The 57,671-nt window shown below is 74.0% G+C and carries 46 protein-coding genes and 2 pseudogenes (2 of these 48 only partly in view); 29 read left to right on the top strand and 19 right to left on the bottom strand.

Going from position 1 to position 57,671, the window contains the following annotated elements; all coding sequences use genetic code 11:
- Together AC067J_RS15840 and manA are read left to right on the top strand one after the other, a co-directional pair.
- Nucleotides 1–554 carry the 3' portion of an ROK family protein gene (locus AC067J_RS15840; RefSeq protein WP_478299474.1) on the top strand. It extends 511 nt beyond the left edge of the window, so the window shows 554 of its 1,065 coding nt (coding positions 512–1,065); its start codon lies off the left edge, out of view; it ends in the stop codon at nucleotides 552–554.
- 22 nt (nucleotides 555–576) lie between these two features.
- The gene (manA, locus tag AC067J_RS15835) at nucleotides 577–1,929 is read left to right on the top strand and encodes a mannose-6-phosphate isomerase, class I (RefSeq protein WP_478299472.1); all 1,353 of its coding nucleotides are present in this window, start codon (nucleotides 577–579) and stop codon (nucleotides 1,927–1,929) included.
- Nucleotides 1,930–2,241: 312 nt separating this feature from the next.
- Here the strand turns inward: manA and AC067J_RS15830 are convergent, their stop codons facing one another.
- From AC067J_RS15830 to AC067J_RS15820, 3 genes are all read right to left on the bottom strand, one after another.
- The gene (locus tag AC067J_RS15830) at nucleotides 2,242–2,877 is read right to left on the bottom strand and encodes an acyl-CoA thioesterase (protein WP_478299470.1); all 636 of its coding nucleotides are present in this window, start codon (nucleotides 2,875–2,877) and stop codon (nucleotides 2,242–2,244) included.
- Entirely contained in the window at nucleotides 2,874–3,203 is a 330-nt protein-coding gene (locus tag AC067J_RS15825; protein ID WP_327674711.1) for a hypothetical protein, read from the bottom strand. Before AC067J_RS15825 ends, AC067J_RS15830 begins: the two co-directional genes overlap by 4 nt.
- Before the next feature lie 233 nt (nucleotides 3,204–3,436).
- Nucleotides 3,437–4,417, bottom strand: coding sequence for a DUF6528 family protein (locus AC067J_RS15820; RefSeq protein ID WP_478299468.1), 981 nt, complete (start codon nucleotides 4,415–4,417; stop codon nucleotides 3,437–3,439).
- A gap of 182 nt (nucleotides 4,418–4,599) precedes the next feature.
- Here AC067J_RS15820 and AC067J_RS15815 point away from each other — a divergent pair, with 182 nt between their 5' ends.
- Complete coding sequence (locus tag AC067J_RS15815) at nucleotides 4,600–5,061, top strand: hypothetical protein (protein WP_478299466.1); 462 nt, start codon at nucleotides 4,600–4,602, stop codon at nucleotides 5,059–5,061.
- 83 nt (nucleotides 5,062–5,144) lie between these two features.
- Here AC067J_RS15815 and AC067J_RS15810 read toward each other — a convergent pair whose 3' ends face one another.
- Together AC067J_RS15810 and AC067J_RS15805 are read right to left on the bottom strand one after the other, a co-directional pair.
- On the bottom strand, nucleotides 5,145–6,548 hold the full coding sequence (locus tag AC067J_RS15810; protein ID WP_478299464.1) for an NAD(P)/FAD-dependent oxidoreductase: 1,404 nt from the start codon (nucleotides 6,546–6,548) through the stop codon (nucleotides 5,145–5,147).
- Between the two features lie 177 nt (nucleotides 6,549–6,725).
- Nucleotides 6,726–7,208 (bottom strand): cysteine/serine endopeptidase inhibitor, encoded by a 483-nt coding sequence (locus tag AC067J_RS15805; protein WP_478299462.1) that lies wholly within the window; start codon nucleotides 7,206–7,208, stop codon nucleotides 6,726–6,728.
- Between the two features lie 198 nt (nucleotides 7,209–7,406).
- On the opposite strand from AC067J_RS15805, the gene AC067J_RS15800 reads away from it, so the two are divergent.
- The 10 genes from AC067J_RS15800 to AC067J_RS15755 all read left to right on the top strand — a co-directional run bounded on the left by AC067J_RS15800 (nucleotide 7,407) and on the right by AC067J_RS15755 (nucleotide 19,976).
- Complete coding sequence (locus tag AC067J_RS15800; protein WP_478299461.1) at nucleotides 7,407–7,640, top strand: hypothetical protein; 234 nt, start codon at nucleotides 7,407–7,409, stop codon at nucleotides 7,638–7,640.
- Nucleotides 7,641–7,702: 62 nt separating this feature from the next.
- Nucleotides 7,703–8,554 (top strand): alpha/beta fold hydrolase, encoded by an 852-nt coding sequence (locus AC067J_RS15795; protein ID WP_478299459.1) that lies wholly within the window; start codon nucleotides 7,703–7,705, stop codon nucleotides 8,552–8,554.
- A gap of 616 nt (nucleotides 8,555–9,170) precedes the next feature.
- Nucleotides 9,171–10,136, top strand: a complete 966-nt coding sequence (locus tag AC067J_RS15790; RefSeq protein WP_478299457.1) for a TauD/TfdA dioxygenase family protein — start codon at nucleotides 9,171–9,173, stop codon at nucleotides 10,134–10,136.
- 140 nt (nucleotides 10,137–10,276) lie between these two features.
- Nucleotides 10,277–11,521, top strand: coding sequence for an ROK family protein (locus tag AC067J_RS15785; RefSeq protein WP_478299456.1), 1,245 nt, complete (start codon nucleotides 10,277–10,279; stop codon nucleotides 11,519–11,521).
- A 132-nt stretch (nucleotides 11,522–11,653) separates the two neighbouring features.
- Nucleotides 11,654–13,240: an ABC transporter substrate-binding protein gene (locus AC067J_RS15780; RefSeq protein ID WP_478299454.1), complete on the top strand. Its 1,587-nt coding sequence runs from the start codon at nucleotides 11,654–11,656 to the stop codon at nucleotides 13,238–13,240.
- A 16-nt stretch (nucleotides 13,241–13,256) separates the two neighbouring features.
- Nucleotides 13,257–14,201 carry an ABC transporter permease gene (locus AC067J_RS15775; RefSeq protein ID WP_478299452.1) on the top strand — a complete coding sequence of 315 codons (945 nt, stop codon included), beginning with the start codon at nucleotides 13,257–13,259 and terminating at the stop codon, nucleotides 14,199–14,201.
- Nucleotides 14,202–14,204: 3 nt separating this feature from the next.
- Nucleotides 14,205–15,086 carry an ABC transporter permease gene (locus AC067J_RS15770; protein ID WP_478299450.1) on the top strand — a complete coding sequence of 294 codons (882 nt, stop codon included), beginning with the start codon at nucleotides 14,205–14,207 and terminating at the stop codon, nucleotides 15,084–15,086.
- Nucleotides 15,083–16,867 (top strand): dipeptide ABC transporter ATP-binding protein, encoded by a 1,785-nt coding sequence (locus AC067J_RS15765; protein ID WP_478299448.1) that lies wholly within the window; start codon nucleotides 15,083–15,085, stop codon nucleotides 16,865–16,867. Before AC067J_RS15770 ends, AC067J_RS15765 begins: the two co-directional genes overlap by 4 nt.
- Nucleotides 16,864–19,296 (top strand): arylsulfatase, encoded by a 2,433-nt coding sequence (locus AC067J_RS15760; protein WP_478299446.1) that lies wholly within the window; start codon nucleotides 16,864–16,866, stop codon nucleotides 19,294–19,296. The genes AC067J_RS15765 and AC067J_RS15760 overlap by 4 nt, the downstream gene beginning before the upstream one ends.
- A gap of 44 nt (nucleotides 19,297–19,340) precedes the next feature.
- Nucleotides 19,341–19,976 carry a 4'-phosphopantetheinyl transferase family protein gene (locus AC067J_RS15755; RefSeq protein ID WP_478299444.1) on the top strand — a complete coding sequence of 212 codons (636 nt, stop codon included), beginning with the start codon at nucleotides 19,341–19,343 and terminating at the stop codon, nucleotides 19,974–19,976.
- A 160-nt stretch (nucleotides 19,977–20,136) separates the two neighbouring features.
- On the opposite strand, the gene AC067J_RS15750 is transcribed toward AC067J_RS15755, so the two are convergent.
- Complete coding sequence (locus tag AC067J_RS15750; protein ID WP_478299442.1) at nucleotides 20,137–20,946, bottom strand: class I SAM-dependent methyltransferase; 810 nt, start codon at nucleotides 20,944–20,946, stop codon at nucleotides 20,137–20,139.
- Between the two features lie 497 nt (nucleotides 20,947–21,443).
- Here AC067J_RS15750 and AC067J_RS15745 point away from each other — a divergent pair, with 497 nt between their 5' ends.
- Both AC067J_RS15745 and AC067J_RS15740 read left to right on the top strand, forming a co-directional pair.
- Nucleotides 21,444–22,031 (top strand): hypothetical protein, encoded by a 588-nt coding sequence (locus AC067J_RS15745; protein ID WP_478299440.1) that lies wholly within the window; start codon nucleotides 21,444–21,446, stop codon nucleotides 22,029–22,031.
- Between the two features lie 19 nt (nucleotides 22,032–22,050).
- Complete coding sequence (locus AC067J_RS15740; RefSeq protein WP_478299438.1) at nucleotides 22,051–23,304, top strand: sensor histidine kinase; 1,254 nt, start codon at nucleotides 22,051–22,053, stop codon at nucleotides 23,302–23,304.
- A gap of 197 nt (nucleotides 23,305–23,501) precedes the next feature.
- Here the strand turns inward: AC067J_RS15740 and AC067J_RS15735 are convergent, their stop codons facing one another.
- Nucleotides 23,502–24,869, bottom strand: coding sequence for a GTP pyrophosphokinase (locus AC067J_RS15735; protein WP_478299436.1), 1,368 nt, complete (start codon nucleotides 24,867–24,869; stop codon nucleotides 23,502–23,504).
- Between the two features lie 115 nt (nucleotides 24,870–24,984).
- On the opposite strand from AC067J_RS15735, the gene AC067J_RS15730 reads away from it, so the two are divergent.
- The 3 genes and pseudogenes from AC067J_RS15730 to AC067J_RS15720 form a co-directional block, all read left to right on the top strand.
- Nucleotides 24,985–26,142, top strand: a complete 1,158-nt coding sequence (locus AC067J_RS15730; protein WP_478299434.1) for an IS701 family transposase — start codon at nucleotides 24,985–24,987, stop codon at nucleotides 26,140–26,142.
- A gap of 182 nt (nucleotides 26,143–26,324) precedes the next feature.
- Nucleotides 26,325–26,573: pseudogene (locus tag AC067J_RS15725) on the top strand (tyrosine-type recombinase/integrase); the annotation flags it as partial.
- A 93-nt stretch (nucleotides 26,574–26,666) separates the two neighbouring features.
- Nucleotides 26,667–26,837: pseudogene (locus AC067J_RS15720) on the top strand (transposase); the annotation flags it as partial.
- A gap of 174 nt (nucleotides 26,838–27,011) precedes the next feature.
- Here AC067J_RS15720 and AC067J_RS15715 read toward each other — a convergent pair.
- Nucleotides 27,012–28,217 carry a cytochrome P450 gene (locus AC067J_RS15715; protein WP_478299432.1) on the bottom strand — a complete coding sequence of 402 codons (1,206 nt, stop codon included), beginning with the start codon at nucleotides 28,215–28,217 and terminating at the stop codon, nucleotides 27,012–27,014.
- A gap of 91 nt (nucleotides 28,218–28,308) precedes the next feature.
- The gene (locus tag AC067J_RS15710) at nucleotides 28,309–28,527 is read right to left on the bottom strand and encodes a ferredoxin (RefSeq protein WP_478299430.1); all 219 of its coding nucleotides are present in this window, start codon (nucleotides 28,525–28,527) and stop codon (nucleotides 28,309–28,311) included.
- A gap of 725 nt (nucleotides 28,528–29,252) precedes the next feature.
- Here AC067J_RS15710 and AC067J_RS15705 point away from each other — a divergent pair.
- Nucleotides 29,253–29,516 carry a hypothetical protein gene (locus tag AC067J_RS15705; RefSeq protein WP_478299552.1) on the top strand — a complete coding sequence of 88 codons (264 nt, stop codon included), beginning with the start codon at nucleotides 29,253–29,255 and terminating at the stop codon, nucleotides 29,514–29,516.
- On the top strand, nucleotides 29,485–29,613 hold the full coding sequence (locus tag AC067J_RS15700) for a hypothetical protein (RefSeq protein WP_478299428.1): 129 nt from the start codon (nucleotides 29,485–29,487) through the stop codon (nucleotides 29,611–29,613). Before AC067J_RS15705 ends, AC067J_RS15700 begins: the two co-directional genes overlap by 32 nt.
- A gap of 15 nt (nucleotides 29,614–29,628) precedes the next feature.
- Here AC067J_RS15700 and AC067J_RS15695 read toward each other — a convergent pair whose 3' ends face one another.
- Nucleotides 29,629–30,567 carry a polysaccharide deacetylase family protein gene (locus AC067J_RS15695; protein WP_478299426.1) on the bottom strand — a complete coding sequence of 313 codons (939 nt, stop codon included), beginning with the start codon at nucleotides 30,565–30,567 and terminating at the stop codon, nucleotides 29,629–29,631.
- Between the two features lie 194 nt (nucleotides 30,568–30,761).
- Here AC067J_RS15695 and AC067J_RS15690 point away from each other — a divergent pair, with 194 nt between their 5' ends.
- Together AC067J_RS15690 and AC067J_RS15685 are read left to right on the top strand one after the other, a co-directional pair.
- On the top strand, nucleotides 30,762–32,366 hold the full coding sequence (locus AC067J_RS15690; protein WP_478299425.1) for a CehA/McbA family metallohydrolase: 1,605 nt from the start codon (nucleotides 30,762–30,764) through the stop codon (nucleotides 32,364–32,366).
- A gap of 527 nt (nucleotides 32,367–32,893) precedes the next feature.
- The gene (locus AC067J_RS15685) at nucleotides 32,894–33,463 is read left to right on the top strand and encodes an ATP-binding protein (RefSeq protein ID WP_478299423.1); all 570 of its coding nucleotides are present in this window, start codon (nucleotides 32,894–32,896) and stop codon (nucleotides 33,461–33,463) included.
- Between the two features lie 236 nt (nucleotides 33,464–33,699).
- On the opposite strand, the gene AC067J_RS15680 is transcribed toward AC067J_RS15685, so the two are convergent.
- A complete protein-coding gene (locus AC067J_RS15680; protein ID WP_478299421.1) occupies nucleotides 33,700–34,773 on the bottom strand; it encodes an alpha/beta hydrolase family protein in 1,074 nt (357 codons plus the stop codon).
- 85 nt (nucleotides 34,774–34,858) lie between these two features.
- Here AC067J_RS15680 and AC067J_RS15675 point away from each other — a divergent pair, with 85 nt between their 5' ends.
- A complete protein-coding gene (locus AC067J_RS15675; RefSeq protein WP_478299419.1) occupies nucleotides 34,859–35,815 on the top strand; it encodes an ArsR/SmtB family transcription factor in 957 nt (318 codons plus the stop codon).
- A 322-nt stretch (nucleotides 35,816–36,137) separates the two neighbouring features.
- Here AC067J_RS15675 and AC067J_RS15670 read toward each other — a convergent pair whose 3' ends face one another.
- The gene (locus AC067J_RS15670; protein ID WP_478299418.1) at nucleotides 36,138–39,395 is read right to left on the bottom strand and encodes an AfsR/SARP family transcriptional regulator; all 3,258 of its coding nucleotides are present in this window, start codon (nucleotides 39,393–39,395) and stop codon (nucleotides 36,138–36,140) included.
- An 830-nt stretch (nucleotides 39,396–40,225) separates the two neighbouring features.
- Nucleotides 40,226–41,776, bottom strand: coding sequence for a hypothetical protein (locus AC067J_RS15665; protein ID WP_478299416.1), 1,551 nt, complete (start codon nucleotides 41,774–41,776; stop codon nucleotides 40,226–40,228).
- A 771-nt stretch (nucleotides 41,777–42,547) separates the two neighbouring features.
- On the opposite strand from AC067J_RS15665, the gene AC067J_RS15660 reads away from it, so the two are divergent.
- The 4 genes from AC067J_RS15660 to AC067J_RS15645 all read left to right on the top strand — a co-directional run bounded on the left by AC067J_RS15660 (nucleotide 42,548) and on the right by AC067J_RS15645 (nucleotide 48,784).
- Complete coding sequence (locus AC067J_RS15660) at nucleotides 42,548–44,302, top strand: sensor histidine kinase (protein WP_478299414.1); 1,755 nt, start codon at nucleotides 42,548–42,550, stop codon at nucleotides 44,300–44,302.
- Between the two features lie 68 nt (nucleotides 44,303–44,370).
- Nucleotides 44,371–45,075 carry a response regulator gene (locus AC067J_RS15655; protein WP_478299550.1) on the top strand — a complete coding sequence of 235 codons (705 nt, stop codon included), beginning with the start codon at nucleotides 44,371–44,373 and terminating at the stop codon, nucleotides 45,073–45,075.
- Nucleotides 45,076–45,292: 217 nt separating this feature from the next.
- The gene (locus AC067J_RS15650) at nucleotides 45,293–46,078 is read left to right on the top strand and encodes an ABC transporter ATP-binding protein (RefSeq protein WP_478299412.1); all 786 of its coding nucleotides are present in this window, start codon (nucleotides 45,293–45,295) and stop codon (nucleotides 46,076–46,078) included.
- 132 nt (nucleotides 46,079–46,210) lie between these two features.
- On the top strand, nucleotides 46,211–48,784 hold the full coding sequence (locus tag AC067J_RS15645; protein ID WP_478299410.1) for an ABC transporter permease: 2,574 nt from the start codon (nucleotides 46,211–46,213) through the stop codon (nucleotides 48,782–48,784).
- Nucleotides 48,785–48,883: 99 nt separating this feature from the next.
- Here AC067J_RS15645 and AC067J_RS15640 read toward each other — a convergent pair whose 3' ends face one another.
- On the bottom strand, nucleotides 48,884–49,396 hold the full coding sequence (locus AC067J_RS15640) for a DinB family protein (RefSeq protein WP_478299408.1): 513 nt from the start codon (nucleotides 49,394–49,396) through the stop codon (nucleotides 48,884–48,886).
- A gap of 554 nt (nucleotides 49,397–49,950) precedes the next feature.
- Between AC067J_RS15640 and AC067J_RS15635 the strand changes: the two genes are divergently transcribed.
- A complete protein-coding gene (locus AC067J_RS15635) occupies nucleotides 49,951–50,763 on the top strand; it encodes a class I SAM-dependent methyltransferase (RefSeq protein WP_478299406.1) in 813 nt (270 codons plus the stop codon).
- 155 nt (nucleotides 50,764–50,918) lie between these two features.
- Here AC067J_RS15635 and AC067J_RS15630 read toward each other — a convergent pair whose 3' ends face one another.
- On the bottom strand, nucleotides 50,919–51,377 hold the full coding sequence (locus AC067J_RS15630) for a hypothetical protein (RefSeq protein ID WP_478299404.1): 459 nt from the start codon (nucleotides 51,375–51,377) through the stop codon (nucleotides 50,919–50,921).
- A gap of 348 nt (nucleotides 51,378–51,725) precedes the next feature.
- Between AC067J_RS15630 and AC067J_RS15625 the strand changes: the two genes are divergently transcribed.
- The gene (locus tag AC067J_RS15625) at nucleotides 51,726–53,105 is read left to right on the top strand and encodes a condensation domain-containing protein (RefSeq protein ID WP_478299402.1); all 1,380 of its coding nucleotides are present in this window, start codon (nucleotides 51,726–51,728) and stop codon (nucleotides 53,103–53,105) included.
- 136 nt (nucleotides 53,106–53,241) lie between these two features.
- Here AC067J_RS15625 and AC067J_RS15620 read toward each other — a convergent pair whose 3' ends face one another.
- The 4 genes from AC067J_RS15620 to AC067J_RS15605 all read right to left on the bottom strand — a co-directional run.
- Entirely contained in the window at nucleotides 53,242–54,828 is a 1,587-nt protein-coding gene (locus AC067J_RS15620; protein WP_478299400.1) for a M1 family metallopeptidase, read from the bottom strand.
- A 156-nt stretch (nucleotides 54,829–54,984) separates the two neighbouring features.
- Complete coding sequence (locus tag AC067J_RS15615; RefSeq protein WP_478299398.1) at nucleotides 54,985–55,857, bottom strand: sulfurtransferase; 873 nt, start codon at nucleotides 55,855–55,857, stop codon at nucleotides 54,985–54,987.
- A gap of 122 nt (nucleotides 55,858–55,979) precedes the next feature.
- Nucleotides 55,980–57,062, bottom strand: a complete 1,083-nt coding sequence (locus AC067J_RS15610; protein ID WP_478299396.1) for a class I SAM-dependent methyltransferase — start codon at nucleotides 57,060–57,062, stop codon at nucleotides 55,980–55,982.
- 129 nt (nucleotides 57,063–57,191) lie between these two features.
- Nucleotides 57,192–57,671, bottom strand: the end of a protein-coding gene (locus AC067J_RS15605; RefSeq protein WP_478299394.1) for a family 20 glycosylhydrolase. The gene runs 1,218 nt beyond the window's last position; 480 of the gene's 1,698 nt are visible here — the last part of the coding sequence; its start codon lies beyond the right edge, outside the window; it ends in the stop codon at nucleotides 57,192–57,194.

Here is a 57,671-nt window from a genome sequence, read left to right as displayed (position 1 = left end):
ACTGGCGCGGCGCGGCACGCGGCGCCGGCAACGCGCTCTGCCTGGTCGTCTCCACCGGCGTCGGCGCCGGGCTGGTGCTGGACGGCGCCGTCCGCCCCGGCCCCAGCGGCAACGCCGGCCACCTCGGCCACATCACCGTCGACCTCGACGGCGAGCCCTGCCCGTGCGGCTCGCGCGGCTGCCTGGAGGGCATCGCCAGCGGTACCGCGATCGCCCGCCACGCCCTCGCCCGGGGCTGGCGGCCCGCCGGGGAGGACCGCTCCGCCCGCGCCGTGGCCGCCGACGCGCTGGCCGGCCACCCGGTCGCGGCGGCCGCCTACGACCGGGCCGCCCAGGCGCTGGCCGCCGGGATCGCCGCCACCGCCACGCTGGTCGACCTGCACCGGGTGGTGATCGGCGGCGGGGTCGCCGCCGCCGGCCCCGCGCTGTTCGATCCGCTCGCCCGCCACCTGGACCGGTACGCCGTGCTGCCGTACGTCCGCGGTCTCGACGTCCGCCGCGCCGAACTCGGTACCGACGCGGGCCTGATCGGCGCCGCCGCGCTCTGCCGCTGACCCGCCCCCTGGGAGCACCCGCATGCCCACCCCTCCGCCGCCCGGCCGCCCCTCGGCCACACCTCCCGCGCCCGCCCCGTCCGCGCCCGACCACCGTCCGAGCGAGCTTCCCCCGTTCGCCCTGCTCGCCAACCCCGTGCGCGAGTACGCCTGGGGCTCCACCACCGCCATCCCCGCCCTCACCGGCACCCCGCCGACCGGCGCGCCGCAGGCGGAGCTCTGGATGGGCGCCCACCCCTCCGCGCCGTCCCTGCTCGACGGCGGCAGCGGCCCGCGCCCCCTGGACCGCCTGATCGCCGACGCCCCCGCCGAGTTGCTCGGGCCGGACACCGTCCGGCGGTTCGGCCCCCGGCTCCCCTTCCTGTTCAAGGTGCTGGCCGCCGACCGGGCGCTCTCGCTCCAGGTCCACCCCACCCGTGCCCAGGCCGAGGCCGGCTGGGCCGCCGAGGAGGCCCGCGGGGTGCCGCTCGACGCCCCGGAGCGGGTCTTCAGGGACCGCAACCACAAGCCCGAACTGATCTGCGCGCTGGGCGACTTCGAGGCGCTCTGCGGGTTCCGGCCGGCCCGCGCCACGGCCGCGCTGTTCGACCGGCTGGCCGTGCCGCTGCTCGCCCCGTGGGCCGCCGCACTGCGGGACCGGCCCGCCGCGGAGGTGCTGCCCGCACTGCTGCGGCACGTCCTGACGGACGCCCGCCCCGGCCCGGCCGACCTCGCCGCCGTCACCGCCGCACTGCACCGGACCGCCGCGGACGGCGGCCCGTTCGCCGAGGCCTGCGCCGGGTACGCGCGGGCCGCCGGCGACTACCCCGGGGACCCGGGGCTGGTCGCCGCGCTGCTGCTCAACCACGTCCGGCTCCGGGCCGGCCAGGCGCTCTCCCTGGAGGCCGGAGTGCCGCACGCCTACCTGCGCGGCGTGGGCGTGGAGCTGATGGCCGACTCGGACAACGTGCTGCGCTGCGGACTCACCGCCAAGCACGTCGACGTGGACGGCCTGCTCGCGGTGACCGACTTCCGCACGGGCGAGCCGCCCGTGCTGACCGCACGCACCCCGGCGGGCACGCGCACCCCGGACAGCGCAGCCGACCCGCACGGCACGGCCGACCCGCACGGCGCCGGGATCGAGGAGCAATTCCCCTCCCCGGCCGCGGAGTTCCGCCTGTCGAGGCTGCGGCCCACGGCCGCGCCCGTCCGGGTCGACCTGGCGGACGCCCCGCAGATCCTCCTCTGCACCGCCGGCCGTGCCCGTCTCCGCACCCCCGACGGCGCCGCCCTCGACCTCCCCCCGGGCCGCTCCGCCTACCTCCGCCCCGGCAGCGGCCCCGTCCACCTGACGGGCCCGGGCGCGGAACTCTTCCGCGCCACCGTCGGCGACTGAAGGGCCCGACGCGCCGCACCCGCCGTCCGGTCCCCGCCGCTCCGGGCCCCAGGCCCCGGACCGTCCGGCCGCGACGGCGGCGTGTGCGTCCGCCTCTGCGGCCGCCACGGCGACCGCGGTGCCACCCCTTGCACAGGAAGAAGCCCCAGTCGACTTCCTGTGCCCGGCGTCGGCACGCACGGTGGCTGGACGCGCGCGGTGGCCCAGTACGCGCAGTTGCCCACCATGCGCAGTTGCCTGCCGCGTGCAGTACCCGGCGCGCGGTGGCTCAGCGCGTACGGCGGCTCGCCCCGCGGCTCGACGTGCGGCGGCTCAGCGCCCGCGGTGCCGGGTCGACCCCACCGGGTCGCTCCGGGTCAGCGCGCCGAGGCCCGGCAGGCGCCGGCGGGGGCGGTGATGGGTGGGCGCGGGCGCGGCCACCGGACCGCGCGGCGACTTCACCGCGACTCTGGACGGCGGCGTCGGGCCCTCGCCCGTCGTTCCGTCGGCGACCGGCCCCTCGGCCGTCGGCTCCCCCGGCTGGAACGCCGCGAGGAAGCGCCGCTCGGACGGGCTGAGCGTGCGGGACCGGCCGGACGCCTCGTCCCGGGCGACCACCACCGTGCGCGCCCGCATATACGTGCGCGGATCACGGCACACATTCACCACGACATGCGCGGAACTGCGTCCCAGCCGTTCGACGGTCAACCGGACCAGCAATGGCTCCGGCTGGTGGTACAGCTGTTCCAGGTAATCGATCTCGTGCCGGGCGATCAGGAATCCGGACGGAAATAGCGATTCCCGGACCGCGACCGCGTGGTGGCAGAACAGGTCGTAAATTCCCTCCTGTACGTAGGAGACCAGCCGGGCGTTGTTGATGTGCCCGTTCTCGTCGACGTCGCTCCACCGGGTGGGGCAGGCGAGGACGTGCGCGTTGGCGTGCGCCGCGTGCGGGTGCGGCGCGCTCACCGCTGCTTCGGCCCGGCGTCGCCCCGACCGGTGGCGACAGCCCCGGCGGGCAGCAGCGCCCGCTGCAACCTCGCGTAGTAGACGGCGTGTTCGGACGCCATCCGGGCGGCGGTCCACCCTTCCTCGGCGGCCTCGGCGGCGGCCTGGACGACCAGGCTGTCGAGCACCCCGTCGACGGCGCGGCAGAGTTCCGCCACCGCCGCGAGGCGCTCGGGGACGTCGGCCCCGCAGGCCGCGTCACGGGCCGGGAACGCGGCGAGCGAGTCCACGGCGAGCCGCAGTTCGTCGACGGTGTCCGACCGGTTTTCCGAAAGGCAATTGCGCACAGTTTTCTCCCGAAACGGATACGGCATTGTCTGATGTCCGAACCCGGTGAGTGGTTCGGGTCCCCCCGGCGCCATGGACGCTATCCCAGCCCGGGCACCTCGCGGATGGTTTACGGAACCACAGCGGAAACTGACCACCATTGGAGTAGTTTGCGACTGCATAAAATCAGCCGCATCCACCGAATGCCAGCCCGGTCCCATAGTCCCACCGGTCACCGTTCCGGTCCCGCCGGTCATGCCCCGCTCCCCCAACTGGTCCACCAGCGCGCCTTGTAGAGCCAGGCGCCGGGCAACCTCCGGACGGCGTCGGGGCGGTGCAGCGTGAGCACCGAAGTGCACCAGGAACAGGGGCCCGTGTGGTCCGGGGCGGCGATGAGCAGCCGCCCCGAGCCGGGCTCGTCGCCGACGCTCTTGACGTCCCTGCCGTCCTGCTCGCCACCCAGCCGGACCTTCGTGAACCGGTCCGTCGCCGGGTCGAACCGCCAGAGGTGCCCGGCCGTGCTCACCCAGAAGCGCCCGGGCGTGGCGAGCACCGGCGCCAGGTCGTGCCCGCCCGGCTCCGGCAGCGGTACCGCCCGGACGGCGGCCAGCGTCGGCGCCGCCGCCGTGCCGCCCACCCTCAACGCGGTGAGCGTGTCGTCCCCGAGCGCCCAGAGCAGCCCGGTCCGCCGGTCCCAGTGCACGCCGTGCGCGCCCGGCAGCCGGAACTCGGCGTGCACCGCGCTCCGCGGGCCCTGCGAGGCCGTGTAGAGCCGCACCCACCCGCCGGTGGAGGCGGCCACCGCGACGTTCCCGTCCGGTATCAGCTCCGCGCTGTGCGGGTTGGCGTGCGGACCGGTGTCCACGGCCCAGACCGCCGCGCCGGTCACGGTGTCGACGGCCGCCGCCAGTCCGCCCGACGCGGTCGTGAGCAGGTACCGCCGGCCGTGCCGCACCCGGCTCTTCGCCTCGTCCGGCAACGACCAACTCCGTTCCGGCCGAAGGTCGTCGAGGTCCGGTGCGGTGTCCGCCGACCACGACCAGACCACCGGCAGCCGGTCCGGCCCCCGGTACGCCGCCAGTTCCTCGGCGCTCTGCAGCACCAGCACCCGCCGCGATGCCTGGTCCACCACGACGACCGCCCATCCCGGGCCCGCCACCGCCGGAGCGGTCGGCACCGCCGCCGCGGCCGCCGCGAGGACCGCCACGCCCAACGCCACTCTCCACGTCCGCACCCGCCTCACCTCCACCGTCCGCCTTGGGCCCACCGTCCGGTCTCCTTCCCCGGGCCGCCAGCCGGCGGGCTCCGACCGGCCTATCCGCTCCCCCCGTGCCACCTCCGCGCCAGGGGCTCGCTACCGCCCTACGGTGTACCCCGCGCCGACGCGCCGACCCGGCGCTCTGGCAGACTGCGGTGGTGCTGCTGACCTACATCGCGGAGATCGCGGACGAACCACTGCTGCTGGACCCGGCCGACCGGTACGCCGAGGTCGAGACCAACACGTGGTGGCTCAGCACCGAGGCCGAGGACCGCTCGGCGCTGTCGGTCGCCGAGGTGGTCGCCGCCTTCGGGCGGACCGCCGACGCCCTCCGCAGCCGGATCGCCGCCACCGGCCACGCGGGCCCGGCGACGTTCTACGTGTGGCACGACGACGTGGCCGGCCAACTGCGCTGCTCCACCGGCTCGGTGCCGCGCACCGAGCTGCCGTTCGACGGCTCCCACATGCCGTCCGACGACCTGGGGCCGATCGTCGCGGCCTTCCTCGCGGACGCGGATCCCGGGGTCGTCACCTGCGGGCACGACGCGCCCGCCGCCGAGGACGCACCACTCCCGCCCTTCCCGGTCTGGGTCCGCGACGTGAGCCCCACCGAAGCCTGACCCCCGGCCCCCCGGCCCACCACCCGACCGCCACCGACAGGCGCGGCGGCCCGCTGCCCGACGCGGCCTTCGCCGCTCCGCCGCTAGCGGCCGGCGACCAGGTCGCCCAGGCGGGCCAGCGGGGAGGTGGTGGGGCGGCCGGCGGCCTCCTGGCGGTCGGCGGCGTGGTAGACGGCGTACAGCGCGTGCACGCCGAGCCAGCGGAGCGGCTCGGGCTCCCAGCGGCGGACGGTGTGGCCGACCCACGGCAGCCGGGTCAGCTCGGTGTCGCGGCCGAGGACGAGGTCGCGCAGGGTCCGCCCGGCGAGGTTGGTGGTGGTCACCCCGCTGCCGACGTACCCGCCGGCCCAGCCCAGTCCGGTGCGCCGGTCCAGGTCGACGGTCGCGCACCAGTCCCGGGGCACCCCGAGCACGCCCGCCCAGGCGTGGTCGATCCGGGCCGGGCGTGCGGCGGGGAAGAAGGCGTCCAGGATCTCCCGGAGCTGCCGGACGGTCGCCTCCTGGGTGGTGCCGTCGGTGTCGGTACGGGAGCCGAAGCGGTAGGGCACGCCCCGCCCGCCGAGCGCGATCCGGTCGTCGGCCGTGCGCTGCGCGTACATGTACGCGTGCGCGAAGTCCCCGAGCACCTCCCGCCCCTCCCAGCCGACCTCGGCCCAGAAGGACGGCGGCAGCGGCTCGGTCGCGATCATCGCCGAGTTCATCGGCAGCCAGGTGCGCCGCTCCCCGGCCAGTCCGGCGGTGAACCCCTCGGTGGCGCGCAGCACGTACTGGGCGGTGACGGTGCCGTGCGGGGTGACGGCGCACGGCCGGCGCCCGCCCCGGTCCCCGCCCCGGATCCCGGTGACCGGGGTCCCCTCGTACACCGCGACGCCCATCCGCTCCACCACCCGGGCCAGCCCGGCCGCGAGCCTGGCGGGCTGCACCCGCGCGCCGTGCGGGCTCCACACCCCGCCGAGCGCGCCCTCGACCCGCAGCCGCTCCCGGGTCTCCGCCGCGCCCAACTCCTCGACCCGGCCAGGTCCGTAGGCGCGCTCCGCCTCGGCGAACTCCTTCAGCCGGGCCAGCTGCGCGGGCGTCCGGGCCACCTCCAGCACCCCGCCGCGCACGAGGTCCGCTTCGATCCCCTCGGCCGCCAGCGTCTCGGCGACCTCGCCGACGGCGGCGTCCATCACCCGCTGCATCGCGGCGGCCCGCTCCCGGCCGTACCGCCGGGCGAACGCCCCGCGCCCGGCGAACCCGTTGTACAGCCACCCGCCGTTGCGCCCCGACGCGCCGTACCCGCAGAACCGCGCCTCCAGCACGGCGACCCGCAGCCCGGGGTCGGCCTTCTTCAGGTAGTACGCCGTCCACAGCCCGGTGTAGCCGCCGCCCACCACGCACACGTCGACGTCGAGGTCGCCGGGCAGCGCCGCCCGTGCCTCGGGCACCCCCAGCTGCCCCCACCAGAACGACACCCCGCCGTTCACACCCGCCACGCCAGACGCCACGACCCCGACCTCCACTCACACCGATCCCGGATCCCCGGACGCTACGCCCGCCCGCGGGCCCCGGACCACCGCCACCGTGCAAGGAAACCGGCCGCCCGCCCCTGCACCCTGTCAGGGGCGGGCGGCCCGGGCTGCCGGCCGGCGGCGGGGGCCGGCGGCGGGGGCCGGCGGCGGGGGTCAGCCGAGGGTGGAGCCGGTGACCGGCTCGGAGAGGGGGACGGTCTCGCCGGCGAGGCCCGCCTTGACGAACTGCCAGGTGAGGCCGTTGATGACGCCCTGGCCGAGGGGGGCGAGCTTCGCGAAGGCGGGCCGGCTGAGGTCGATGTGGGTGGAGTCGCAGGACGGACACTGGTCCTTGACGGGGACGGTCACGGTCTTGCCCTTGTAGGTGACCTTGACCGAGATGCCCTTGCAGACCGGGTCGTTGTTGGGGTTGGCGGTGGTCCACCAGGTGTGCGAGACGGCGACCAGCATCTGGGTGCCGGCGTCGATCCTGCTGCCGCAGGCGCCGTAGCCGGCGTCGTCGTAGTACGTGGCCTTGCCGGTCATCGGCTTGTCGACCGGTATCGCGGCGCTCGCGGTGCCGGCGCTCAGGGCGATGACCGCGGCGGCGGCCAGCGGGGCGCCGGCCAGGATCCGGAGGTTCGGGACAACGCGCATGTGCACCCTCCCAGTTCGGTTCGGTGGGAGGACGGTAGGCAGGGCCGGGCGGAGCGGTACAGACATTTGACATGTTGTCATGAACGCAAGTGAAGGAGCTTTACCCGCGCGGCCGAAGGGGGGACGATACGTGACCGCACGACCTCCCGGAGCGTTCACCGGACATCGTCCCCGCGTCCCCGCGTCCTCGGAGGCCCCGTGCGCACCGCCCTGCCCGCCACTCTCCCCACCGTCCTCGCCGCACTGCTCGGCGCCGCCGCACTGCTCGGGACCGCGGCCGGCCAGGCCGCCGCCGCGCCGGCCCCGGCCGCAGCAGCCCCCCGCGAGGTCAACCAGGGCTACAGCATCCCGGTCGGCGCCGTGACCGACCTCGGCGCACTGCCCGTCCTCGGCAGCCTCGGCCTGGACTTCGCCCGCCTGCTGGGAGCCTGAGCGGGCCACCCCGCCCGGGAATCCGGTGTACAGCGCGCGGACGCCTTGACAGGATCACTGTCATGCACACCTTTTCCGCGCCCGACGGCACCCTCCTCGCCTACCGCGTCGAGGGCGACGGCGACGGCGACCCCGTCGTCTGCCTGCCCGGCGGCCCCATGCAGGACTCCCGCTACCTCGGCGACCTCGGCGGACTGGCCGCCCGCGCCGGGCGCCGCCTGGTCCTCCTCGACCTGCGCGGCACCGGCGGCTCCGCCGTGCCCGCCGACAGCGCCACCTACCGCTGCGACCGCCTGGTCGACGACGTCGAGGCGCTCCGCGCCCACCTCGGGCTCGACCGGCTCGACCTGCTCGGCCACTCCGCCGGCGTCAACCTCGCCGTCCGCTACGCCGAGCGGCACCCGGAGCGGGTGGCCCGGCTGGCGCTGATCACGCCCTCCGCGATGGCCCTCGGGGTGACGGTCGACGGGGAGACCCGGCGCGAGACCGCCCGGCTGCGCGAGGGCGAGCCCTGGTTCGCCGAGGCGTACGCGGCGCTGGAGACGATCACCTCCGGACGCGGCGGGCCGACCGACTGGCCGGCCATCGCCCCGTTCATGTACGGGCGCTGGGACGACCAGGCCCGCCTCCACCGGGCGGCCGAGGACACCCAGCGCAATGACGCGGCGGCGGCCGTCTTCGCCTCCGAGGGCGCCTTCGACCCGCCGGCCACCCGGGCCGGACTCGCCGCCTGCGCGGCACGCGTGCTCGTCCTCGCCGGCGAGGTCGACGTCAGCGCTCCCCCGAAGGCGGCCGCCGAGGTGGCCGGGCTGCTCCCCGGCGCCGGGTTCGCCGTGCAGCCGGGCGCCGGCCACTACCCCTGGCTCGACGACGCCGAACTGTTCACGGCCACGGTCGGGGACTTCCTCGCGTAACGCGAGCCGTGCGAGGCCCGTCCGGAGCAGCTCCGGGCGGGCCTTTCGCATGCGTGCGGGGTTTCTTCCGCTGCGAGAGTTAGTAATCCCGACACTCCCCCGACAGGCGGGAACACGCCGCCGCCGCACGCCCGCCATCGTCCCGACACCGGCCGAAACGTAGCGTCACAGTCCGGCAACACCCCTGTCCACCAGGCAGGACGGATGATTGACAGGGAGGCAGGGCCTTCAGCACCATGAGCGCCGAGCCCACTCGCAGCACCCCGGAAGGAGGGCCGATGAACACCGTTGACCGTGTCGAGCACGGCCCCGTCCACCGGGCCGCATGTCGCCGCTGTTGTCGTCGCGGAGCGCTCGCCCGCTGACCTCCGCCGGTCCCGTCCGCGGACCGGTCACACGCGCACCTGAGCCACACCCGCGTCTGCGTCTGCCCCAAGCACCCGCACTGCACCCGCACCCGCACCCGCACCCGGCAGGGGCGCACGCCGCCGTACGCCCGGTCCGCCCACTCCGCACACCGTCCGCTCCGCCCTGCCGCGCCCCGTCGCGCCGCCGGAGCGCCCTCCCGCATCCCTTCGCCACCTCCCCACGAGTCCCCGAGAGTCGAGGAACCGCCATGAGCGTTGCCCAGAACCAGGTCACCGAGCTCAGCCTCACCCCCGCCGCCGGCCGGATCGGCGCGATCGTGCACGACGTCCGCCTCGGCGGCGACCTGCCGGCCGAGACCGTCGCCGCCGTCGAGGCGGCGCTCTACGAGCACAAGGTGCTGTTCTTCCGCGGCCAGCAGCACCTGGACGACGCCGAGCACGAGGCGTTCGCCCGCCTGCTCGGCCACCCGGTCGGCCACCCGACCGTCCCCAGCGCGGACGGCCGGTACATCTTCGAACTGGACGCCACCAAGGGTGTCCGCGCCAACAACTGGCACACCGACGTCACCTTCGTCCCGTCCTACCCCAAGGCGTCGATCCTGCGCTCCCTGGAGCTCCCGCCGGCCGGCGGCTCCACCGTGTGGGCCAACACCGTCGCCGCGTACGAGGACCTGCCCGAGCCGCTGAAGGTGCTGGCCGAGTCGCTGCGCGCCGTCCACACCAACGACTACGACTACGCGGCCAGCCTGGCCCTGCGCCCGGAGCTGGCGGACAACGCGGAGATCGCCAGCCTGTTCCGCCAGGTGTTCGTGTCGACCGCGTTCAAGACCGAGCACCCGCTGGTCCGGGTGCACCCGGTGACCGGCGAGAAGACCCTGCTGCTGGGCGCGTTCGCCCAGAAGATCCAGGGCGTCTCGGGCGCCGACAGCCGGGCCCTGATCACCCTGTTCCAGCGGTACGTGGAGCGCCTGGAGAACACCGTCCGCTGGGACTGGCAGGTCGGCGACGTGGTGATCTGGGACAACCGGGCCACCCAGCACTACGCGGTCAACGACTACGGCGACGAGCCGCGCCTGGTCCGCCGGATCACCCTGGACGGCGACCTGCCGGTCGGCGTGGACGGCGTGCCGAGCCGTCTGCTGGAGCCGTCCGACCCGCCGAAGGTGGCCGGGCTGGTGCCGGCCGAGGAGCTGGAGGCCGCCGCCCGCGGCTGACCCCGCCGGGTCCGCCCCCGCCGTACCACCCGCACCACCCGCACGCCAAGGCCCGCCGTACCGCCAAGGCCCGCCGTACCGACCCGGCCCCGGAGCCGTCACCCCGGACCGGCCCGCCCCGACGCCCCGAAGGACCGCCGATGTTCACGCCCCCGCCCCCGGCCGAGAAGCCCCGTTCCGGGGACGAGCGGCGGGACGTCAACGCGGCCGCCGTGCTGCGGGCGGTGCTGGACCACGGTCCGGTCGCCCGCAGCCGGGTCGCCGCGCTCACCGGACTCTCTCCGGCCGCGGTGTCCCGGCAGGTGGTCGACCTCGCCCGGCTCGGACTGCTCCGCGAGCGGCCCGAGTTGGCGGGCGGCGGCGCCGGTACGGTGGGCCGGCCGCAGCTGCCGGTGGACGTCGACGCCGACCGGCTCGCCGTGGCCGGACTCCACATCGGCGTCCCGTACACCACCTTCGCCTTCCTCGACCTGCGCGGAAACGTGCTGTACCGCCAGGAGTTGAACAACCGGGGCCGCACCGGCCACGCGGTGCTCCGGCCGCTGCTGGAGCGGCTCCCCCGACTGCTGGCAGCCGTGCCGGACGGCCGGACACTGGTCGGCCTGGGCGCGGTGACCGGTGGCGCGGTGGACCGCGAACGCGGCCTGATGGTCCGTCACGAACCCTTGGGATGGCGGGACCTGCCGCTCCGCGAACTGCTCGCCCAGGCCTCCGGACTGCCCGTCCAGGTGGACAACCACGCCCGGGCGCTGACCCAGGCGGAGATCCTGTTCGGGCATCCGGCGGCCCGCCGGTCCATGGTCCACCTGTTCGTCGGTCATGTGGTGGACGCGGCGCTCGCCGTGGCCGGCACCGTGCACGTCGGGCCGCCCTCCCCCACCGGGGACGTCGCCCACCTGCCCGTGCCGGACAGCGACGCGCTCTGCCACTGCGGCCGGACCGGCTGTCTGGCGGTCGCCGCCTCGGACACCACGCTCTTCGAGGCGGCGGCCGCCGAAGGCATCACCGAACGGCCCGACCGCACCGACTTCACCGCAGCCGTGCTGGCCGGCGACCCGCGCGCCGACAAGCTGGTCCGGCGCCGGGCCGAGACCGTCGGACGCGCACTGGCCCTGCTCGCCGACGTGGTCAACCCGGACCTGCTGGTGCTGACCGAGACCTTCGCACTGCTGGACAAGGCCTACCTGGACGTGGTGCGCGACGAGTTCGCACGCCGCTCGCACCTGCGCCGGGACGCCGACCTGGTGATCGCCCAGCAGCGCGGGGCCGACGTGCTGGCCGTGGCGGCCGGGGCGGCGGCGCTCGCCGCCCTCTACGCCCGGCCGCTGCACGCCATGGCGGCGGCCGCCGAAGCCGCACCGGCCGCACCGGTCCGGCTCCGCTGACTCCCGGCCCCGACCCGGACCCGACCCCGGACCCGCACCCGACCCCGACCCCGGACCCGGCCCCCGGGCCGCACCCACAGCGACGCCCGAACCCGCCGACCGACTCATGCTTTCCACAAAGGACTCCAGCCCATGACCGCGTTCCCCGCTCCGTCCGCCCCCGGCCTCTCCCGCCGGGCCCTGCTCCGCGGCGGCCTGGCCGGCGCCGGCCTGCTGACGCTCGCCGCCTGCCGCTCGGCGGCCGACACCGCCTCCGCCCCCGCGGGCGACGCGGCGAGCCCGCGCCGGGGCGGCGTCCTCACGGTCGGCGCCGGCGTCGACTTCACCCCGGCCCTGCTCTTCGCCCAGAGCGCCAACACGCTCGTCCAGCGCCTGGTGTTCAACACCCTGACCAGGTACGACGACAAGCTCCAGCCGCAGCCCGAACTGGCCACCTCCTGGCAGGTCGCCCCGGACGGCGCCTCCGTCACCCTCAAGCTGCGCGACGACGTGCTCTTCCACAGCGGCCGCAAGTTCACCGCCGACGACGTGGTCTTCGCGGTCAAGAACCTGCAGAACCCGGTCCGTTCGGCCCAGCTGCGCTCGACCGCCGCTGCCGTCACCGACTTCCGCAAGAACGGCGACTTCGAGCTCACCCTCGTCCTCGCGCACCCGGTGAGCAACATCTTCGACCTCTTCGAGTTCATGATCATCCCGGACTCGGCGACCGTCGACGAGGCCTTCGCCGGGACGAAGCTGGTCGGCACCGGCCCGTACACCTTCACCGACCGCAAGCCCGGCAGCTCGCTCACCTTCGCCCGCAACGAGAAGTACTGGAACCCGGGCCGCCCCTACCTCGACGGCGTCGAGATCCGGATCGTGCCGCAGGCCGACTCGTTGCTCTCCTCGCTCAAGACCGGCCAGACCCACCTCTCCTACAGCATCCGCGGCAAGGACGTCGCGACCCTCAAGAGCGACCCGCAGTTCCGGATCACCTCGTACGACACCGGCGCCGGCGCCTACTACATCGGCGCCAACCTGACCGGCGAGCACGTCTCCGACAAGCGCGTCCGGCAGGCCATCGCCTGGGCGGTCGACCGCGACCGGCTCGTCCAGCAGGCGCTCGGCGGCTACGGCACCGTGTCCTCCACGCCCTGGCCCAAGTCCTCCCCCGCGTACAGCGAGGCGTCCGCCACCCGCTACCACCACGACCCGGAGAAGGCCCGGCAGTTGCTCAAGGAGACCGGCCTGACGGGCATCACCCTGCCCTTCGCGCACTCCAACGACCCCGGCAACACGGCCATCGCCCAGATCCTGCAGTACGACCTCAAGCAGGTCGGCATCGAGACGGTGCTCCAGCCCACCGACTCGCCGACCATGCAGAAGCAGCTCATCTCGCAGACCATGCCCGCCCTCTGGACGCTGAGCCACGGCTTCGCCCAACTCCACCCCGCCACCCTGGCGGTGAGCGCCTACCCGTTCAACGAGGCCAAGAACAGCTCCCGCTTCTCCTCCCCCGCCTACACCGAGATCGTCCAGAAGGCGTGGAAGCGGCCGGACAGCGACAGCCCCGAGGCCAAGGCGCTCTACCAGCAGATCACCGACGTGCTGCTCGACGAGCAGTTCGTGATCGACCTCGCGATCGCCGGCCTCACCGAGGTCGCCGGCAGCAAGGTCCGCGGCGCCACCCTCAACAAGTTCGGCTACCTCAACCTCGACGACGCCTACCTGACGGCCTGACCGGACGGCCTGACCGATGCGAACCTTCCTCCTCAAGCGGCTGCCCTCCGGGCTGCTCGTCCTCCTCCTCGCCTCCTTCCTGGTCTTCCTGATCCTCCGCCTCATCCCCGGCGACCCGGCCACCACACTGGCCGGCCCCGACGCCGGTCCGCAGGCCGTCGCCGCCATCCGCGCCCAACTCGGCCTGGACGAACCGCTCGTCAGCCAGTACCTGACCTGGATCGGTAACCTGCTGAGCGGCGACCTCGGGCCGAGCTACTCGATCGGCGGCCAGGTCTCCGACCTGATCGGCAACGGCATCGCCGCCACCGTCCAACTCACCCTCGGCGCCCTGCTCCTGGTCGTCCTGCTGGCGCTTCCGCTGGGCGTCCTGGGCGCCACCGCCCGCCGGCGCCCGGTCGCCGCCGCCGTCCACGCCTTCACCACCGCCGTCCTGGCCGTGCCGCCCTTCGTCACCGGCGTCCTGCTGGTGCTGCTGTTCGCGGTCACCCTCGGGCTGCTGCCCGCCGGGGGCCACGAGTCCTTCCTCGACGCGCCCGACCTCGCCCTCCAGTACCTGCTGATGCCCGCGGTCTGCCTCGCCCTGCCGAGCGCCGCCGTCCTCGCCCGCTACCTCAAGGACGGCATCGAACGGGCCCTCGCCGAGGACTACGTGCGCACCGCCACCGCCGTCGGCGTCTCCCGACGCCGGATCGTCTGGCTGCACGCCCTGCCCAACGCGCTGCCCTCCGCCGTCACCGTGCTCGGCCTCCAGGTCGGCCACCTCGTCGCCGGCGCGGTGCTGGTGGAGCGGATCTTCGCCTGGCCCGGCCTCGGCCAGCTGATCGAGCAGGGCGTCATCCGCCGCGACTACCCCGTCGTGCAGGACCTCCTGCTGCTGATCGTCGCCGTCTACGTCGCCGTCCAGCTGCTCACCGACCTGGCGTACGCCTGGCTGGACCCCCGGATCCGGTGGGAGTAACCGATGACCGCACTGACCGCCCCCTCCCCCGCCCCCTCCCCTTCGCCGACCGCCCCGGCCCCGCCGGCTCGGCGCCGCAACCGCTACCTCGCCGGGCTGCTCACCGGACGCGGCCTGACCGGCCTCGCCCTGGTCGGCGTCGTCGCCCTGGCCGGGCTGTTCGCCCCGCTGCTCACGGACTTCGACCCGAACGCGCAAAGCGCCCTCGCCCTCGCCGGGCCGAGCGCCGAGCACCCCTTCGGCACCGACGACCTCGGACGCGACCTCTTCAGCCGGGTCCTGCACGGCGTCACCACCGACCTCGCGCTGATCTTCGGCGCCGTGCCGGTCGGCGCGCTGCTGGGCTGCTCGCTCGCCCTGCTCGCCGCCTCCCACCGGTGGGCGGACGTCGCGGTCCAGCGCTCCTTCGACCTGGTGCTCGCCTTCCCCGGCATCATCCTGGCGCTCGCGGTGACCGCCGTGCTCGGCCCCGGCCGCTGGCCGGTGTTCATCGTCATCGCGCTCGCCGAGATCCCGGGCTTCGGGCGGCAGTTGCGCTCCGGCATCCTGGTCCAGCGGGAGCGCGAGTACGCGCTGGCCGCCCGGGTCGGCGGCGCGTCCCGACTGCGGGTGCTGCTGCGGCACGTCGTGCCCAACGCGGTCGACCCGCTGATCGTGCAGACCGCCGTCGCACTCTCCATCGGTGTCTTCATCGAGGGCGCGATGAGCTTCCTGGGGCTGGGCGTCCGCCCGCCGGAGCCGACCCTCGGCTCCATCCTCAGCCAGTCCGTCGGCTACCTCTCCGACCATCCGACCTTCGCGGCGGCTCCGCTGGCCGCGACCACCGCGCTGGTGCTCGGCTTCACGCTGATCGCCGAGGCCCTGAACCGGGGGATCCGCCGATGACCAGCCCTGTCCGGGACACCCGCGTCGCCGCTGCCGACGCCTCCACGGCCACCTCCGGGGCCGCCCCCGATGCCTCCGGGGCCGCCTCCGATGCCTCCGATGCCCCCGGGTCCGGTTCCCGCACGGTGCTCCGGGTCCGCGACCTGACGGTCGTCTTCGGCAACGGCAACGGCACCGGCACCGGCACCGGCAAGAACACCGCTGCGGGCACGGGCGCCGCCGGTGCCGTGACCGCCGTCGACGGGGTCGGCTTCGAGCTGGCCGCCGGGGACACCCTCGGCCTGGTCGGCGAGTCCGGCTCCGGGAAGTCCACCACCGCGCTGGCACTGCTGCGGATGCTCCCGACCGGCGGCCGGATCACCGGCGGATCGGTCGAGCTGGCCGGGCAGGACCTCGCCGCCCTGCCCGAGACGGCCCTGCGCGCCCTGCGCGGCCGGCGGATCGCGATGATCTTCCAGGACCCGATGTCCTCGCTCAACCCGGTGCTCACCGTCGGCCGCCAGCTCGACGAGGCACTGCGCGCCCACGGCAGCGCCGGCAAGGCCGAACGGGCCGCACGAGCCGCCGAGTTGCTCGGCCTGGTCGGCATCCCCGACGCCGCCGACCGGCTGGGCGACCACCCGCACCAGTTCTCCGGCGGCCAGCGCCAGCGCATCATGATCGCGCTCGCGCTCGCCAACGACGCCGAGGTCCTGGTCGCCGACGAACCCACCACCGCACTCGACCCGACCGTCCAGCAGCAGATCCTCCGCCTGCTCACCCGGATCAACCGGGAGACCGGCACCGCGCTCGTGGTGATCAGCCACGACCTCGGCGTCATCGCCCAGACCTGCCGCCGGCTGCTGGTGATGCGGCACGGCCGGGTGGTCGAGTCCGGCACCACCGCCGACGTCCTCGGCGCCCCGCAACACCCGTACACCAAGCAGCTGCTGGCGGCCGTCCCGCGGCTCGACGCGCCCTCCGAGGCGGCCGCCAACAGCACCCCCGGCACCGAGCCGCTGCTCGCCGTCAGCGGCCTGCGCAAGACCTACGGGTCGCGCCGGCGCGCCGTCACCGCGCTGGACGGCGTCGACCTGGTGCTGCACCCCGGCGAAACCCTGGGCCTGGTCGGCGAGTCCGGGTCCGGCAAGTCCACGCTGGCCCGCGCCCTGGTCCAGGTGCACGCGCCGAGCGGCGGCGAGATCCGCTTCCGGGGCGAGGAGTTCGGGCGCGGCGGCGAGCGTGCCGCCCGGCGCGAGCTCCAGATGGTCTTCCAGGACCCGTACGCCTCGCTCAACCCCCGGATGACCGCCGGCCAGATCATCGCCGAACCGCTCATCGCCCACGGCTACGGCGACCGCGCCGCCCGCGCGAAGCGCGTCACCGAGCTGCTGGAACAGGTCGGCCTCGACCCGGCGACCGCCGCCCGCCACCCCCGGGCGTTCTCCGGTGGCCAGCGCCAACGCATCGGCATCGCGCGGGCGTTGGCGCCGGAGCCGAGTGTGCTGATCTGCGACGAGCCGGTCTCCGCACTGGACGTCTCGGTCCAGGCCCAGGTGATCGAGCTGCTCGCCCGGCTCCAGCGCGAACTCGGCCTCGCCATCCTCTTCATCGCCCACGACCTCGCCGTCGTCCGGCAGGTGAGCCACCGGATCGCCGTGATGCACCGCGGCCGGATCGTCGAGACCGGCCCGGCCGACCGTGTCGTCACGGCGCCCGAACACCCCTACACCGCCGAACTCCTGGCCGCCGTACCGCGACTGGACACACCGGCCCCCCTCACCGCCCGGAGCACCGCATGACCAGCACGCCCGACCCCCGCCCTGCCGGAACCGACGCCACCGGAACCGAAGCCGCCGCGCCCGGCAAGACCGACCGCACCGGCAGCACCGGCAGCACCGGCAGCACCGCCGACCCGCACCACCGCGACCCGTACGCGGGCTTCCCCGGCACCGTCGGCCGGACCTTTCGCGAGTCCACCGCCGCCTGGCCCCAGCGGGTCCGCCCGCGCGAGGGCGCGCCCAACGTCGTCGTCGTCCTCGTCGACGACATGGGCTACAGCGACATCGGCCCGTTCGGCGCGGAGATCCCCACGCCCACCCTGGACGGACTGGCCGAGAGCGGCGTCAGGCTCGCCAACTACCACACCATGCCGCTCTGCTCACCCGCCCGGGCGGCCCTGCTCACCGGCCTCAACCCGCACCGGGTCGGCTACTCCTTCGTCGCCAACGCCGACCCCGGCTTCCCCGGCTACGGCATGGAGGTGGCCGGCGACATCCCCACCCTCGCCGAGCTGCTGCACGACGCCGGCTACGCCACCTACGCCGTCGGCAAGTGGCACCTCACCCGGGACTCCGCCTCCAACGCCGCCGACAGCCGCGCCAACTGGCCGCTGCAGAAGGGCTTCGACCAGTACTACGGCGTCCTGGAGGGCCTGACCAGCCTCTTCCACCCGCACCAACTCGTCCGTGACAACAGCCCGCTTGACATCGACGAGCTGCCGGACGGCTACTACTACACCGACGACATCACCGACCAGGCCATCTCCATGGTCACCTCGCTGCGCGCCCACGACGCCGACAAGCCGTTCTTCCTCTACCTCGCCCACAACGCCGTGCACGGCCCGCTCCAGGCCAAGCCCGAGGACCTCGCCCGGCACCGCGGCCGCTACGACGGCGGCTGGGACGAGCTGCGCGCCGCACGGTTCGCCCGCCAGCTCGCCGCCGGCCACTTCCCACCCGGCACCGAGCTCCCCGAACGCAACTCCGAGGCCGGGTACGACGTCGGACCGTGGAGCGAACTCACCGAAGTCCAGCAGAAGTTGTACGCCCGCTACATGGAGGTGTACGCGGCGATGGTCGACAACGTCGACCAGAACCTCGGCCGGCTCCTCGCGACCCTGGCCGAGCTCGGCGAACTCGACAACACCATCGTGGTGTTCACCTCCGACAACGGCGGCACCGGCGAGGGCGGCGCCGAGGGCACCCGCAGCTACTTCAGCCGCTTCGTCCACCACCCGAACCTGCCGGCCGACTGGAACCCCGACGTCCAACGGGAGATCGACCTGATCGGCGGCCCCCAGTCGCTGGTCCACTACCCGCGCGGCTGGGGCATGGCCTCCAACACGCCGTTCCGCCTCTACAAGGGCCAGACCCACGCGGGCGGCGTGCGCGTCCCGTTCGTCCTCTCCTGGCCCGCCGGCCTGCCCCGCGCCGAGGGCGACAGCGGCGTCCGCCCGCAGTACCAGTACGTCACCGACATCCTCCCCACCCTGCTCGAACTCGCGGGCGTGGAACGCCCGTCGGACCGCACCGGCCGGCCCGTCCAGTCCCTCGACGGCATCAGCTTCGCCCCAGTCCTGCGGGAGGCCGCCGCCGCCTCCACCCACCACGAGCAGTACTGCGAGATGACCGGAAACCGCAGCTACTACCGCGACGGCTGGAAACTGGTCACCCTGCACCGCCCCGGCACCCCGTACGACGACGGCGAGTGGGCGCTGTACGACCTGCGCACCGACCCGACCGAGATCCACGACGTCGCCGACCGGCACCCGGAGGTGGTCAAGGAACTCGCCGCCGCCTGGGAGGCCGCCGCCTGGCGCAACGGCGTCTTCCCGCTCGCCGACGGCAGCGGCGCGCTCGCCCTGCGCCACCCCGACGACGCCCGGCTGCGCCGCCCCGTCCGGCTGCTCGCCGGCACCCCCGAGCTGGAGCGGTACCGCTCCTCCCGACTGATCTCCTTCCGCTCCTTCGCCGTCGAGGTGGAACTCGCCCACCACGGCGCCGACGACCAGGGCGTCCTCGTCTCCCACGGCGACCAGGGCGGCGGCTACAGCCTCTACGTCGAGGACGGCCGGCTCCACCTGGCCTACAACCAGTACGGCGAACTGTCCGAGACCGACGCGGGCCCGCTCGCGCCGGGCGCCCACCTGGTCACCGTCGAGGCCACGGCCGTCGCCGACCTCAAGTGGGAGTTCCGCGTCCTCGTCGACGGAGCTGAGACCGGCCGGCTCGGCCCGGTCCACCAGCTCATCGGCATGGCCCCGTTCCAGGGCATCAGCGTCGGCGTCGACCGCAAGTCCCCGGTCTCCTGGCCGCTGTACGAACGCCACCGCTCGTTCCGCTACAGCGGCGGCCTGCGCGCCGTCACCTACCTCCCCGGCGCACCCGCCCCCTACGACCCGGAGACGGTCGCCCTGGCCCTGCGGGAGGCGGCCGCCGCCTTCGAGTAGCCCCGCGTTACCCTCGTCCCGCCAGCAACTCTTGAGGGGGAACAGTGATCGGCGAACTCCTGCCCGCGTCCGTCGTCGTCGAGACGGCCTACGACGACCCGTCCGAGGCCCGGCTCGAACCGGCCGAGGAGGAGGTCATCGCCCGCGCCGTCGAAACCCGGCGCCGGGAGTTCACCACCGTCCGCCACTGCGCCCGCCTCGCCCTCGGCCGGCTCGGCGTCCCGTACCGCCCGCTGGTCCCCGGCCTGCGCGGCGCGCCGAGCTGGCCCGACGGCGTCATCGGCTCCCTCACCCACTGCGCCGGCTTCCGCGCCGCCGCCGTGGCCCGGGCCGGCGAGGTCGTCTCCGTCGGCATCGACGCCGAACCGGCCCTCCCGCTGCCCGAGGGCGTCCTCGACGCCATCGCCCTCCCCGCCGAGCAGCGCCGCCACACGGCCCTCGCCGCCGCCGACCCCGGCACTCCCTGGGACCGCATCCTCTTCAGCGCCAAGGAATCCGTCTACAAGACCTGGTTCCCCCTGACCCACACCTTCCTCGACTTCTCCGAGGCCGACCTCACCCTCCGCCCCGACGGCACCTTCGACGCCACCCTCCTCGTCCCCTCCCCCCTCCCCACCCTCGCCGGGCGCTGGCGCGTCCACGACGGCTTCCTCGCCACCGCCATCACCGTCCTGCCGTAGCCGCGATCAGCGGCTCGGACGGCTGCTCCTCAGCGGCTCCTCAGCGGCTCCTCGGCGACTCGGCGGCGACTCGGCGGCGACTCGGCGGCGACTCGGCGGCGGCTCCTCAGCGGAGACGTCGAGGAGCCGCCGCCCACAGGCGTCCGCTGCCCGGCGCGGATCACTCGCACACGATCAGCCCGCCGAGGCAGCTGATCCGGAACTCGCCGTCCCGGGCGACCGTCTCGTCCACCCGCCGCTCCAGGGCGCGCAGCAGGCCGGCCGAGACCTCCGGGGGCCGGCCGGGGAGCGGCAGGTAGGAGCGGAAGTAGTCGAGGACCGGGGTGCCGGACGGCGCCGCGATGGTGGAGGCGAGGGGGATCGCCCGGACTCGCGTGAAGTGCCGGGGCAGGGTCTCCAGGGCCGTCTCCAGGGTGAATCGCGTGCTGAAGGAGAGTCCGGCCGCCGGTTCCGGCAGTCCGGTGTCGTGGTGGGCGAGCCGCCAGACCTGCTGGAGTTCCGCCTTGTCCGTACCGGAGTTGGTGCCGACGAGGAGCCGGCCGCCGGGCCGCAGCACCCGGCGCAGCTCGGCGATTCCCGCGTCGGCGTCCGGCAGATGGTAGAGCATGTGCATGGCGAGCAGGCCGTCGGCGGAGGCGTCTCGCAGCGGGAGCGTCCGCGCGTCGGCGACCAGCACCGGACCGGGGACACCGCGCAGCATGCCGGCCGACAGGTCCAGGCCGAGGACGTCGAGGTCGGGGCGCTCGGCGCGCAACCGCCGGAGGTAGGCGCCGTTGCCGCACCCGACGTCGACCACCGGACCGGACAGGCCGGCCAGCTCCCCGGCCACCAGTCCGGGCAGGTCGTGGAAGGGTTGCTGCCACCGGTAGAGCGACTGGCGGGCCGAGAACCGCCGGTCGTCCGCGTAGGCCACCGAGGTCAGCAGTCCCGGGGCGGTCAGCCCGGTCCGCCGTTCGTCCTCACTCCGCATGCCGCCGCCCTCCTGTGTTCCGGAACGGGGTCCCGGCGCCCACCGACACCTGATCGACCGACAGTCAACTTAGTCTGGATACAGCACCGTTCGGACCCGATCGGACGAACCTCCGACGCAGTGGCCGGATCCCGGCAGATCCCGCCCACGACGCCCCCGACGTTCCGCCCCCGCCACACACACCGGCCCCCGCGCCTTCCACGGCACGCCCCGGCCCCCCGAACCGGCCCCGAACCCGAACCGGCCCCCGATCCGGCCACTGCGCTCCCCACCGCCGGCGCACCGCCACCGGAGCGGGGAGCATCCGGCATCCTCCCGCCCCTCGCCGCGGGCCTCCCGCTCCTCGCCGCGGGCCCGCGACGGGCGCGCGCCGGCCCCGCCGGAACCGGGGCCCGCCTGGGGCCCCGGACTCATGCTCCCGGGACACAAGTGGGGCGAGTGTGGAGCTAACAGCCCGAACCCCTCCGGACGGGCCCGTCCGACACCGAGGCGTTACCATGAGTACACAACCGATCACCGATGCGCCCGCGGTCGCCGTCACCGTGCACCCGGCCGCCCGACGGGGCGGCGAGCCCGGCCGGCCGCTGGCCCACGGGATCCTGACCAGCTCGACGACCGTGCTGGTGCCGGATCCCCCCGAGGCCCTGGCCAGTCCCTGGAAGAGATTCCTCGTGCGAATATCCCGGTCACCCGGAGACGCGGACGGCACCCAGGTCGTCCCCGTCGGGGGCCTGAGCCTGGCGGCGGTCAACGGGGACGGGATCACCGCGTCGGCGGCGGTGCTGACCCTGGTCCGGCCGGCACGGTCCGTCGTCCCCGTCACGAGCGTCCCGGCCGACCGGCTCGCCGCGGCCCTGACCCGCCACCACGGCGACCAGTGGGCGGCCTACGCCGCGCTCGGCTTCCGGGTGGTCCGCCCGGAGGGCCTGACCGCACCGGAGAAGTGGTGGCTCGACGCCCTCACGGCCGACGGCGACATCGCGTCCGCCGCCGTCGACTACGCGGAGAGCACGTGCTGCTCCAACCACCTCTGCGGCTGCGGGGGGTCCGCGACCGACGGCGGGTCCGGCGCGGTCCGGGCCTGAACCGAGGACGTCGGACACCATGACGACGACGCGGCACCGGGCGGGAGGGGCGCCGGCCGAGGTGGGCGCGCAGTCCGCCTGGCTGCAGTCCGTCCGGCTTCAGGACTCCGCACTGGCACTCGCGGCCGTCATCCCGGAGCTGTTCTACTTCGGTACGTTCATCGCTCCCGCGACCGGCTGGGAGCAGCAGCTGTGGATGCTGCTGCTCGCCCTCCCCGAGGCGGGCGCCCTGGTGCTGCGACGTCGCCGTCCGGTGGTCACCTTCGCCGTGGTGTGGGCGGTCTCGACCGCGTCCGCCCTGCTCACGTCGGCCGAGGTCTTCGACTTCACCCCGTGCTTCGGCCTCCTGATCGCCCTCTACACCGTGGGGGCGCAGTGCCGTCTGCGGACCGCCGCGCTCGCCCTGGCCCTGGGCCTCGTGCCCCTGGCGGTGGCGATCCACGTGTCGGTGTCCATGGTCGACGCGCCCTACCGGACAACCGTCCTCGTCGCGAACATCGCCTTCTACGTCCCGCTCGTGGCCGCGGTCTGGGGGTTCGCCCGATGGAGCCGGGCCGCCCGGGCCGCCGCGGAACGCCGGCAGCGGGAGGTCGAGGAGGCCCGCCGGCGGGTCACCCAGGAGCGGGTGCGGATCGCGCGCGAGCTCCACGACATCGTCGCCAACGCCGTCGCCGTCATGGTCATGCGGGCCGAGACGGCCAGGGTCACGGCGTTCGAGGATCCGGCCCGGGCCGAGGCGTTCCGGCACATCGAGGACCTCGGCAGGTCCACGATGGCCGAGCTGCGGCACATGCTGCGGCTGCTCCGCGCCTCCGAGACCCCGGCCGAGGAGGGGTACACCCACGGCCTGGGCGACCTGGAGCAGCTCCTGGCGGACATCCGCAAGGCCGGCGTCCGGATCTCCCTGGAGACCCGGGGGCGCCCGCTGCGGATCGACGACAGCGTCGGCCAGACCGCCTACCGCCTCGTCCAGGAGGCCGCCACCAACATCACCAAGCACGCCGGCCCGGGCACGCACGCGGTCGTGCGGATCACCTGGGACGAGGCCCTGCTCATCGAGGTCGTCGACGACGGCGCCGGGCGCCCCCCGGACGGGCAGCGGGAGCTGTCGACCGGGCACGGACTGCTCGGCCTGCGCGAGCGGGTCGCCCTCTTCGGCGGCCTGCTGAGCGCAGCCCCGTACGGCCCCGGCTTCCGCGTCGCCGCCGCCCTCCCGGTCTCCACCGCCCACACCCCCGACCCCCCACCCACCAAGAACCCCACCCCCGCCTGACCCCACCCCCGCCCCGCGCTCGAACCGCCGACATCTGCTTTGCAAGTTCGATCTGTCGAGATCGCCACCACGAAGTCCGCAGCGCCCCCGCCCAACCAGTTGACCACAGGTGAGTGCTTAGATCGGCCTACGTCCATGGGCGTTGATGTCACCCACTGATGTCGCACTCGGGGCGAAGCCCACGCCTCCGCATACCTCTAAGGCTGCCTACGGGGCCAGCCCTTCACTTCCCGTGTCAGCACATCGAGTCGATCAGCTGCCTCGCCAAGAGCACTAGCCGACGGCATGTCCACTCCGTGAACCACAGAATTTCTCATCCTGCGAAGGTGGTGTACCTCCGCCCGGGCGCTTGAATCGAAATCAGCCAGGTTATCCATCAGGCGCAGGATGGTCGTCTTCGGCGACAAGTCTCCGCTAATTTCGCGGAGCGCCCGCTCAAACCCAATCCAATTATCGAGAAACTTCCCGATCCCCCTGTGCAGGTCCCCACTGGCAGACACCGATTCGGCATTTGGCGTGTGCAGCTCCTCTTGCACCGAAGCATACTCCCGATAGCGCGAATCATCGCCAGACAGGATCGCATCGATGATTTGCTCAGCAAGAGGCCGCACTTCGAGATTCCCATGAAGAGATTCGAGATATGGAGCGAGATCAGCCGGGCTCGCGATGTTAAGCCGAGTAAGTAGCCGGTAGAGAACGTCTACCCTACCAAGCTCAGAATCAGTAGGAGAGCCCTGCAGAACTTCACTCGCCCGCCCCAGAAGATGGACTGCAAGTTCGTAGTGATTTAGAAACTTCCGACCATTCTTTGCGACACGTACCTCGCCAGCCCTTTGAAGCATCTCAAGAGACACCTCACCTGCCATCACCAGGCCGTTGAGCTGATCCAGGATGTCATACTCATCTTTCGACAAGTCTCCCTCATAGGGCTTATAGACAAGGTCGTGCTCGACTTCAGACCAGGCATGCATGAGTACCGATGCGACCTGAATCTCAACCTTGGCCCTAGCATATCGCCTGTCCGCATCAGCCAGATCTTGACCCTTAAGCCGAACGCGATAATGCACAGCAGAGTATCCGGAAAATCTCTTCCCCGGGCGAATATTGCTTGAATCAGGGAATTCCCGCTTAGGCTGCAGCTGGGAGAATAGCCGAACAATCACCTTCCCCACCTGGTCGCGCTCCGCAGGGAAATACAGGGCAACCCTGACGCCAGCAAGGTCAACGATGTCGTCGAATATCTCGTCGACAGTTGAGTAATTCTTCCTCAGGTTCCTTTGGCGACACTTCTCTTCGAGTCGCGATATGCTCTTTGCGCGATGAGTGACCATGCATCGAACACCTGCAGCACGAAGTTCGATCTCAAGTTTTTGCGCAACGAGCCGAGCAGCCCGCTCGTAAAAGTCACACTCCTTGGAGTATCTGGCGATGAACTCGTGGATAGGATCCATTGCAACTGACTCCAGGTCATATGTACGAGCTGTTGGCTGACTAGCCATCATGCCGTACTCCCAGCCTCCGCTGCAGCAGTTCCACGAGAGCTCATCATGGAGCACTGGCACCATACGCAATCAACCGCAACCTGACGTAGGCACGACGGTGGGCGTGCTTGCCTGGCTACGTCTAGTACTGCAACGGTGCTTACCGTGACGGTTGTCGGGTTCGCTCGTTGGACTGTTCATGGGTGGGGACATATCCGAGGTCGATGCTCGTTGCTGGTCGGACGGGCTTGCTGGACTGCATGAGCGATTTGGGCACCGGTTCGCGCGGAGTGAGTCGCGTGAGTCGGCGTTGGCCTACATGCGGGGCTTGCTGGCGCCGTTGGAGCGCAAGAACGGGTGGACGGTGGCCGAGGAGGCCGGTCACGGCGGTCCGGACCGGATCCAGCGGCTGCTGAACCGCATCGACTGGGACGCCGACGGGGTGCTCGACGACGTGCGCGAGTACGTCGTCGAGCACTTGTCGGATCCCGGTGGCGTGCTGATCGTGGACGACACCGGGTTCCTGAAGAAGGGCGTGCGGTCGGCCGGTGTCCAGCGGCAGTACTCGGGCACTGCCGGCCGCACCAAGAACTGCCAGGTCGGCGTCTTCCTCGCCTACTCCGGACCTCTCGGCCGGGCCCTGATCGACCGGGCGCTCTACCTGCCGAAGTCCTGGACCGACGACCGCGAGCGCTGCCGGGCCGCAGGGATCGGCGACGAGGTCGAGTTCGCGACCAAGCACCAGATCGCCCGGCGGATGGTCCGCCGGGCGATCGACGACAGGATCCCGTTCCGCTGGGTGACCGCGGACGCCGGCTACGGCAACAGCAAGGGCTGGCGCACCGAGCTCGAACAGGCCGACGTCTTCCACGTCGTCGCCACCACCCGCCACGACACCGTGGTCACCCGCTGGGCGATGGACCACCGACTCCACGATCTGGTCGCGGGGCTGTCCCGGCAGAAGTGGAAGCGCCGCTCGTGCGGTGAAGGCGCCCACGGCCTACGGATCTACGACTGGGCACGCGTGGAGGTCCGTCCCTGGCACCGCCCGGACCGGCGGCACTGGGTGCTCGCCCGCCGCAGCATCACCGACCCCGACAAGGTCGCCTACTACATCGCCTACGCGCCCGCCGACACCACCCTCAACGAACTGATCGCCGTCGCGGGCGCCCGCTGGGCGATCGAGGAGTGCTTCCAGAGTGCGAAGGGCCAGTGCGGTCTGGACGACTACCAGGTCCGCCGCCACCAGGGCTGGTACCGGCACATCACACTCGCCATGGCCGCCCACGCCTACCTCGTCGTCCTGCGCGCCCAGCAGCTCGAAAAGGGGCCGGACGCGCTCGAACGCCAGACCTGATCCCACTCACCGTCCCCGAAATCCGCCGCCTGGTCACCCGCCTCGCCCAGCCGGTCCGCCACAGCATCACCCACGTCCTGCACTGGTCCCGATGGCGCCGTCGGCGCCAGCACCAGGCCCGCACCAGCCACTACAAGCGACGAGGCCACAGCCCAAGAGCTGAAGCCTCGTCATGATAAGCACCGTTGCAGTACTACCGCTCGTTCGTCCGGGTCTCCAAGGCCGCCGCCGTCCCGACCATCCGGCTGCACGACGCCCGGCACGGGTGCGCGACGCTGCTCGTCGCGTGCGGGGTGCCGCCGCGGGTGGTGATGGAGATCCTGGGCCACAGCCAGATCGGGCTGACGATGAACGTCTACACCCACGTAGCCCAGGACACCCAGCGCGAGGCGCTCGGGAACATGGACCGGCTGCTCAAGCGTCGACACTGATGTCGGCCTGAGATGTCAAATGCCCCGGACCGATCTCGGTCCGGGGCATTTTGGCTGGTGGGCGCGGACGGTTTCGAACCGCCGACATCTGCTTTGCAAGAGCAGCGCTCAGTTAGGAGCTGTCCGGCCGAGTGGGTACGGCTGCGGCCGTTCCTGCCGGTCGGCAACAGGCGTTGTGGCCGGTGGCGGGACCATCGGCAGGTGATCGACGGGATCCTGCCCCGGGTGCGGACCGGTGTGCACTGGCGTGATCTGCCCGAGCGGGAACGGGCCGTCAACAAGCTCAAGCACGCCCGGGCGGCCGCAACGCGCTACGACAAGCGCGGATGCATCTACCTCGGCACCGTCACCGCAGCCGCTCTCGTCAGCCGGCTCCGCACGTGATCGCCCGGACGGCTCCGCCTGGTACTCCGGTGAGAGTCCTCCGTTGGGCCCCGCTCACCAGGTCACGGGCAGTGACCGCATCCCGTAGATGAACGACTCGGTACGGAACTCGCGCTCGCCGGCCAGCCGCAGCCCCGGCAGCCGGCGGAACAGCGTCTCCAGGGCGATCTGGAGTTCGGCGCGGGCCAGCGGCTGGCCCAGGCACTGGTGCACGCCGAAGCCGAACGCCAGGTGCCGCCGGGCGTCCCGGTCCAGGTCCAACTCGTCCGTCGCCCGATGGCCGGCACCGCCGAACACCGCCTCGTCCCGGTTGGCGGTGGAGAGCATCGCCATCACGCCCTCCCCGGCCCGGACGGTGACGCCGCCCAGCTCCACGTCCTCCACTGCCACCCGGGGCAGGCCGGTGTGCACGATGGTCAGCAGCCGCAACAGCTCCTCCACCGCGCCCGGCAGGGTGGCCGGGTCGGCCAGGCCGGGGATCTGCTCGGGGTGCTCCAGCAGCAGCGCGGTCGACAGCGCGATCATGTTCGCGGTCGTCTCGTGCCCGGCGATCAGCAGCAGCACGCCCATGCCGGCCGCCTCGTCCGCGGTCAGGTCGTCCCGCGCCGCGAGTCGGCTGAGGACGTCGTCCGCCGGGTGTGCGCGCTTGCGGGCCGTCAGGTCGCGCAGGTAGTCCAGGACCTCCTCCTGGGCCTCCCGGAGCTGCTCCACGGTGCTCTCCTGGTTGAGCATCGTGCGGCTCAGGCTCTGGAAGCGGTCGTGGTCCTCGTACGGCACGCCGAGCAGCAGGCAGATCACCAGCGAGGGCACCGGCAGCGCGAAGTCGGTGACCAGGTCGGCCGTGGTCCGGCCCGCAGTCATCCGGTCCAGTGCCTCGTCGACGATCCGCTGGATCTCCGGGCGCAGCGCTTCCACCCGCTTGACCAGGAACTCCCCGGTGAGCATGCGGCGCTGGCGGGCGTGCTCGGGGTCGTCGAGCCGCAGGAAGTCCGGATTGTCGGTGATCAGCTCGCGAGCGCCGGCGACCAGCAGCGGGAAGGCCGGGTGGCGTATGTCGGCACTGAACCGGCGGTCGGACAGCACGGTGCGGACCTCGGCGAAGCCGGTGACCAGCCAGCAGAGGTCGCCGTCGGGCAGCTCGGCCCTGGTCACCGGCCCGGTGGCGGCGGCCTCGGGGTACGCGGGCGGCGGGCCGAACGGGCAGCCGCCGGAGTGCCGGGCCGGCAGTGCGAGGACGGGGGCGGTGGGTGCGGTGGTCAAGGCGGAGGTCTCCTCACGTCGCGGGTGTTCTCGTGGGGTTCGGGGCCCGGGAAGGTCCCCGGCGGTCTGCGGGGCCGGCGGCGGGGGTCCGTCAGGCCCCGGTCCGCGCGGGCTCGTCCCCGGTGACGGTGATCGCCCGGCCCGGGCAGAGCTCGGCGGCGAGCCTGACGTCGTCGAACTGCTCGGGCAGCACGACGGTCTGACGGAGCATCACAAGACTGTCCCGGTCGTCCTGGTCGAAGACCGCGGGGGCGTTCATCACGCACATGCCGGAGCTGCAACAACGGTCCCGGTCGACGCTCACCTGCATGTCGGGCACCTTTCGCCAGGGCGGCGCCGGCTGCCCGGCGGCCGCCTCTCGTTGTCACGGTCAACCTAGCCGTCGCTGGTCCGTTCACGGAGGGGTGCGGTGGCCGGATCGAGGATGGCTGATTCGGCCCCTGTGTGTGCCCCCCATTGCGGCGCAATGCGTTTCAACCCGCGGTACTTCGCCGGACGGGTCGGCGGACCCGGCCGCGCGGACGGCCTCACAAGCCTTCGGCGGTGGCCAACTCCCTTACGGAGGCCACCTTGTCGGCCTCGGCGGCGCTCTTGTCCGGCCGGTAGCGCACCACCCGGGCGAACCGCAGGGCCAGCCCGGCGGGGTGGCCGGGGCTGCCCGGCGGGGCAACTGGGGCTGCCCCGCAGGGCCAGCCCGGCGGGGTAGCGGGGGCTGCGCTGGAGGCCGTCGAAGGCGACTTCGACCAGTTCCGGCCGGACCGGCACCGTCCGGGCGTCCCGCCCGGTCTCCCGGGCGAGCAACTCGGCTGTCCGCCAGGCGAGTTTCCGGTCGGCCAGCCCCTTGAAGGTCTTGCCGAGCACCACCCACGGGCCGGGCCCCGGCTCGCCGGCCGCCCGGGCGGCCGGCGAGGCCCTCGGACGGTCCCGAGGCGGTCGCACCCCAGGATCCACCTGAGCGCGGAGGGCCGCTGCCGGGCGTTGTCCCTGGTCATCACGCCGGGACATTGCGCCGACTGCACCCGGTTCGAGCCCGTCGTGGACAAGATCCGGGTTCCGCGTCTCACGACCGGCCGTCCTCGCGCCACGCCTGACAGCGTCAGTGCCGACAGGGCGTACGGCAATTGCCGGATCCGCCGCTACCTGCGGCGGCGGCGAGCGATCCGACACGTCATCCCCGGGACGGCAGACCAGGCGGCGCACCGTCGCAAACGGGGAAGTACCGACGGTCGGCCGCCCGGATTCGACAAGGAGCGCGACAAGAAGCGCAATGTCGTCGAGCGCGCGCGATCAACAAGTTGAAGACTTCCGCGCCGTCGCGACCAGGTATGGCAAGCGCGTGTACATCCTCCTCGGCACGGTCACTGTCGCCGCACTGGTCATCTGGCTCCGCTCGTGATCGCGCGGACAACTCCTAGCGGAAGGCGTCGGAGAGGCGGGTGAAGGGTTGGCCGGCGGTGAGGAGGGCGGGGAGGGCGGTGGCCAGGCCGCGGGCGGTGCCGGCGGTGGGGTGGTTCATGTGGGCGATGACGATGGCGCCGGGCGGGGCGGCGAGCAGTTCGCGGTGGACCTGGCCGGCGGTGAGGGTGGCGCCGGCGTCGGCGTTGGTGGTGAAGCCGGCGACGGGCTGGGCGAGGTCCGCGGCGATGCGGGTGGCGATGTCGTCGTAGTGGGCGGTGCCCGAGCGGAAGTAGCGGGGCGGGTGGCCGAGCAGGGCGGTGAGCTTTTCGAGGTTGCCGGTGATCTCGTCGTAGACCTCGCCCGCGTCGCCGGTGCCGGGGATGCCGTAGGCGGAGCGGCCGGTGACGGAGAGCGGGCGGTGGGCGGTGCCGTGGTTGGCGATCTCGAAGAGGGGGTCGGCGGCGAGGTCCTCGAAGACCTCCGGGTTGGCGTCGATCCAGCGGGCGTTGAGGAAGAGGGTGGCGGGGACGTCGTGGGCGCGGAGGGTCTCGATGAGCGCGGCGTCGTAGCCGGAGCCGCCGGGGCCGCCGCAGGCGTCGAAGGTGAGGGCGATGGCGCGTTCGCCGTCGGGGAGGGCGGTGAGGACGCCGGGGATGTCGAGGCCCCAGTCGGTGGGGTCGCTGTCGGCGTAGCGGGTGGTGATGGTGGTGCGGCTGGGGAGGGGGACGGGGATGGCCGTGGCGGTGGGGGTGGGGACGGGGGTGGGGGTGACGGTCGGGGTGGGTGAGGTCGGGGGCGAGGTCGAGGGCGAGGGGGTGGCGGTCGGTGAAGGGGTGACGGGTGGAGAGGTGGGAGGGGCGGACGGGGTCGGCGGGTGAGGGCTGGAGGGCCGGCAGGCGGCCAGGGCGCTGCCGGCCGCGGCTGCCAGGAGGGTCCGCCGACTGAGTGACATGGGGAGGCTCCGGGGCTGTCTGATGTTCAGATGATCCACGTCCCATAAAGGGACCGATCGTCAGTTCGCGCAACCCGGGCGGCCTTCACGGGGCCGCCGCGTGGTGGTGGGGTCCGGCTCACCGGGGGTTCACCGGGCCGGGTGACGGGCGCGGGTAGGAGGCGGAAAACGTCCCTGGGAAGTCGGAGGATCTGATGGCGGAGGATGTGCACGGCGAGAACGGGCTGCTGGGCCGGCGCGGGCTGCTCGCGGCCGGGGCCGCCGGCGCGGCGGGGGCCCTCGGCCTGGCGGCGGGCACCGCCCAGGCCGCGGACGGGGCGGCGGACCGAACGGCGGGCGGGGCGGCGGACCGAACGGCCGACGGGGCGGCGGAGCGGACGATCACGCTCACCGGGCGGCTGCCGACCGGCGCCCCCGACTTCGTCTACCTGCCGTTCGACGTGCCGGCGGGCGTGCGGGAGATCGCCGTCAGCTACCGGTACGACAAGCCGACCGTCCCGGCCGGGACACCGGGGAACTCCTGCGACATCGGGCTCTTCGACGAACGCGGCACCGACCTCGGCGGGCGCGGCTTCCGCGGCTGGTCGGGCGGGTTCCGGACGGAGTTCACGGTGAGCCGCGAGCAGGCGACGCCCGGGTACCTGCCGGGTCCGGTACGGCCGGGCCGGTGGCACGTGGTGCTCGGCCCGTACCAGGTGGCGCCCCAGGGGCTGGAGTACCGGGTCGACGTGACGCTGCGCTTCGGGGCCCCGGGGGCCGACTTCACCCCGTCCTACCCGCCGGAGCGGGCCCGGGGGCGCGGCCGGGCCTGGTACCGGGGCGACTGCCACCTGCACACCGTGCACTCGGACGGACGGCGGCTGCCCGCCGAGGTGGCCGCCGGCGCGCGGGCCGCCGGGCTGGACTTCATCGTCTCCACCGACCACAACACCACCTCCTCGCACGGCGTCTGGGGTCCGCTGGCCGGGCCGGACCTGCTGGTCGTGCTCGGCGAGGAGGTCACCACCCGGAACGGGCACTGGCTGGCCCTGGGCCTGCGGCCGGGCCAGTTCGTCGACTGGCGGTACCGGTCCCGGGACGAGGCGTTCCCGCGGCTCGCCCGGCAGGTACGCCGGCAGGGCGGACTGGTGGTGCCCGCGCACCCGTTCTGCCCCTACGTCGCCTGCCAGTGGAAGTTCGGGTACGAGGACGCCGACGCCGTCGAGGTGTGGAACGGCCCGTGGACGTACGACGACGAGTCGGCGGTGGACGGGTGGGACGCGCAGCTGGCGTCCGCGCTGCGGCACGGGCGGGCCTGGCTGCCGGCGGTCGGCAACAGCGACGCGCACAGCGCGCCGCAGGTGATCGGCTCGCCGCACACCGTCGTGCTGGCCGAGGACCTCACCACGGACGACGTCCTCGACGGGATCCGGTCCGGGCGCAGCTGGCTGGCCGAATCGTCCTCCGTGCAGCTGGAGTTCACCGCCACCGGCCACGGCCGGCGGGCCGGCATCGGCGAGGAGCTGACCGTCCCGGCGGACGCACCCGTGGACGTCCGGCTCGCCGTCTCGGGCCTGCCGAACGGCACGGTGCGGTTCCTGACCGACGAGGGCCAGCTGCACCAGGAGTCGCTGCCGGCCGACGGCGCCGGGACGGTGGTCTGGCGGACGACGGCCTCGCTCGCGGCGTTCGTCCGGGCGGAGGTGCGCCACCCCCGGGCCGACGGGACGCCCGGGAAGGGCAACTCCATGGGACCGGACCTGCCGTGGGGCCCGATGGCGGCGCTCACCAACCCGATCGTGCTGCGGGTGGAGGAGTAGCGCGGGCCGGGCGGGGCCCGGGGCGGGCTCAAGGGGCCGGGTAGGCAGGGCGAGGCAGGCAGAGCGAGACAGGCAGGGCGGGGCAGCAGCCAGAGCCGGAAGGCCGGGGAACAGGGCCCGGGAGCAGGAGTGCAGGAGCCGGGGGAAGGAAGGCAGGACCGGAAGGCAGAACCGGGAGACAGGGGCCGGTGGCGCCGGCGGCGGAGGGCCGGGGGCCGGGGAGCAGGGGCCGGAAGGGCCGGGGAGGGGAGGACGGGGAGGTCCGGCGGGAGGTATCGGGAGGGGGAGGACTCGGGGCCGCGCGGTGGACTAGGTTGATCTCCGACAGCAGTCACTCGTAGGGACGAGGCGGTCGGCTGTCCGCTTTGCCGGGTTCGGCCCGCCTGTGTTCGGCGTCGGGCCGGCCCGCGCGCTCCGGCCGTCCCGCCCCGGCTCCCGTCCGTCCCCGGCCCGTGAAGGGATCAGCAGCTGTGAACCGTACGACCGTAGGTGGGCCGGAGCTCGGAGGCGGACGGGGAGCGGGCAGCGTGGTCGTCCTCTCCGACCCGGCCGCCGGGGCCGGGAGCGGCGCGGTCGCCCCGCTGGTCGCGGACGCGCTGTTCCCGAGCGTCCACCTGCGCGCGGAGGACTTCCGGCGGGCGGTCCGGCAGGGGTACGTGGCGCCGCACCTGCCGGAGGCCCGGCGGCAGAACCTGACCGCGCTGGCCGCCACCGCACAGGCCGCCTTCGCCTTCGCCTCGGGCGGGTACCAGGTGGTGGTGGAGGGCTCGGTCACGCCGTCGACGCTGGACGCCTTCCGCCGGGAGAGCCGGGCGACGGGCGCGGCGCTGCACTACGTGCTGCTGCCCCCGGCACCGGGGGCGGCGGCTGCGGCACCCGGGGCGGGTACGCCGGGAGCGGCTCCTGAGGCGACGGCACCGGAGGCGGCGGCACCGGAGGCGGCGGCGGCACCGGAGGCGGCGGGGGCACCGGGCGCGGGAGACGCGGTGACGGGTACCGGGGGTACGGAGGCCGCTGAGACCGCTGAGACCGCGGCGGAGACGGCCGGGGCCGTGCTCGCGGGGCTGCGCCAGGGGGCGTACCTGCTGGGCTGGTGAGCCCGACGGGCCCGCGGATCCGCTCGGATTCCGCCGGCCCCTCCGACGCCTCTCCCGGCTCCTTACCCGGACCGGCCTCGCGCGATCCATGGCCACCGGACGCCGTCGGGGGCCCACGCCGACCTTCTGAACAACGGTGAGCACCGACCGCTTGAGGTCGCCATCGTTCGACGGCGGACGACCGACGCCCCGCCGGGCGGCCGCAGCAGCCCACCGGCCGCCTCCTCGTGGGTCCGCTACGACAGATGGCGGGCGAAGAAGGACCCCACCCGGGCCCTTGCCTCAGCGAGCGTCACCGCAGGGTCGCCGGTGCCGATGAGCGCGGCTCGCGCCGTCGCCGTCACGAGACCGGCGGTCCGGAGCCGTGCGACGAGCGAGCCGTAGTCGGTGAACGCCCAGTGGTTCGCGTCGGCAAGCAGCACGCGGCGGCCGGGAAGGCCCGCCCAGGAGGACTCGATGCGGGCGGCACCCTCGAATCCGTCGGTGCGGAACAGCAGCAGTGGCCGGTCGAGGACGACCGGCGTCGGGTACAGGTCGAGATAGCCCTCCAGGTTCGCCACCGCGCCGACCCGGCGGTCGTCACGGGCCGCGTACACCGCCGCCGTGCCGCCTGCGGAGTGGCCGTACAACCCGATCCGCCGGGAGTCCGTGAACCGGGCGAGCGGCAGGCCGCCGAGCCGGTCCAGGACCAGGCGGAGGTCCGCGATCCGGGTATCCACCATCGTGCGGAAGGTCGCCGGGTCCGGCGGTCCGGTCAGGACGGTCGTTCGCATCCCGGTCGGCAGCTCCACCTGAGAAGCGTCACCGGGGTGGTCGACGAGGACGACCACCCGGCCGTGGCTCGCCAGGTCCTCGGCGAGGGTCGTGCCGAGCGTGCGGGAGTCACCGCCGCCGGGCGAGTACACCAGCACCGGCCGCCGCCCGGGCAGCGGCGGCGCGCCCACGTGCCCGTGGGTGAGGACCGCGCCCCAGTCCACCGCTCCCGGCTGCGGCAGTCCGGGACGGACGTGGGGCGCGAGGCCGGCGAACTCCCTGGCCTCGGCCGGGGTGAGCTGAGGGGCCCGGGAGAAACCGCGCACCGATCGGGCCGGATACAGGACGGTCAGCATCAACTCCCGCACCCCGCCCACCCACGGGTCGGTACGGGCCGGGTCCGTCAGATGGACCGTCCGCACGCCTACGGGGTACGGGCCGGCGGGCGCGGGCAGCCGGAGGATCGAGCCGCCGCCGGAGGCGGACGCAGCCGTGGGCAGCAGGGCGGCGGCACTCCCGAATAGGGTGCCCTTCAGAAGAGTGCGTCGAGAAGTCATACGAACATCCTTGGGGCGGGGACCGTCACGACGCGAAGGTTCAGGCCCTGGCCGAAAGGCCGGCCCCGGACGAGGAGGTGTGAGGGTGCTGCGAATCCGGTTCACCTTGCGGGACTTCGCCCGGATCCGCTTCGCACCCCGCCCGGCGCCGCTCCAGGAACTGCACGCCGCCCTGACGACAGCCGTGACCCGGCGTGGCGGGCCGCTGTTCGCGCCGTGGCGCGTCCGTGTGCTGCGCTCCCTCCCGGCCGCAACCGACCCGCTCGCCGACCTGGTTCCGGCGGGCCGCCCGCCCTCCTTCCTCGACGTCCTCGGTGACACCATGGCCGACGGCTTCGAACAGATCCGCGCCACCGGCCCCGGTCTCGTCCGCGCCGAGCTGGAGCGGGTCTACGGGGCGGTGCCCGCCCCGCTCTGGATCCGCGGCCTGCGCGCGGGCGACGTGACGGCCTGGCGCACCCTGCACCGCGCCCAGCAGGCCGCGTACGAGACGGTCCTCGCCCCGGTCTGGTCCGTCGTGCAGGATCTGCACCGCGACGAGTTCACCCGCTACGCCCTGACGGTCGCCGAGCACGGCCTGGCCGCCACGTTGACCGTCCTGGCCCCGGGCAGCCGACTTCAGGAGGGTGTGTGGGAATGGCCCGGCGCAGCGCCGGACCGCGACGTCCGCCTCGATGGGCGCGGCCTGGTCCTGCTGCCCACCTTCCACCACCCGGCGGGCCCGCTTCTTCAGGACACCCCCGGCCGTCCCGCGGTCCTGACGTACCCGGCCGGTCCCGGGCTCCCGCCCACCGCTGGACGCCCGGCCGTCCCCGCCGAGGGCTTGGCCGCCGTCCTGGGCCGCACCCGGCTGGACGCCCTGCGCCTCCTCGCCGAGCCCCACACCACGACATCCCTGGCCCGCGCCCTCCACGTCAGCAACGCGACGGCCTCGTCCCACGCGGCGGCGCTCAGATCGGCGGGCATGGCGACGACGACCCGCACGGGCCGCTCGGTCACCCACCGGCGCACGGCCCTCGGCACGCTGGTTGCGGGCGCCTGACCGTCGTGGTTCACCACAAGGGAGGTCGCGGAACCGCGGGCTGAGGTTGCAGCCGAGGACCTCGAACAGGCCGAACGCCGGGTCGGCCCGCACCGTGCACGTCCGCAGCGCGAACCCGCCGTGAACCGCACGGCGTCCGGCCGCCCGGGGGCCGGCGACGGCTGCTCACCCGTGTCGCCCTCGGCCCGGAAGGTGGTGCCTACGGCGCCGGGGGCCGGGAGGCTCCTCGTCGGAAGGCACCCGGCGCCTCCGCTCCTCCGCCCCCGCCCCCGCCCCCGCCCCCGCCCCCGTGCATCACGCGCGTCAGGTGCGCCCCCGCGCGTCACGCGCCGAGGGCCGTCGGGTCGGCCCCCGACCGCCCCGCCGCCGACCGCCCCGGCACGGCCCACAGCTCCCGGGCGCGCTTCCGGCAGACGGCGGCCTCCTCAGGACGGCCGAGCTCCGCGAGGACGGCGCCGTTGAGGTCCAGGGCGAGCAGGACGAGCCTGGCGTTACGGTGCTCCTCGGCGACGGCGAGCGCCTCGCCCGATGCGGCCAGCGCGTCCTCCACCCGGCCGAGGACGCGCAGCGCCTCGGCCCGGCTGAACCGGAGGGTGCCCTGGAACGGATCGTCGGGATCGTCGCGGATCAGGTCGAGGGCCCGTTCCGTGAGGGCGAGGCCCCGGTCCGCCTCGCCCGCCTGGTGCAGGCAGGCGGCGAGGCCGTCGAGGGCGCGGGCGGTCAGCGGGGCGTCGCCCCGGACCTCGCAGGAGTCGACGACGCGCTCCATCACGGCGATCGCGTCGTGGACCCGGCCGGACTCGGCGAGGGTACCGGCGGCCACGGTGAGGCAGCGGTCCCGGAGGACGGTGTCCGTCAGCCCCTTCGCGTCGTCGGCGGCCTGCCGGGCGGCGGCGACGGCCTCGGCGAAACGTTTCCGGCAGGCCAGCACGATGCCCAGGTCGGTGCGGAGCCGCACCCGGGCGGCCCGGTCGTCCAGGCGTTCGGCGGCGGCGAGCCCGTACCGGGTCAACTCCTCCCACTCGGCCAGGTGGCCGCCGTCGTGGTAGTGCAGCGCACCGCAGCCGTAGGCGAGCCGCCAGGCCTCCTCGTCGTGACCGTGTGCGGCGGCGGTGCGGACCAGCGCGGACAGGGCGTGCTGCTCACGGCGGAACCAGTCGACCGAACGGGCCGGGTCCGACAGCTCGGGCAGCTCGGGGAGTTCCGGGAGTGCGGGGGATTCCGGGAGTTCGGGCTGCCCGGCGGGATCGGTCGGTGAGGTCGACGAGGTCGACTCGGTCGACAAGGTCGGATCGGCCGCCGCAGGGGGCGCGGTGCCACAGGCTCGGCGGCCGAGGACGGCCGAAGCAGCATCGGCGGCGGCCACGTAGTACGCGAGGAGGCGGCTGAGCGCCCGGTCGCGGTCGGCCGGCGGAAGGGCGGCGGCGAGTTCGCCGGTGTAGCGGCGGACCAGGTCGTGGCGGGTGAACAGGCCGGGGCCGGTCTCGTGGACGAGGCCGGCGGCGTCGAGGGCGGCGAGCAGGTCGCGGGCGCGGGCCGACGGCAGGCCGGCGAGGGCGGCGGCGGTCCACGCGTCGGTGGTGTCGCCGGGGAGCAGTCCGGTGAGGGTGAACAGGCGCCCGGCCTCTGGTGGCAGGGCGCGCCGGCCGACGCCGAGGGCGGCGGCCACGCCGGGCGAGCCGCCCGCGGCGGAGGTCCGGAGGCGCACCCGCTCGTAGGCGAGGTCGGCGACGAGTTCTGCGACCGTCCGCCCGGGGCCGGCGGCGAGCCGGGCCGCGGCGACCCGCAGGGCGAGCGGCCGGTGGTCGCAGAGGCCCACCAGCCGGGCGGCGGCCTCCGGCTCGCGGGCGACCCGGTCGGGGCCGGCCCCGGCGGCGAGCAGCCGGACGGCCTCGGCCGGTTCGAGGCCGTCGAGCGGCAGCGGTACGGCGCCGTCCCGGGCGACCAGTCCGGTGAGCCGGGAGCGGCTGGTGACCAGGACGAGGACGCCGGGGTCGACGGGCAGCAGCGGTTCGATCTGTTCGGCCGAGGAGGCGTCGTCGAGGAGGAGCAGCAGACGGCGGCCGGTGGTCAGGGTCCGCAGCAGGGCGGAGCGTTCGGCGGTGCCGCCGGGCAGCTCGCCCGCGCCGACGCCGAGACCGCGCAGCAGCACGGCGAGGGCGGCGTCGGGTGTGCGGGCGGCGGTCCCGTCGTGGCCGCGCAGGTCGACGGCGTACCGACCGTCGGGGAACCGGTCGGCGCGGCGGTGGGCCCACCGGAGGGCGAGGCTGGTCTTGCCGACGCCGGACGGGCCGGTGACCAGCAGCGGACGGCCGTCGGCGGTCGCGGCGGCTTTGTCGAGGCGGGCGAGTTCGCGGGTGCGGCCGACGAAGCCTCGCGCGATCCGGGGCAGCGCGGGGGCCGTCGGCGTCCCGGGATCGGCGGAACCGGCGGTCGACTCGGGGGCGGACGGCTCGGAAGCGGACGGCTCGGCGGCAGGCGGCTCGGCGGCGGGCAGCCGCGGTCCGGGGACGAGGTCCGCGTCGGCGGGCCGGTCGACGGCGCGGTGGCGGGCGGCCCCGTGGGGCTCGGTGTCGCGGTGGGCCCCGTGGGGCTCGGCGCGGCGGCCGGCCCGGTCGAGGCAGCGGGCTAGCAGGGCGGCGACGGACTCACACAGCGGCTCGGTGGCGGCCAGCTCGGCGAGTTCGTCGATCACCTCGACGAGCTGCGCGCCCGGACCGACGGGCCGGGCACCGGTCCCGCCGGCCCGACCGGCGGCGCCGCCACCGACCCGGCCGCCGGTACGGCCGACGGCGACCGCGTCCACCGCGGGCACCACGGGCACGTCGGCAACGGATCCGGAGACGGCGCCGACGGCGACGTCCGGACCGACACCGGTGCCCGGACCGACGGCGGCGAGCAGGTGGACGGCGAGGCGTTCGGCGGCGTCCCGGCGAGCGGTGGCCAGCCGGGGACCGGCGGTGTCGGCGAGCAGCTCCGAGCCGCAGCCGTCGAGGGCCGGGCCGCGCCAGAGGGCGAGCGCCGCCCGCAGCAGGACCACCGGATCGGCGGCGGGCGCCACCGCGGCCGGCTCCTCGACGGCGCGCGCCTCCGCGACGTGCGCCTCCGCGACGTGCACCTCTGCCGTTGACGCCTCCGCGGCGGCGAGGAGCCGCTCGAACCGGAGCGCGTCGACCGCGTCGGGGGCACCGAGCAGCGCGTAGCCGCCACCGCGGGTGACCAGGTGGAGGCCGTCGGGATCCTCGGTCATGGACCCGACGGCGGGTATGCCGTCGGCCGCGGCGGCCAGCAGGCGGCGGACGGCGGTGACGTGCCCCCGGAGGGCGGCGCGGGCGGTGCGCGGCGGGGCACCGTCCCAGAGCAGGTCGAGCAGCCGCTCGGCCGGCACGACCCGGCCGAGCTCCAGGGCGAGTGCCGCGAGCAACGCGCGCTGCTTCGGGCCGGGTTGCGGCAGGGTCCTGCCGCGGTCGTCCTGGAGCTCGAACCGTCCGAGCAGGTTGATGTGCACTGCCGCTCCCCACCGCGTTCCGATCAGGTGATCCGGCTGGTCCCGGGTGATCAGGGTGATCAAAGTGTTCAAGAGGTTCAGGGTGATCAGGGTGAATCAGAGTGAGAGCATAGGGAATGTCAGGATTGGTCCACACCTTTCCTGGTGAGCGCCCGTTGTCCCGAACTGCCGGGCCCCGCACGGGCCGAGGGGATACGGACGACACGGGCGGCGGAACCGAACCTTCGACTCCTGTTCACCCGGCCGACGGCTTCCCGGCCGGGCGGCTCCCCCGCCCCGGCCCGAACGGCCCTTCCGTCGCCACCCGGAGAGCCCGCCGGGGGGACCGGCCTCGGCCAACTCACGCCACCGCCAGATGAGTTCACCGACCGATACCGGAGCCGAGAACTCTCGGACTTTCCCCTCACGAGCAGTCGCCCCGCCACGACTGTGGGCGGGCGCCGGCGGAACGGCAGCGAAGGAGCGGGCGATGATCCCGCTCGATGACACGCTGAAGTGGATGGCCCGCCTCAGCATCGAGCACTTCTCCGGGTACTCCGCAGGCATGGAGCCCGCGCTGCACGAGGAGCTCGGCATGCTGGTCGAGTTCGCCTTCGCGCGTATGGCCGTCAGCCTGACCGGCACGGCCCGCGAGCAACCACGGGGACTCCGTCCTGGTCCTCCTCCCGGAGGAGACCGATCCCCGACCCCTCCCGAAGGCCCTGGTGCAGAGCCTTCCGGACGAGCTGGTGAAGCCCCGCAGCCTCGTCACCCTCGACCAGCCCTGCGGCTGCGCGCACAGGGATCCACTGCGGGCGGGCGGCCTACCGGGTCGACCGGGCACAGCCGGACGGCCCGACCCGCCGACTTCCACCCGACCGACCGACACCCCGCCCCCACCCCGCCCCCACCCCGCCCGACCCTCAGGAGGTCTCCAGCCCCAGCCCCGTCACCCGGAAGAACCCCTGCGCACCGTGCGTCGGCGTGCCGATGCCGACGCGACGGGCGGTCAACCGGCCGTGGCCGAGACCGAGCCCGGACCCACCGGTGATGCCCCGGGCCGCCAGCTCGGTCGTGATCAGCCTGGCGACCTCCCCGGCGGTGGCTTCGGTCGGGACCTTGAACTGGGCCTTGAAGCGGCTCCCCGCCGCCTGCCAGCCGTCCGCCGCCATGGCCGCGGCGACCTCGGCGGTGTCGCCGGCGCGCGGGCCGACCCGCAGCAGGATGCCCTTCACCGTGTCGTACGTGAACGCGATCCCGCCGCTGACCAGCGGCGAGGCGAGGGTGAACGTGACCTTCTCGCCCGGCCGCTGGACCGGAAGCTGCTCGATCCAGGCGGCGAGCAGGCTCTCCAGCCCCTCCCGCAGGTGCGGCAGCGACAGGGCGAGGCGACCGCCGGGCAGGTAGCCGGGGAGGTCGCCGGGCGCGCCGAACAGATGGAGCTGCCAGCTGTACGGCAGCCGGGGGAAGTCGCTCGGCCCGTCGGGGCCCTCGGTCGGGCCGAAGTGCTCGAAGGTCCCGTACTCCTCCTCCTCGACCTCCTCGGCCGGCGCGGTCTCCAGCCAGACCGACCACCGGTCGGCGCGCAGGCGCAGCAGGCGCGGGTCGTCGCCGGCCTCGCGCCAGCGCAGGTCGGGCCCGTCGGGGCCGCCGCCGAAGAGGGTCGGCTCGCCGAGGACTCCGCAGACGGCCCGGTGGATCTCGCCGAAGACGGCGCGCCGCCGCTCCAGCGTGGCCTCCTCCTCGAACCGGTGCAGCTGGAACAGGCTGTACGAGTCCGCGGGGCCGCCGAACCGGATGAACCAGGGCGTGCACTCCGGGTCGGGGGTGCGGATCTCCGCCCGTGCTTCGACGAACTCGGCCGACCAACGCGGCCGTTCGGCAGCGACCCGCTCGATGTCGGCCCGGGTGCAGCGGCCGCCGGCCACGTCGTGCAGCAGCGGGGCGAACGCCGCGATGACGGCGGGCAGTTCGGGGCTGACGTGCTCGGCGTCCCGCACGTGGGGCTGGACGGCTATCCAGGCCCGGCGGTCGTTGGCCTGGAGCAGCATGGTCCGCTCGGCGGACTGCCAGCGCAGGCCGAACCCTTCGGCGGCGGTCGGCACCGCGACGGGCGAGCCGATGCCGCGCAGCGCCTCGGAGAGGGTCCGCAGGGCGGTGCGGCGCTCCTCGTCGGGCACGGGGAGCCGGAAGTCGAGCAGCGGCAGCCAGGCCCGTCGGTAGGTGGTGGCCTTGGGCACGGTGGTGCCGAGGAAGAGTTCGGCGCCGAGCGGCCACCGGAGGGAGGCCTGGAGCCCGACCACCAGGATGTCGGCGAACTCACGGCGGATCTTCCAGTCGGGCTCGTCGGCGACCAGACGCTCGACGTCCGCCCTGGTCCAGCACTGGTCGAGGTCGTGCAGCGTACGGACCAGCCGGACGGTGGTGGGCAGGTCGGCGGTCCAGGTCACGGCGGTGGCGGTCGGGGCGTTCATGCCGATGATCATCGCAGCCGCCACCGACAGCCGACCGCCGGGCCACGGACAACCAGGCGCCGGCCGCCGACCGCCGGGCCACGGACCACCAGGCGCCGGCCGCCGACCACGGACCACCGACCACCAGTTGCCAGCCGCCGACTACCGACCACCGACCACCGACCACCGACCGGGAGTCGCGTTCGGCCCCGGACGGGTTGCGGCCGCCCGCCTCGCTCGTTATGCCCTGTATGAGCTATGACTTCCCGCCGTCGGGCCATGCCATCGACGAAACGTTTCTGCACGACGCGCCGATCTTCGCCCAGCTCGCCCGAACCTGGGCCGACGCCGGCCGGACCGTCCCCGGCCACCCCGACCAGGAGTGGCAGCACCTGGTCGACCCCCCCAGGTTCCGTCCCCTCACCGGGACCACCCCACCCCCGACGCCCGCTCCGACGCCTTCCCCGGCGGCCCACCCCGGAGCCCACCCCGGAACCCATACCCGCCTGCTCCCACCCCGAGGCCCCGTCGCACTCCCGCGCGAACCCTGGTGACCCCGGCACCGGCCCGGCGGGTGCCGTGCGCCCGGCCCCGGGCCCCAGTTCCCGGCCCCGGGCCCCAAGGCCCCCGCACGCGGAGAGAGGGAGACGGAGCCGGAGACCGTGAGCGGAACCGCCCCCCGAAGCCGGGCTGCTCCGGGCGCACCCGACCCCCGCCCCTTGCTTTCGACGGAGCAGGACCTCATCCCCAGGTCGCATACGGACGCGCACCACCGCCCCCGACAATTGGCCGATGGCCCCCATCTCCCGAGCCCCGTTCACGCCCCCTGACCAGCAGAGCCGGGGGCTGTGGCGCGCGCTCGCGGAAGTGACCGGCGGTGCGTCGCTGATGCTCCTCACCCAGCTGATCCTGCGGGGCCGGGGCCCGTCCGTCGAGGTCCAGCTCCTCCTCGGCGCCGTGGCCCTCACGTTGCTCGCCGTCCGCCGTCGCTTCCCCGTGGCGAGTCTGCTGGGCATCTCCGCCGTCCTGGGCCTGCTGCCCGCCGCCGGGCTGCCGGCCGCCATGACCGCGTACACCGCGGCCAGGCACCTGACGGCCCCCCGGCGCCGGAGCGCCGTGCTGTTCGCCTCGACCGTGCTGACGACGCTGGTCTGCACCGCCTTCACCCCGGGCGTCGGGCTGGGCAGCCATCCGTTCGGGCTCGCGCTCGGCGCCGTGCTCGCCGCCACCACGCTGGTGGTGCCGGGGCTCCTCGGCATCTCGGGCGGACAGGAGGACCGGCTGCTGCGGGCGCTGCGGGACCGTGCCGCCGCCGCGGAGGCGGCCCGCCGGCTCGCGGACAGCGAGGCCCGGATCCATGAGCGCTCCCGGATCGCCGCCGAGATGCACGACCTGATCGGCCACCGGCTCAGCCTGGTCTCGCTGCACACGGGCGGCCTGGAGATGGCACTGCAGAAGGAGTCGCCCGAACTGCGCGACGAGGCGGCCCTGGTGCGCCGGGCCGCCGCCGACGCGATGCGGGAACTACGCGAAGTGCTCGGTGTTCTGGGCCCGTTGGGCCGCGACACCGGGACCGACGCCCTGACCGACAGCACCGGCACCCGATCCGATGTCGAGGCGCTGGCCGAGGAGTCGCGCCGCGGCGGCATACCCGTCGACCTCGCCTGGGACGGCCCCGACCTGGACGGCCGCGGGGCCCAGGTGCGGCGCGCGGTGCACCGCGTGGTGCGCGAGTCGCTGACCAACGTGCACCGGTACGCCGTCGGAGCCCGGGTCACCGTGGTGGTCACCCACACCGACGACCGGGTGGACGTGCTCGTGCGCAACGGGATGCCGCCCGTGGCCCCGGAGGCGGAGACCGGCCTGGGGTCGGGGCGTGGCCACGCCGGGCTGCGGGAACGGGTGGCGCTGCTCGGCGGCACCCTGGAGGCGGGCCCGACGCCGGCCGGCGGCTTCGCGGTGACGGCACGGATCCCGGCGCACCCGGACCAGGCAGCGGGCCTGGCCGCCGCAGGTGCCTCGCCGCACGAACCCCCGTCCGAGCCGCACGCCGGCCCCTCCCCCGCCGGTGTCCGGCGCCGCGCCGTGAACGCCCTCGGCGGGCTCGTCGGCCTCATGGGCGTGGGCGTGATGATGATGTGCGGCCTCTTGCTGGTCAGCCAGGCGTTCCCGGATCCCGCCCCCTACACCCACGAGCCGCCCCGGATCGGGATGTCCCGCGCGATGGTGATGGATGCCGTGTACGGGGACGACGCCGCGGCGCGCGCTGCGGCGACGGGTCGGGAGCCGGCCCACCAGGAGTCCGTGACGAGCTGCATGTACTCGACGTTCCCGACCGCGGACTCCACGCCGCCGGCCGAGGGCGCGGCCCAAGGGAGCACCGCCGCCCCGGGCTTCGGCCGCGGGAGTACCGCTGCCGCGGGTGCCGCGGGCGGCCCCGATCACCTCCGGATCACCCGCTTCTGCTTCCGTGACGATACGTTGGCCACGATCGACCGCTTCACCGTCCCCATGGTGTCGCGCACGCCACCCTGGGAGTCCCCGTGACAGACCTGCCCGCCTCCGACCTGCGCGCCTCCGACCACCTGCCCGGGAGCGGCCTGCCCGCGAGCGACCTGCCCGCTTCCGGCCACCGCCCGGTCCGGGTCCTGCTCGCCGACGACGAGGAGCTGATCCGGCACGGCGTCCGGCTGATCCTGCGCCATGCCGAAGGCATCGAGGTGGTCGGCGAGGCGGCGAACGGCGAGGAGGCCGTGCGGGTCGCCGCCGGGACCCTTCCCGACGTGGCCCTGATCGACATCCGGATGCCCGTGCTGGACGGGCTCGCCACGATCGAACGGCTCCTCGCCCTCCACCCCCGGCCGCAGGTCGTCATGCTCACCACGTTCGGCGACGAGAAGAACGTGACGCGCGCGCTGCGGTCCGGCGCCACCGGGTTCCTCCTCAAGGACGAGGGCCCGCAGGAGCTGATCAGCGCGGTACGGGCCGCCGCCGCCGGCGACGCGGTGCTCTCGCCCGGGGTCACCCGCACCGTCATCGAGCGCATGCTCGACGGCGATGCCGGCCGGCCGGCCCCCGAGGGGGCGTCGGCGCCGGTCTCCGGTTCCGTCCCGGGACAGCGGCTGGCAACGCTCACCGGCCGGGAACTCGACGTCCTCACGCTGCTGGGCCGGGGTCTCGCCAACGCGGAGATCGGCCGTCAGCTGGGGATCGGCGTGGGCACGGTGAAGACCCACGTCAGCGCCGTCCTGGTGAAGACGGGCACGGACAGCCGGGTCCAGGCGGCGGTCCTCGCCTACCGGGCGGGGCTGCTGTCCTGAGCGGCCACGCGCCGGCTCCGCTGTCCTGAGCGGCGGCCACGCGCGCCGGCTCTGCCGAAGGACGGAGGCGGCCGTCCGCCCGTGGGACCACCCGCGGCCCCGGGCCCGACCTTCGGCAGACGCCCGGCTCACGCCCTGAGGCCGACGGTTCGGCGGCACGGCGCGCCGAGGATGAGAGGAAGTCACCGCACCTCGTCCCCGTCGCTCCGGAGCTGACATGTCGACACAGGCAGCCGCCCCTTCGCCCGCCCACTCCTCCACCGGCCCCGCGGCCGCCCGGGCCACCGGCCTGTGCAAGGTCTACGGCCACGGCGAGACCCGGGTCGTCGCCCTGGACTCGGTCTCGGTGGAGTTCGAACGCGGCCGGTTCACCGCGATCATGGGGCCGTCCGGCTCCGGCAAGTCGACTCTGATGCACTGCATGGCGGGTCTCGACTCGGTCTCCTCGGGCTCCGCACGGATCGGCGACACCGAACTCTCCGGTCTGAGCGACCGGCAGCTCACCCGGCTGCGCCGGGACAGCGTCGGTTTCGTCTTCCAGGCGTTCAACCTGCTCCCCACGCTGACGGCGCTGGAGAACATCACGCTGCCGATGGCCATCGCGGGCCGCAGGCCGGACCGGCAGTGGCTGGACACGGTCGTGGCGACCGTCGGCCTCTCCGGACGGCTGGGCCACCGCCCCGCGCAGCTGTCCGGCGGCCAGCAGCAGCGTGTCGCGGTGGCCCGCGCCCTCGCGTCCCGGCCGGAGATCGTCTTCGCGGACGAGCCGACCGGCAACCTGGACTCCCGCTCCGGCTCCGAGATCCTGGGCTTCCTGCGGGATTCCGTACGGGAGTGGGGCCGGACCGTCGTGATGGTCACCCACGACCCGGCCGCCGCCGCCTACGCCGACCGCGTGGTCTTCCTCGCCGACGGCCGGCTCACCGACGAGTTGCTCGCGCCGACCGCCGAGGGCGTCCTGGACCGGATGAGGCGGTTCGACACCAGGGCCCGCACGAGCTGAACGGCCCGAACGGCGCGCCCGAGCTGAACCGCTCCCCGCACGCACGTCCGCCCCCGCGCCCGCGCCCACCTCCGCCACACGCGCCCGCCGCGCACCTCCGCCACGCACCCCAGAACCGGGACCACCACCGCCATGCTGCGAACAGCCCTGCGCAACGTCCTCGCGCACAAAGCCCGACTGGTCATGACCGCCCTCGCGATCACGCTCGGCGTCGCCTTCGTCTCCGGCACGCTCGTCTTCGGCGACACCGTCACCCAGGCGCTCCGCGGCGCCTCCGCCAAGAACCTCAAGGGCGTCGCCGTCTCCGTCCAGGCCCCGTCCCTGCCGAACCCCGACGGCCGGGCGGACGGCACCCGGTCCACGGCGCTCACCGCCGACCTCGCCGACAAGGTCCGTGCCGTTCCCGGCGTCACGTCCGTGCACCCCGTCGTCAACGGCACCGCCACCGTGGCGGCCAAGGACGGCCGGCCGCTGAACGCCGACAACAGCAGGCAGAACCTGGCGGCCAACTACTCGCCGGACACCCCGGCCACGGACCGGGACAGCCGCTTCCCCGTCAGCGCCGGACGCGGCCCCACCGCCGGCGGGGAGATGGCGCTGGACCGGCGCACCGCCGAGAAGGCCGGCTACGCCATCGGCGACTCCGTCCGCTTCGCCGTCCAGGGCCCCACCCTCACCAAGACGCTGGTCGGCACCGTCGACACCGACGACCCGCGCGTGACCGCGGGCGGCAGCCTCGCGCTCTTCGACACCGGCACCGCACAGCAGCTCTTCCTGCAGGCGGGCCGGTTCGACGAACTGGCCGTCGGTTCCGCACCCGGCACCGACGACCGGGAGCTCACCGGCAGGATCCGCGCGCTGCTGCCCGCCGAGGGCATCACGGTCACCAGCGGGGCCCAGCTCGCGAACGAGCAGGCCGCGCAGATCGCCGAGAACACCAAGGAACTCACCCGGATGCTCCTGGCCTTCGCCGGGGTCGCGCTGTTCGTCGGCGTCTTCGTCATCGCCAACACCTTCACCATGCTGATCGCCCAGCGGAGCCGGGAGACCGCGCTGCTGCGCGCCGTCGGGGCGTCGCGCCGCCAGGTCGTCCGTGCGGTCCTCGCCGAGGCCGGGCTGCTCGGACTCGGCGCCTCCGCGGCCGGGATCGCGCTCGGAATCGGCATCGCGACCGCCGTCGGCCCGGTCCTCGACGCGACCGGCGCGGACCTGCCGGACGGTCCCCTGGTCGTCTCCGCGGACGCGCTCGTCCGGTCCCTGCTGGTCGGCGTCGGCGTCACCGTACTCGCGGCCTGGCTGCCGTCCCGCAAGGCCGCGAGGATCGCGCCGGTGGAGGCGCTGACCGCCGTGGACCTGACGCCGCCCAGGCGCAGCACGGTGGTCCGCAACAGCCTCGGCGGGCTGCTCACCGGCGCCGGCGTCCTCGTCATGCTGTACGTGTCCGCGCAGAGGAACGGAGCGGACAGCAACCTCGAAGCCGCCGGACTCGGCTCGCTGCTCGCGCTGACCGGCCTGATCGTGCTCGCGCCCCTGCTGTCCCGGCCGCTGGTCCGGCTCGCGGGGGCGGTCACCACCCGGTTCTTCGGCGTCGGCGGCAAGCTCGCCCGGGAGAACGCGCTGCGCAACCCGCGCCGCACCGCCGCCACCGCCTCCGCGCTGATGATCGGGCTCACCCTGATCACCGGCCTGAGCGTGACCGGCAGTTCCATGAACGCCGCTCTCGCGGAGGAGGCGGTGGGGCACCTGACCGCGGACTACAAGGTGTCCTACAGCGGCTCCGCCGGTCTCGACCCCGCACTCGGCGCGAAGGTCGCCGACGTCCCGGGCGTCGCGGAGTCGGCGCCCGTCGCCTCCTCGACCCTGGGTGCCCGGGGCCACTACGCCACGCTGACCGGCGCGGACCCCCGGCGGCTCGGCAGGGTCTCCGCCCTGGAGTTCAGCAGCGGCTCGCTCGCGGACGTCGGCCCCGGCAGGATCGCGCTCTCCGAGAGGCTGGCCGAGGAGACCGGCCTGGCGAAGGGCGACACCTTCCGGGGCATGCTGGGCTTCGGCCAGGACGGGAAGGAGCTGACCGTCGTCGGCGTCTACCGGCAGACCCGCGCCGTCGGCGGCGCCGTGGGCACCATGGAGGACGTCCTGCCGTACGCGAACGGAGGGAAGCTCGACAGCATCCTGGTCAAGGCCGCGTCCGGCCGGGCCACGGGCGGCCTCGACCAGGACATCCGCAGTGCCCTCGGCAACAGTCCGCTCCTCCGGGTGCAGAACCAGGAGCAGTTGACGAGGGAGCAGTCCGGTCCGATCGACGCGATGCTCGGCATGATGTACGGCCTGCTCGGCATGACCGTCGTCATCGGGGTGTTCGGCGTCGTCAACACCCTGGCGATGTCGGTCTTCGAGCGGACCCGGGAGATCGGGCTGCTGCGCGCGATCGGCCTCGACACCAGGGGCGTCCGGCAGATGGTGCGTCTGGAGTCGGTGGTGATCTCGCTGTTCGGCGCGACCCTGGGCATCGGCGCGGGAGTCTTCCTGGCCTGGGCGTGCGGCGGCCTCACCAGGTCCTCGCTCCCGCGGTACGGGATCGTGCTGCCCTGGGCGCGGCTCGGCCTGTTCCTGCTGCTCGGCCTGGCGATCGGGGTGCTGGCGGCGGTCTGGCCGGCCCGGCGGGCGGCCCGGCTGGACATGCTGCGGGCGATCGACGCGCAGTAGCGCGGGGCGGGCGGGCCGGGCGGCCCCGCTCCGGAGCCGCCCCGACGACCCGACGACCCGGCGACCCGGCGACCCGGCGACCCGCCGCTCCCGCCGCCGCTACGCGCCCACCGATCCGTCGATCGCCTCCCGCAGGAAGTCGGCGTGCCCGTTGTGCCGGGCGTACTCGTGGATCAGGTGCAGCATCACCAGCCGCAGCGACACCTCCGCCTCCCAGCGCGGCTGGTACCCGGTGACGTCCAGCGACTCCGCCTCGCGCTCGATCCGCCGCGCGTGCTCGACCTCCTCCGTCCAGGCCGCGAACGCCTCCGCCCGGTCCGCGCCGTCGGCGTCGTACGCGGCCTGGAAGTCCCCTTCCGGGGACCACACCAGCGGCACCGGCTCCGCGGCGATCACCCGCCGGAACCACGTCCGCTCGACCTCCGCCATGTGCCGGACCAGCCCGAGCAGCGTCAGGGTCGACGGCGGGCTCGACCGCGACCGCAACTGCTCGTCCGTCAGCCCCTCGCACTTCATCGCCAGCGTCGCCCGGTGGAAGTCCAGGTACGCCCGCAGCGTCTCCCGCTCGCCACCGGTCAGCGGCGGTGCGACCCGCTCCCCCTGCCCGTTCATCCCGGTCCCCTCTCCACTGCCGAACTCCGGACGGTCACCGCCCAGTCTCCCCAATCCCCCGCAGCCCCTCAAGCGACTTCCGCCCGCCTGGACCGCCCCCGCCGGCCCCGGATGCCGCCCCACCGGGCCGCTCATCATCCCGTATCACTCCCACCCCTCCCGACCTGCCCTTTCCCTCCTCAAACCCGCTCATCCGGGTAGTTCCACGCCCGGCAGGTTTGGGTACGTACTGCGGCGCGCGCCCGCGAACCGGCGCGGCACCCGAGTCAGGAAGGCAGGGCGAGCGATGGACCGGCGCCGGACCCCCTCCCCCGTGCAGCGCACCTCCGGGGCGGACGACCCGGGCCCGACACCGGCACGCCACCACGGCACACGCCTCAGCCCCAACTGACCCGATCCGCGGTGCCGCAACCGTCCGGGGCGCCGCCCCGGCCGACCGCCTCGACACGCCCGCACGCCGAACACCCCGCCCCTCGGCGAGCCTCGACGAGACCCGCCGAACCTCGACGAGACCCGCCGAGACCCCCAGCCCTCACACGGAGACCGAGCGACCCATGACCAACGACCGCATCCCCGCATCCGTACGCCAGACCTACGGCGCCGACGACCTGTCCCAGGCCGCGAGCTTCGCCGGAGGCTTCATCAACTTCGGCGACTGGCGTGGCATCGACACCACCGAGCCCACCCCGGAGGACCGCGTCCTCAGCCAGGAGAACCTGTACCGCCGCGTGCTGCGCGCCTTCCCCTCGCCGACCGAGTCGCTGCGGCTCGCCGAGGTCGGCTGCGGCCGCGGCCTGGGCGCGGCACTCGCGCTGCGGGAGTTCCGCTTCGCGGCCGTGACCGGCGTCGACATCCACCCCGACCAGGTCGAACGCGCCCGCGCCGTGAACGCCAAGGCCCTGGCGACGTTCCCGGACCGGCTCGGCTACATCCTCGGCTCGGCCGACGAACTCCCCTTCGCGGACGGTTCGCTGGACGGCGTGTACTCGGTGGAGGCGGCCCAGCACTTCCGCGAGCTGACCGGCTTCGCCCGGGAGGCGGCCCGGGTGCTGCGGCCCGGCGGCCGGCTCGTGGTGACCACGTTCTTCAGCGCCGAGGGCCCGGAGGCCGCCGAGCGGCTGAGCATCCTGCTCGGCAGCTTCGCCGACGGCCTGGACGTCGCCCATCCGCTCGACGGCTTCACCGCCGACCTCGCCGACGCGGGGTTCGGCCGGATCGCCGCCGAGTCCATCGGCGAGGACGTCTGGCCCGGCCTGGACCGCTACCTGGAGGGCGCCGTGCCGTCCGGCCACTGGACCCGCAACTTCCTGAACACCTGGCGCGACGGCCTGCTCGACTACCACGTCGTCACGGCCGAACGGTCCTGACCGGCCCGGACCGGCCCGGACCGGCCGGGCACGGGCGGCCACGGACCGGCACGGAGCGGCAGCCGGTACGGGCGGGCGCGGGCGGGCCGACGCGCCCGCGGGCCGTCCGCCCCTCACCGGGACGGCCGGCCCGCGGCACGCGGCCCCGTGCGGGATCAGCAGGTGACGGGCACCGAGACGGTGGCGGTCGACGGCGGCCAGCCCCAGTTGGTCACGGAGAAGCTCCCGGTGACGGTGGACCCGCACGGGACGGTACCGGCCACGTTGCCGACCGGGCGGCCACCGACGCCGATGAGGACGTTCTGGTTGTCGGTGCCCAGCGAGGCGCCGCCCACGACCGAGGCCGAGAGGCTGAACGAGACCATCTGCGGGTTCCAGCTGACGGACGACGGTGTGGCGTAGCCGTACAGCGAGACCTGGTTGCCGTCGACGATGGCACAGAGCTGGGTGCGCAGGATGCCCTCCCAACCGTCGGCACAGGTCTTGGTGGACGTGGTGGCCGTGGTGGACGTGGCGCCGGTGGCGGCCTGCGCGGTGGCCTCGGTGGCGCTCACCGCACCGAGGGCGGACATCGCGGCGGCGCCGGCGAGGATCGCGGTGAATCGTTTCATCATGGATCTCCTTCGAACGGACAGGGAGTCAGGAACGCGAAGGCGTGCAATTTCACGCTTCACATGTCAGATGCTTCCATGGGTCGCCGCCCTTCACCGTCACTCCACCTTGATTCCGAAGATGATTACCGGAATTGACCTTCAAGTGACTCAATCCTGCGGCTCACGAACAGCCCTGAGGTGCCGTCATCCGCAGATCCGCCCCGTCCCGGACGCCGCCTCCGCGCGGCCGCCGCGGCGCAGCCGGAGTCTCGACGATCTCCGAGCGGTGCGCCAGACTCTCCCTACGGCTCCCACCGCACCCTCCGCAGCACCACCGATCCCCGGACCACACATCGGAGAACCACCACGGTGACTACGAGTCGATCCCTGGACATCAGCTTCTCGAACGGCAGATCCGGCAGCGGCCCGGCCACCTGGGGCCAGCAGGCCATCTGGGACGCCATCAGCCGCCTGACCCCCGGCGACCGGCCGCGCTACAACATCACGACGGCCGCCCCGGTGGACCCCGGCGTCCCCCTGCGGACCACCCTGGACGCCCTGGGAGCCCTGCTCCACCTGCACGACACCCTGCACACCCGCCTGCATCCGGACGAGCACGGGACCAGGCTGCGCCAGACCGTCGACCCGGACGGCCGGCTGACGGTCCACACCCGCCACTGCGAGGACGATCCTGCCGAACTCGCCGCCGCCGGGCGCGAGCTGCACGACGGCCTGGCCGCCGACCCGTTCGACCCTGCCACCGAGTGGCCGCTCCGGGTCGGCCTGGTGATCGCCGACGGCCTGGTCCGGCACATCACGCTGGTCCTCTCCCACACGGCGGTGGACGGCGGCGGCATGGGCCGGCTGATCCAGGACCTCACCGCGCTCGCGCTGGGCGCCACCCCCGAGTCCGTCCGCGCCGTGCGCGCGCCCCAGCAGCCACTGGAGGAGGCGGAGTTCCAGCAGTCACCGAGCGGACGACGCCGCGACGCCAACGCCCGCGCGCACATCCTGCGCAAGTTGCGGCTCGGGCCGCCGCGACTCTTCCCGCCCACCAGCGCGGAGCCGGTGCGGTTCCCGAACGCGGTGCTCAGCTCTCCGGCCCTGCTCCGCGCGGTCGACCTGGTCGGCGCCGCGTACCGGGCCAGCTCCTCCTCCGTACTTCTGGCGGCTGCCTGCGCGATGACCGCCGAGCTGTCGGGCTCACCGGACGCGGTGCTCCAGGTCATCGTGAGCAACCGCTTCCTGCCGGGCCTGTCCGACGCGGCGAGCGTGATCGCGAGCGACAGCATCTTCCACCTGCCGGACGCCGCCGGCGACTTCGCCGAAACGGTCCGGCGGACCCAGGCCTCCGCGATCGCCGCCTACCGCCACGCCTACTACGACAAGCGGCTGCTGGACGCGGAGATCGACCGGCTGACCGCGGAGCACGTCCCGCTGGCCGACCGGTCGTGCATCTTCAACGACACCCGCGACCTCCTGCCGGCCACCCTGGCGACCGCCGCCGCGCCCACCACCGAACCGCTCGACCAAGCCCGCGCGCGGACCACCCTGACCTGGCCGACCGAGTTCGACCCGCGTCCCGGCCTCAGCTACGCGCTGGACGCCCTGCAGACCGCCGACGCCCTGCAGCTCGCCATGACCGCCGATCCGGCGGTCCTCCCGCGGCCCGCCATGGCCCGCTTCCTCCACGGCATGGAGGACCTCATCCTCACCGAGGCCGAGGTCCTCGCCGTCCCGTCCGGCTGACCGCCGCACCAGGACGGCGGGGGCGGGCGGCCCGGTCGGTCCGGGTGACGGCCGCTGGGCCCGCGCCACCGGCGACGAACGGTCCGGCCCCCGCGCACGAGCGCGGGGGCCGGACCGTGGGTTCCCCTACCGGGCATCAGCCCTTGTGGTCGTGGACCGAGTTGGTCTCCTGGATCTTCTTCCACGACTTCGGCTCGGCCGGCACGTCCGCCTTGCCGCTCGGCGCGAGGCCCGGAGCCTGACCCGCCGCCTGGCCCGCCGCCGGACCGGTCTGACCCGCCGCCTGGCCCGCCGCCCCGAACGCCCCGACGCCCGCCGAAGCGCCCGCCGAGCCGACCGCCGGCTTCCCGGCGGTGAACAGCCAGGTATCGAACAGCCCCGCGAGCGGCTTCCCGGAGATCCGCTCGGCGTACGCCTGGAACTGCTGGATGGTGGCGTTGCCGTACTTGCGCTCGGTCGGCCAGCCCTTCAGGATCCGGAAGAACTTCTCCTCCCCGACGGTGTTGCGCAGCGCCTGCACGGCCAGCGCCCCGCGGTCGTAGACGGCGCCGGCGAACTGGTTGTCGGGGCCCGGGTCACCCGGCTTGACGGTCCAGAAGGCGTGGTCCGCCGGGTAGAGGGCGTAGGTGTAGTCGGCCAGTTCCTGGGCGGTGCCCTCGTTCTCGTGCTCGGACCACAGCCACTGCGAGTACCGGGCGAAGCCCTCGTTGAGCCAGATGTCGCTCCAGCGCTGGACGGAGACGCTGTCGCCGTACCACTGGTGCGCCAGCTCGTGCACCACCACACCGGTGTTGGCGCCGCGCGCGAACTGCGCGGGGCTGTAGAAGACCTGGGTCTGGGTCTCCAGGGCGTACCTGGTGCGCGTGTTGGGCACGTAGCCGCCGAGCGAGCCGAACGGGTAGGGCCCGAAGTAGCCGCTCAGCCAGTCGGCGATCTCGCCGGTCCGCTCGACGCTGGCCCGCGCGGCGCCGTCGTTCTCGCCGAGGTCCTTGCTGTAGGCGGTGGTGACGGGGATGCCGCTCGCCGTGGTGTCGGTGGTGAGGTCGAACCTGCCGATCGCCAGCGTGGCCAGGTAGGTGGCCTGGGGCTTGGGCTGGCGCCAGCTGTAGCGGGTCCAGCCGGCCGCCGAGCTCTGGGTCAGCGTGCCGTTGCTGATCGCCTGGGTGCCGTCGGGGACGAGGACGGAGACGTCGAAGCTCGCCTTGTCGGTGGGGTGGTCGTTGCTCGGGTACCACCAGGCGGAGCCCTCGGGCTCGTTGGCGACGACGCCGCCGTCGGGGGTGCGGATCCAGGCGGAGTAGCCGTCGCGCCGGACCTCCGCGGGCTTGTCGGCGTACCGGACCACCACGGTGATCCGGCTGCCCCGGGCGATCGTCCGGGCGGGGGTGATCTCCAGCTCCTGGTCACCGGTGGCGGCGAACTTGGCGGGGCGCCCGTTGACCAGCACCTCCTTCACCTTGAGCACGAAGTCCAGGTTGAACCGGGCGAGGTCCTGGGTGGCGGTGGCGAGGACGGTGGTGGTGCCCTCCAGCTCGTCGGTGACGGGCTGGTACTTGAGGCGGATGTCGTAGTGCGAGACGTCGTAGCCGCCGTTGCCGGCGTTCGGGTAGTAGGAGTCTCCGATGCCGGCCGCGCCTTGGCCCGCCTGGGCGGCGGAGGCGGGGACGGACAGGAGCAGGGCGAGCGCGCCGGCAGCGGCAGAGACGATCAGCCTCTTGCGCACAGGGGTCCTCCACAGGATCGCTGGGACAACGGGTCGGAACGATCCTTGTCCCGGCGGGCCCCGTCTCACGCCTGGGAGATGAAATGTTCATGAGAAGAAACAGGCCGAAATGGCGGCGCCGCGCCCGCGCCACGTCCGGCCCTCCTGGGGCGGGACTCACGCCCCCAGCGCCACCGGCGCCCGCACCAGCGAGCCGTACTCCGTCCACGAGCCGTCGTAGTTCTTGACGTGCGGGAACCCGAGCAGCTCCGTCAGCGCGAACCAGGTGTGCGCCGAGCGCTCGCCGATCCGGCAGTAGGAGATCACCTCGCGCTCGGACTCGACGCCCTGCACTCCGTACAGCGCGCGCAGCTCCTCCGCCGAGCGGAACGTGCCGTCGTCGTTGGCCGCCTGCGACCAGGGGATGTTCACCGCGCCCGGGATGTGCCCGGGCACCTGCGCCTGTTCCTGCGGCAGGTGCGGCGGCGCCAGCGCCTCGCCCCGGTACTCGGCCGGCGACCGGACGTCCACCAGCACGGCGTCCGAACCGGGCTTGGCGAACACCTCGGCCCTCGCGAGCACCTCGTCCCGCAGCGCCCGCACCTCGGGGTGCTCCGGTCCGGTCAGCCGGTACGAGCTGTGCTGGTAGTCCATGACCTCCTCGGTGAGTCCGCGCTCCTCCAGCTCCCACTTCTTGCGCCCGCCGTCCAGCAGCCGGACCGGGCCGAAGCCGCGCAGCCGCATCAGCCAGTAGGCGTACGCGGCGAACCAGTTGTTGTTGCCGCCGTACAGCACCACGGTGGTGTCGTCCTCGACCCCGGCGCTCCGCAGCAGGTGCTGCAGGCCCGTGCGGTCGATGTAGTCACGGCCGACCGGGCTGTGCAGGTCGGTGGTCCAGTTCCAGCCGACCGCCCCCGGGATGTGCCCCTGCTCGTACGCCCCGGTGTCCTCGTCCACCTCGACGACGCGGAGCGTGCCGTCGTCCAGGTGATGGGCCAGCCACTCCGTGTCGACCAGCGCCTCGGGGTGTGCGTAGCCGTTGCCGGTCATCGACGCCCTCCTTCACTCGGACGGACCCTTCGAACCTACGTCCGCGCCCGCGCCGCGGCCACCCGCAGGGCCCGCCCGGCACCGCAGCGGCGACGCGGCGACACCGCAGCGCCGGCGGCGGGCTACGCCGGGCTGCCGCCGTCCCGCCGCGCCACGTAGTAGACGTTCAGCACGTCGCCCTCGACCCGCTCGGTGTCCACCGCGGTGAACCCGGCCTCCGCCAGCATCCGCCGGGCCGTCTGCTCGCCCCAGACCGTGCCCAGCCCGGCGCCGCCCTCGCCGAGCGAGACCGTCATGCAGTAGAAGGTCGAGAGGGCGTACAGGGCCGGGGCCAGCGGGTGGTCGACGTTCTCCTCCAGCCGGCTGCTGGCCGCGATGTCGCCCATCAGGAAGACGCCGCCGGGCCGCAGCGCACCCGCGACGGCGCTCAGCGCGGCGGCCGGGCGGGCCAGGTCGTGGATCACGTCGAACGCGGTGACCAGGTCGTAGGCACCGGTCAGCCCGGCCGTGTCGCCGAGGACGAAGCGGGCGTTGTCCAGACCGTGCGCGGCGGCCTCGGCCTCGGCCGCGCCGATGCCCTGCTCGGAGATGTCCACGCCGGTGAACCGGCTGGCCGGGAAGGCCTTCGCCAGGACGTTCACGGCGTGGCCCTGCCCGGTGCCGATGTCGACCGCGTCGATGCCGGCCCGCAGCCGCTCGGTCAGGCCCGGCACGAGCGGCACCACGTGGTCCACCAGCACCCGGTCGTAGACGGCGGCCGTCTCCTCGCCCTGGAGCGCCTGGAACCGCGGGTAGGCCGAGTACGGCAGACCGCCGCCCTCGCGGAACGCCGTGACGATCCGCTGCTCGACCTCGCCCATCAGCGCGAGGTACTGCATCAGGCTCGCCATGTTGTCCGGCCCGGCGGCCCTGGTCAGCGAGGCCGCGTGCTCCGGTGGCAGCCGGTAGCGGCCGTGCTCCGGCTCGTACTCCACGAAGCCGCCGACCACCATGCCGCCCAGCCACTCGCGCACGTAGCGCTCGTCCAGCCGGGCGGCGCCGGCGATCTCCCCGCTGGTCGACGGGGCGAGGCCGGCCATGGTGTCGAAGAGTCCGGTCTGGTGGCCGACGCTGGTCATGAGCCCCAGGCAGGCGTCGTTCAGCACCTGCAGCACGCGACCCGCGAACTCCTCCTGTTTCGCCGGGTCCGGTTCCCGTTCGGACATCGTTCCTCCTGCGCCACTCGGGACCTGCGCGAACCCTCCCCTCGTCACGCTACGCCGCCACCGGGCGTTCCCCCAGCCCCCGGCCGCGGGCCCCGTGCCAACCGGGACCGGGGCCGGGACCGCCCGGGGCTACCGCGCGGGCGGCCAGGGCACCTCCGGCCGCCGCTCGAAGGCGTACCCGGCCGCGTCCCAGCGCGGGCCCTCCTCGGCGAGGCGCCGCTTGAACCGGTCCCAGTCGTGGGCGGCCTTCGGCGACCAGCCCAGCTCGGCGATCGCGGGCAGCCGGGGCAGCAGCATCAGGTCCAGCTCGTACGGGGTGTCCAGGGTCTCGGTCCACAGCGGCGCCTCGACCCCGAGCACCGAGCCGGTCGGCAGCTTCACCAGGTCGTCCGGGTCCCAGGTGTAGGCGGACCAGACGTCGATCGTGCCGGCCCAGACGAGCCCGAGCGGGTAGGAGGACTCGTACTTCATGTCCAGGTAGCTGCGGCCGGAGGGCGACATGATCACCTTGGCGCCCCGCTCGGCGGCCTGCCGGAGCTCGACGTCGCGCCCGCCCCGGCCGTCCCAGTACTGCAGCACCCCGACCCCGCCCGGAGCGGCCTGGTTCCA

Source organism: Kitasatospora sp. NPDC042419 (assembly GCF_056437345.1).
Note: the sequence above shows the minus strand (reverse complement) of the source record. Positions and strands in the feature narration are given on the sequence as shown.

Coding starts and splice junctions, on each gene's coding strand:
- AC067J_RS15730 (WP_478299434.1), top strand. CDS start 24,985: ATGGGTGGGGACATATCCGAGGTCGATGCTCGTTGCTGGTCGGACGGG.
- AC067J_RS15650 (WP_478299412.1), top strand. CDS start 45,293: ATGTCGACACAGGCAGCCGCCCCTTCGCCCGCCCACTCCTCCACCGGC.
- AC067J_RS15695 (WP_478299426.1), bottom strand. CDS start 30,567: ATGTCACTCAGTCGGCGGACCCTCCTGGCAGCCGCGGCCGGCAGCGCC.
- AC067J_RS15645 (WP_478299410.1), top strand. CDS start 46,211: ATGCTGCGAACAGCCCTGCGCAACGTCCTCGCGCACAAAGCCCGACTG.
- AC067J_RS15710 (WP_478299430.1), bottom strand. CDS start 28,527: ATGCAGGTGAGCGTCGACCGGGACCGTTGTTGCAGCTCCGGCATGTGC.
- AC067J_RS15790 (WP_478299457.1), top strand. CDS start 9,171: ATGAGCGTTGCCCAGAACCAGGTCACCGAGCTCAGCCTCACCCCCGCC.
- AC067J_RS15635 (WP_478299406.1), top strand. CDS start 49,951: ATGACCAACGACCGCATCCCCGCATCCGTACGCCAGACCTACGGCGCC.
- AC067J_RS15770 (WP_478299450.1), top strand. CDS start 14,205: ATGACCGCACTGACCGCCCCCTCCCCCGCCCCCTCCCCTTCGCCGACC.
- AC067J_RS15665 (WP_478299416.1), bottom strand. CDS start 41,776: ATGAACGCCCCGACCGCCACCGCCGTGACCTGGACCGCCGACCTGCCC.
- AC067J_RS15775 (WP_478299452.1), top strand. CDS start 13,257: ATGCGAACCTTCCTCCTCAAGCGGCTGCCCTCCGGGCTGCTCGTCCTC.
- AC067J_RS15690 (WP_478299425.1), top strand. CDS start 30,762: ATGGCGGAGGATGTGCACGGCGAGAACGGGCTGCTGGGCCGGCGCGGG.
- manA (WP_478299472.1), top strand. CDS start 577: ATGCCCACCCCTCCGCCGCCCGGCCGCCCCTCGGCCACACCTCCCGCG.
- AC067J_RS15795 (WP_478299459.1), top strand. CDS start 7,703: ATGCACACCTTTTCCGCGCCCGACGGCACCCTCCTCGCCTACCGCGTC.
- AC067J_RS15700 (WP_478299428.1), top strand. CDS start 29,485: ATGTCGTCGAGCGCGCGCGATCAACAAGTTGAAGACTTCCGCGCCGTC.
- AC067J_RS15660 (WP_478299414.1), top strand. CDS start 42,548: ATGGCCCCCATCTCCCGAGCCCCGTTCACGCCCCCTGACCAGCAGAGC.
- AC067J_RS15610 (WP_478299396.1), bottom strand. CDS start 57,062: ATGTCCGAACGGGAACCGGACCCGGCGAAACAGGAGGAGTTCGCGGGT.
- AC067J_RS15630 (WP_478299404.1), bottom strand. CDS start 51,377: ATGATGAAACGATTCACCGCGATCCTCGCCGGCGCCGCCGCGATGTCC.
- AC067J_RS15765 (WP_478299448.1), top strand. CDS start 15,083: ATGACCAGCCCTGTCCGGGACACCCGCGTCGCCGCTGCCGACGCCTCC.
- AC067J_RS15740 (WP_478299438.1), top strand. CDS start 22,051: ATGACGACGACGCGGCACCGGGCGGGAGGGGCGCCGGCCGAGGTGGGC.
- AC067J_RS15760 (WP_478299446.1), top strand. CDS start 16,864: ATGACCAGCACGCCCGACCCCCGCCCTGCCGGAACCGACGCCACCGGA.
- AC067J_RS15745 (WP_478299440.1), top strand. CDS start 21,444: ATGAGTACACAACCGATCACCGATGCGCCCGCGGTCGCCGTCACCGTG.
- AC067J_RS15735 (WP_478299436.1), bottom strand. CDS start 24,869: ATGGTGCCAGTGCTCCATGATGAGCTCTCGTGGAACTGCTGCAGCGGA.
- AC067J_RS15805 (WP_478299462.1), bottom strand. CDS start 7,208: ATGCGCGTTGTCCCGAACCTCCGGATCCTGGCCGGCGCCCCGCTGGCC.
- AC067J_RS15680 (WP_478299421.1), bottom strand. CDS start 34,773: ATGACTTCTCGACGCACTCTTCTGAAGGGCACCCTATTCGGGAGTGCC.
- AC067J_RS15615 (WP_478299398.1), bottom strand. CDS start 55,857: ATGACCGGCAACGGCTACGCACACCCCGAGGCGCTGGTCGACACGGAG.
- AC067J_RS15785 (WP_478299456.1), top strand. CDS start 10,277: ATGTTCACGCCCCCGCCCCCGGCCGAGAAGCCCCGTTCCGGGGACGAG.
- AC067J_RS15750 (WP_478299442.1), bottom strand. CDS start 20,946: ATGCGGAGTGAGGACGAACGGCGGACCGGGCTGACCGCCCCGGGACTG.
- AC067J_RS15640 (WP_478299408.1), bottom strand. CDS start 49,396: ATGAACGGGCAGGGGGAGCGGGTCGCACCGCCGCTGACCGGTGGCGAG.
- AC067J_RS15780 (WP_478299454.1), top strand. CDS start 11,654: ATGACCGCGTTCCCCGCTCCGTCCGCCCCCGGCCTCTCCCGCCGGGCC.